Below are 54,948 nucleotides of genomic sequence, written 5' to 3'. Positions count from 1 at the left end.
GCGGCGGTCGTCTGTGCCCCGAACGGGCGGGGCGTCTGCGGTACGGACATGAGGGGGCCTCCTGAGTAGTCCAACCAACTGGATAGATACATCACCGTAGGCCGGTGGGTGATCGATGTCAAACAACTGGATGGTTGGCTTGTTAGGATGGCAGGCATGCCACGGGACTCCAGTGCCACCAAAGGTCGACTGCTTGACGCCGCCTTCGCCGAATTCGCCGCCTACGGCATCGCCGGAGCCCGAGTGGACCGGATCGCGAAGGCCGCGGGGGCGAACAAGCAGCTGATCTACGCCTACTTCGGCAACAAGGAGCAGCTGTTCGACGAGGTGCTGCAACGGGCGCTGACGGAGGGCGCCGAGTCGGTGCCGTTCGACGTCGAGGACCTGCCCGGATACGCGGGTGCGATCTTCGACCACCTCGTCGCCCGGCCGGACCTGATGCGCCTGCGCCTGTGGAAGCTGCTGGAGCGCCCCTCCGCCACCGGGATCGAGGCGGACGGCTTCCGGCGCAAGGCCGCGGAGGTGGCCGATGCGCAGCGGCGTGGCGCGGTCGCCCGTGAGCTGGAGCCCTTCGATCTGCTGACCATGGTGCTCGCCGCGGCCCAGGCCTGGTTCTGGGCCACCGAGGGCGCCGAGGGCACCGGGGGCACCGGGGCGGACGGGGGTGCCGAGGGTGCTGGGGTGGGCGAGGATGGCCGGTTCTGGTCGCCGCAGCGGCAGGCGCTGCACCGCTCGGCGGTGGTGGAGACCGCGCGTCGGATGACCGAGCCGAAGACCGCCGGCGCGTAGCGGGCCCGCCAAACTCATCAAGTAACTTTGCAAAGTTACTTGATGAGTTCTAGGGTGGAGGCATGAACACCGAGCCCCGGCCGCAGCAGCCCACCGTGCCTGCCGCGACCGCACAGCGTCTCCAGGACGCGATGAAACGGCTGCGCGCACGCCTGCGCGCGGAGTCCGGGCAGAACGCGACCGGCCTGACCGCCACCCAACTCGGCGTCCTGGCCAGCGTCATACGGGAGGGTCCCGTCACCGCGGCCCGGCTCGCCGCGCTGGAGCACGTCAGCGCGCAGGCCATCACCCAGATCCTGACCGTGCTCAAGGCCGCGGGACTGGTCCACAGCGAGCCCGACCCGCTGGACGGCCGCAAGAAGCTGGTCAGCGCCGACGCCTCGGCGACCGAGCTGATCGACCGGATCCTGGCCGGCCGCGGCTCGTTCCTGGCGCGTGCCATCGACCAGGTGGTCGCCCCGGAGGAACGCGAAGACCTGGAGAAGGCCGTCGATCTCCTGGAGCGGCTCGCCGAAGCCGACCTGGACGGGCTGAACGGCCTGGGCGGTGGAGGCAGATGAGCGCCGTCGTCGGCCAGGACGGCGCTCCGGCGCGCGATCCGGCACGCGATCCGGCACGCGATCCGGCACGCGATGCGCAGCGCACGTCCTTCGGGCGGTCCTTCACCAGCCCGCTCTACGTGGGCTCCGCCCTCAACCCGATCAACAGTTCCATCATCGCGACCGCCCTGGTGCCCATCGCCGCGCACCTGCACGTCCCGGTGGGCGCCACCGCCGTCCTGGTCTCCTCGCTGTACCTGGCCAGTGCCGTGGCCCAGCCCACTGCGGGCAAGCTGGCCGAGGTGCTGGGCCCGCGCCGGATCTTCCTGTCCGGCATCGTGCTGGTGCTGCTCGGCGGCCTGGTCGGCGGACTCGGCCAGAACCTGGCGACGCTGACCGTCGCCCGGGTCCTGATCGGGATCGGTACCTCGGCCGGGTTCCCCTGCGCGATGGTGATGATCCGCCGTCGCGCCGAGCAGGCCGGCCTGGAGACGCCGCCCGGTGGCGTGCTCGGCGGGCTCGCCATCGCGGGCATGGCCACCGCCGCCATCGGCCCGCCGATCGGCGGACTCCTGGTCGGTGCCGCGGGCTGGCGCTGGGCCTTCTTCATCAACCTCCCGGTCACCGCGATCGCGCTGCTGATGGCCCTGCGCTGGCTGCCCCAGGACCCCGCACTCGACCGCGCCGACAGCACCTTCCGCAGGATCGCCGACCGGATCGACCTGACCGGCATCCTCGGCTTCGCCGTGTCGATGACCGCGCTGGTCGTCCTGCTGATGGGCCTTCCGCGGATCGGCTGGACCGCGCTGGCGGTCTTCGTCGTGGTCGCGATACCCACGGTGGTATGGGAGTTGCGCAGACCCGCGCCGTTCTTCGACTTCCGCGAACTCGCCGCCAACGGCGCCCTCGCCCGCACCTATCTGCGACAGGCCCTCACCCTGCTCGGCGTCTACACCGTGATGTACGGCATGACGGAGTGGATGGAGGCAGCCCACGGGTTCTCCACCGTGACGGCGGGGCTCCTGCTGCTGCCGATGGGCGCCGTGTCCGCGCTGCTGTCGCGCCCGCTCGCCAGCCGGAACCTTGTGCGCGGACCACTGGTCGCCGCGGCGCTGACCATGGTGCTCGGCTCCGGCGGCATCATGCTGCTCGGCTCGCACAGCCCGGCCATCGCCCTGGTCCTGGTCTCGCTGGTCTTCGGCGTCACCTCGGCCACCACCACGGTCGGCAACCAGACCGCGCTCTACCTCGCCGCGCCGCCCGACCGGATCGGCACCGCCTCCGGGCTGTTCCGGACCTTCGGCTACCTCGGCACCATCACCTCCGCCGTGATCGGCAGCATCGTCTTCCGCCACGGCGCGAGCGACCACGGCCTGCACACCCTCGGCCTGGTCCTGGTCGCGGCGGGCGTCGCCGTGCTCCTGCTGACCGTCCTCGACCGCCGGCTGATGACCCGCCAGGCAGACCGGGGGACCGGCACCCCGAACCGTGCCGGCACCCCTGCCGACCACGCCCCCGCCGCGACCGCGGCACAGGCAACCACCCGCAAGGAGAACCACGCATGACCACCCCCGCCACCCCCACCCTCCCCGCGATCGACCCCAAGCGCACCGCCCTGCTGGCCATGGACTTCCAGAACGGGATCCTCGCGGTCGTCCCCGACCCCGACGCGCTCGTCGAGCGGGTCAGGGGCGCGATCGCCGACGTCCGCGCCGCCGGCGGCACCATCGGCTACGTCCGCGTCGCCTTCACCGAGGACGACTGGGCGGCCGTCCCGGAGACCAACAAGACCTTCAGCGCGGTCGCCGCGGCGAAGTGGATGCACCACGAGGACGAGGCCACCCAGATCGACGGACGGATCGCCCCCGAGGACGGCGACATCGTCGTCCGCAAGATCCGCATCGGCGCGGTCTCCACCACCGACCTGCACCAGCAGCTGCGCGACCGCGGGATCGACACCCTGATCCTCTCCGGCATCAGCACCGGCGGTGTCGTCCTGTCCACCCTCATCGACACCGCCGACCGCGACTACCGCGTCTACGTCCTGACCGACGGGGTCGCCGACCCCCGCCCGGAGGTCCACCAGGTCCTGGTCAACGAGGTGTTCCCGTCCCGCGCCCACCTGATCGACACCATCGGCCTGCGCGAACTCCTCACGTCCCCCCAGGGCTGACATCGGGGCCGCGGGGCGTCCACCGAGCGGCGGCGGAATGGACTGCGGCAGCTGCTAGCGGGCGATAGGACCCGAAGCCAGCGGGAACGGTACGACGTCGCTCACATGTCTTACACCAGTGATTGCAGCGACCAGACGATTGATGTGCAGGCCAAATCCCGCCAGTGGCGGGCATCCGAGCTTCAGCGCTTCGATCAGTTCGCGGTCATAGCTCCACAAGTCACCCTGCACGTTCGAGTGCTTTCCGATTGCGATCCTCTGGGATTCGAATACAGCACGCTGCTCCTCTGCGTCCACCTGTTCCTGGGTGATCTCGCAGATCCTGAATCCGGAAAAGAACATGTATCCCCTCAGGGCGGCTCCGGGCGTCGACTCATCCTGCTGGGCCAATGGCGACAAGCCCTTCGGGAACTTGTCGACGAAGACCGGCGACTGGAATCCGTCGGAAATCGGACCGCGTAGATCGTCGTACCCGCGCTTGGCAGCGGCTTCGTCGTCGGGGGAAACGCCCGTCACTGAGGAGAATGTTTCGTGCTGCCACGGCGCGGCCAGTGCTTCAGCACGGTCGCCCAGTACCGCCGGAAGACCGTGAACACTCAACGCTGCGTCTCGAACAATTTTCTCCACCATGTCGATCAGCTCACGCTGGGTAAATCTCGAAGTCATTCCCTCGGTCATCAGGAATTCGTGAAGCTCTGCCGACTCATTGCGGAACGACGGCCCCATGCAGTAGATGCTTTCAAATCCCGCAACCATGAGCTGTTTCAGGTGGCTCTCGAGCGAACCACGTAGGTAGAGATTCACCGAGCCTAGGTCGGCGGAATCCAACCTGAACAGGTTGGCAGTTCCTGCGAATGGTGAGGAGACGATTGCCGGGATATCGACCTCATCGAATCCGAACTGAAGCAACGACTCGCGGACAGACCTCATGATGCGAATCCGCACCTTGAGGCGCGAACGCAGCTGCGAATCGACGAGCAGCTCCCTGGTCCGCTCCTGCCTCACGGAGCGCCCCGTCCTACGGAGTGCTCCGACCCGGAAGTCCTCGGTCAGCGACTCCTGTCCTTGGGACTTCGACACGCACACCAATGAGGAAACTTCAACAACCGTATCGCCGGTCCTTGATTTTCCATTCCTGCCTGCCAGCCTGACCATGTCACCGACGCCCACGCCAAACCGGTCATATTCTGCGGTACCTGCGAGGCATTGATGGTCCTGCAATGCATCGCGGACGTCGAAGAACGTGCTCTGCTTCATTCGGCGAACTGCAACTATCCGCCCCGTCAGTTGCCTGGACGGGAACTCCTCCCCGGTGTGGGGCTGGTCGTGGCTCGAATCATTCATTTCTTGCCCGCTCTCATTGACGGTTCCGTGGCAGCGGTATACTCAACTGCTCGTCCACCGATTCGATACGAGGAAGTCGGCATGTATCACATTCTATGGTTCGGCACGGGTAGATTCGGCTCGCCGATGGTGTCCAGGTTGGTGGAGTCGGGATTCGCTGTGCATCTTCCACGGTCCGGACACGGCACAGAAAGCTCGGCCGCGCTTGTCGAGGCCGGAGCACATTGGTGGAGCGGCGGTGCTGTCGATCTGTACGGCTTATGCCTTCCTCGGACCGCGGACGTGGTCCAGACAATGGACAACTACCCGCCGGGCGCCGGGGTCGAGGTGCTGGATTTCTCCACGGGTGATCCCCGGCAGGCGTCGTCCCTTCTATCCGCTGCGCAGGCGCGTGGCGCCGGCTACATGGACTGCCCCGTATCCGGCTCGGCCGCCCACGGCAGGAATGGAAACCTCACCATGTGGATCGGCAGTGAAAGATCCTCTGCCAGTGAGCCTGGCCGGCAGACTATTGATGCCCTTTCTCAGAGGCAGTTCTGGATGGGTCGGGTCGGAGCCGGCTTCTCCGCCAAGCTGGTGAACCAGGTAATTCATATTCTGAATGTCGCAGCCATAGGCGAGGGGCTCAAGCTGGCAGAGGCCCTCGACCTTCCGAGAGACGAATTGATCGAAAGCCTTCGTCATGCGAGTTCAACATCTGCAATGCTGGACCGTTTTGGTGCCGCAATTGCCGCGCATGATCACACGGCACATTTCCGCCTTGAGCTCGCCGCAAAGGACATCGAGTACGCATCCAATATCCTGAAGTCATTCTCCGGTGTGCAGACTTCATACATCGACCTCTTGCGCGACGATCTCAACACTGCGTTGTCCCGTGGTGAGGGAGACGCGAACTTCACCACATTCATCGACAACTGAGCTACTCGGCGACTGCAGATTCCTGTGACATTCCCGAAGGCGTGCCACAGGAATCTCCGGACTCCTGGTCCGTCTCAAGAAATATGGTCTGCGCCATCATGTTGACCCGCTTGGCCCGCTCGCGGAAGAGTTCAATCGACTCTTCGGGGTGAACCGTGTCTATGACCGCGTTCTGGCCGACCGCGTTGAACTGATGGGCTGTTCCCCGCGGGATTTGCATGTCGACCCAGGAGCAGGGCGGCACTACGGCATTGAACCTTGTTCTCGGCGTCCCTTCCTCACCTTCGACCTCATCAACGAAGGTAGTGAGGGTGATCTTCTCGCCACTGGCCTGCGGCATTATCCTGGGTCGGCTCAGCGTGGATATTCGTACGCTCGTTTCCCGGCCTGTCATGATCCTCACGTAGCGCATACCGGTATGCAAGTGCATTCTGGAGCACAAATCCTTCGTTCTTACGTCATAGAAGTCCATCAAATACCGGTCGGCTGCGAAACTGTCATTCGGTGGGGTGAGCATGAGAACGTCACCCTCCTCGAACTGCTGAGCGCGAACTATTCCATCCGCATCCGGGGTATTATTCGACCCCATTTTATGCCCGTCGCGAACGACTTTTGCCAGGGAGTCGACTATTCCCTGTGCAACATGGTCGTCAAGTCTGACCACGGGAGTGATGACGCACAGGCCGAGGTCCTCGAACGAGTTCATCCGATGAATTTCGTTCTCGGCGTCCGGACTGTTCTTCAGCCGCTCATTCATCCCGCTCCCTGGTGGTCTGAACCCTGCATTATTTGTGCAGCGACAGGGGCGCACCGACAGGCCGCTGCGGCTCTCCCCGCCTGATTCTTGCACCGAATCGAGCGGGTGTGCGGCGAACGATGGAACTCGGTCCAGGGATTTCGACTGCCGATCAGCCGGCGTAGGGATTCCGCGAGGTCATCGGGGCGCGCGCGATGTCGGGGGCAGGGACGGACCCGGCCGTTTGTTCGCGGCGCCCCTCGGCCAAATCGTTCGCGGCCTCAGCGCATGTGGAAGCGTGCGGTGAGCAGGTCGGCGTTGCGGGAGGAGGGGCCGACCAGGAGGTCGAAGTCTCCGGGTTCGACGGTGCGGCGGCCGTCCGCGTCGACGATGCTGCACTCCGCGGCGGGGAACTCGAGGGCGAGTTCCGTGCTCTGACCCGGGGCGAGGTCGATCTGGTAGTGCGCCTTGAGCTCCTTGTCGGCCCAGGTGGTCGAGGTCACCAGGTCCCGGATGTAGACCTGGACCGTCTCCCGGGCCGGTCGGGAGCCGGTGTTGGTCAGGGTGACGGTTGCCCGGACGAGCTCCTCGGGCCGGAGGTCGGAGGCGGCGATCCGCAGGTCGGAGTAGGCGACCTGGGTGTAGCTGAGGCCGTGGCCGAAGGCGAACTGCGGCTCCTGGGTCAGATCGGCGTACCGGTCGCCGTGCTGTCCGCGCAACTGGTTGTAGTAGACCGGCTGTTGGCCCACGTGCCGGGGAACGGTGACGGGCAGCCGGCCGCTCGGCTCGACCAGGCCGAGCAGCAGCTCCGCCAGGGCCTGTCCGCCGCGCATGCCGGGGCTGAACGCCTGGATCAGCGCCGACGCACCGAGCGCCGACGCCGGCAGCACCATGGGCTTCGAGCTGATCACCACGACCACCATCGGCTTGCCGGTGGCGGCCAGGGCGTCCAGGAGGGCGATCTGTCCGCCCACCAGCTCCAGGGTGGCGGTGGAGCGTGATTCGCCGATCAGGCCGATGGTGTCGCCGACGACGGCGACCACGAGGTCGGACTGCTCGGCGGCGGCGACGGCCTCGCGCAGCAGCCCCGGGTCGGGGTCGGCGGGCACGACCACCTGGGGGGCGGGCTGTCCGTCGGGAAGCAGGGGGCCGTTCGGGTTCGGCCCGAATTCGGCGATGCGGGCCCCCGGGGCATGGGCGACCGTCCACTCCTGCGGCGCCAGCGCCCGCAGTCCGTCGAGGAGGGTCTGGGTGAGGTGCCTGGGATGCCCGTCGGCCAGCCAGTCGGCCTGGCCGGAGGCGCCGGCCCAGTCGCCGAGCTGGGCATCCGCGTCGTCCGCGTTGGGTCCGACCAGCGCGATCCGCCGGGGCGTGACCGGGGCCGCCGGTACGGCGCGGCCGTCGGCGTCGGTGGCGGCCTCGGAGAGGAGGGGCAGCGTGCCGTCGTTGCTGAGCAGTACCAGGCTGCGCCGGGCGCTCTCCAGGTTCAGTGCCGCGTGGTCGGCATGGCCCACGACCGCGGCCTGGCGCACCGGATCGGGGCGGCGGGGGTTCTCGAACAGCCCGAGGTCGAACTTGAGGGTCAGGATGCGGCGGACCGCGGCGTCGATCTCCGGCTCGGTGAGCAGCCCCCGGCCGATGGCCTCCTGTGCGCCCTCGAAGAACTGAGGGGTCGTCATGACCAGGTCGTTGCCGGCGCGGACGGCGCTGGCGGCGGCCTCGGCGTAGTCGGCGCAGACCTTCTGCTCCCAGACCATCCGGCCGACGTTGTCCCAGTCGGTGACCAGGGTGCCGGTGTAGTTCCACTCCTCCCGCAGGACCTCGCGCAGCAGCCAGCGGTTGGCGGTGATCGGGACGCCGTCGATGGACTGGTAGCCGATCATGAAGGTGCGGCAGCCCTCGCGCGCGACCCGCTCGAACGGCGGCAGGAACCAGGAGCGCAGCTTGCGGCGGCTGAGGTCGGCCTCGCTGGCGTCCCGGCCGCCCTGGGTCTCCGAGTAGCCGGCGAAGTGCTTGGCGCAGGCGAGGATCGCCGTGGGGTCGTCCAGTCCGTCGCCCTGGTAGCCGCGGACCATGGCGGAGGCCAGTTCGCCGATGAGGTAGGGGTCTTCGCCGAAGGTCTCGCCGACCCGGCCCCAGCGCAGGTCCCGGGTGATGCACAGGACCGGCGAGAAGGTCCAGTGGACACCGGTGGCGGAGATTTCGACGGCGCTGGCCCGCGCGATGCGCTCGACCAGTGCCTGGTCCCAGGAGGAGGCCATGCCCAGCTGGCTCGGGTAGATGGTGGCACCGGAGAAGAACGAGTGGCCGTGGATGCAGTCCTCGCCGACCAGCAGCGGAATCCTCAGCCGGGTCCCCTCGGCGAGGTCCATGGCCTGCGTCAGCCGCTCCGGGGAGGCGTGCAGGATCGAGCCCGCGTACAGGTCCTCGACCTGGTGGCGCACATCCTCCATCGCGTTGAGCTGCAGCATCTGTCCGACCTTCTCCGGCAGCGTCATCCGGGCCAGCAAGTCGTCGATGCGGTCCTCGGTGGACAGGGTCGGGTCCAGGTAGGGGAGGTCGGTCACAGTCACTCATCCAGTCTGAGAGAAAAACGGGCTGCGCACCCCGCGCGGCAGGATACGGCACGGGGCAGCTGTGGAGCGGAGCCGAGAGAGCGCTCTCTCACTTCTGGAATGCTACTGGGTTGATACCGAACTGTCAGCAGCCCGGCAGTGCGTAGGTCTGGACCGGTGCGGTGACCGATGGGGTGGAAGCCTCCGGCGGGCCCCTTCGTCCCGGTTCGGGTCGGTAGGGCCCGCCCCCCGGTACCGGGACATGCGTCTGCGGCGGCACCGGTAGCCACTACCGGTGCCGCCGCAGGCGGCCGAGCGGCGGGGCCGGGGCTTACGACGACGTCGGCGTAAGCCCCGGAACCCGCGTCCAGCGATCCCCTCGAATCCCTAGCAGCTGAGGTTGCTGCCGGCCGGGACGCCCAGGATCTGGGTGAACTGCTGGTAGTCGTTGATCCGGTCCTGCATCTCGGCGGTGTTGTTGCCGTTGCACTCCAGGCTGCCGTTGATGGCGCGGATGGTCTGGCCGAAGCCCGCGCTGTTGACCATGGCGTTGTGCGAGGTCATGGTCCCGGCACCGGTCGAGGTGTTCCAGAACCACAGGCCGGTCTTCCAGGCCACGGAGGCGTCGTTCTGCACCAGGTACGGGTTGTCCAGCAGGTCGATGCCGAGCGCGTCCCCGGCTGCCTTGTAGTTGAAGTTCCAGCTGATCTGCAGCGGGCCGCGCCCGTAGTAGGCGTAGGTGCCGGCCGGGCAGCCGTACGGCTCGCTCGCGCAGTAGTTCCCCGACTGGTCGATCTCGGTGACGTAGACAAGTCCGCCGGTCTCGTGGTCGACGTTCGCGAGGAAGGCCGCGGCCTCCTGCTTCTTGACCGTGTCGCTGCCGGTGGTGGCGAAGCTCGGGTAGGCGCTGAGCGCCGCGGTCAGGCCGCTGTAGGTGTAGAAGGAGTTCCGGTTCGGGAACATCTGGTTGAACTGGGCCTCGCTGACCACGAATCCGCCGGGCGGGGGCGTCGTACCCCCGCCGCCGGTGGAGAGGTTGAAGGACTGGGCGGCCGTGTTGTTGCAGGTGTACTGCTGCAACTGGACGCTGTCCGCCGTGGAGGCTGCCGGGACGTCCAGGCACTTGCCGCTGAAGCGGTTGACGAAGTGGTAGTTGCTGCCGGACTCCAGCACGGGCAGCCACTGCTGGTTGTTGCCGCCGCCGTAGGTCCACAGCTGGATCAGCGAACCGTCGGCGCCGGAGACGTTGGAGTCGTCCCAGACCTGTGCGGTGCCGGAGGCGCTGCCGACCTGGAAGTAGCCGCCGCTGGTGGCCGTGAACACCCACTTCTGGGCGTTGGTGCCGTTGCAGGCGTACTGCTGGACGGCGGTGGCGTTGGCGGTGGCCGCCGCCCTGGCGTCCACGCACTTGCCGCTGTTGACGTTGGTGACGCTGTAGGTGGCACCCGAGGTCACCGCCGCGGAGGCGCCGGGAGCGAAGGCGAGGGTGAGGCCGCTGGCGGCCAGTACGGCCGCGCCGGTCAGCGCCACCGCGGAGGACAGTCGGCGCAACGGCCGGCGCGACGGCCGGGACCGGTGTTGGGGCCGGCTTCGGGGCAGGGGAAAGGCACGCATGGGGGTACTCCCTTGCTGTGGAGGGGGAGAAGGCGCGACGGGCAGGCGTCCTCGCCTGTGGGGGCAGGGCAGGACGGTTTGCCGACCGGGAACGGGCAAGAGTCAGTGGTGTGCCCACAATTACCTGCGGGTGCCCGGCGTTGATGGGGCGTCAGCACTTTCTTCAGGACATGATTGAACGTCACGGCGCATGTCCGCGTCAAGGTCTAGACCTATTACGCCTCGTCGCCCGCTGCCGCGACCCGGATCCCGGTACCGGTCGGCACAGCTGCGGGCGACGGATAGCCTGGGCCGGATGCCGGATGCGCGGGCCTCCGGCGGAAGGGTGCGGTGAGCATGGACGAGGCGGCGCCGCCGTACCGGCGGGAGCGGTCCCGGCTGCCGGCGGCCCAGCGGCGGCGGCAGATCATGGAGGCGACCTCCGAGTTGATCGCCGAACGCGGCTTCTGGGGTCTGTCCATGCAGGACGTCGCCGACCAGTGCGGACTGACCGTCCCCGGCCTGCTGCACTACGTCGGCTCCAAGGCCGGGCTGCTCGTCGCCGTACTGGAGCACCGCGACGTCGAGGACGCGCAGTCGCTGCGCGCGCATCTCGGCGTCGGCGAGGACGAGGTGCCCGACGAGTGGTCCGCCGGCGGCCCGGAGGGCGTCGACCTGCGGCAGCTGTGCGCCATGACGATGCGGCGCAACGCGCAACAGCCGGAGATCGTGCGGCTGTTCGCCGTGCTGGAGGTCGAGTCGTTGAACCCCGGACACCCCGCGCACGACTACTTCGCGGCGCGTCAGGCGCGGGTGGTCTCCTCGTTCGCCGCGCTCGCAGGGGAGTTCACCGACCGTCCGGAACTGTTCGCCCGGCAGATCGTGGCGATGATGGACGGCCTGCAGGTGCAGTGGCTGCGTGCTCCGGAGACCATCGATCTGGTGGAGGAGTGGGACGTGGCCGCCGAGACGCTGTTCGGCCGATTCGCCGACGGGCGCCGCCGCGGGCCGGCCTGATCGTCCGGTCGGCGGCATCCGGCAGTGGTCCGACCGTGATCCACCAACTGTCGTGATCCGCTTGACCTCTGTGCATCAACCCTCTTGTCGGGAAGCCCGCCGTGCAGTACGTTCCGAAGCCGGGTCTTACCTAGTGCCTACTAGGTACTCATTTAGGCAGACGTCCGACACCGGCGGCCCTTCGCTTCAGCCTGAACTCCCCTGCCGGGGCGGGCTGCTGTCCGCTGCCGGTCACACCGCAGTTCCCTTGCACGCCGCAGCTCCCTGACCCCCACCGCATCCACCGGGATCCACTCGGATCCACTCGGATCCACTCGGATCCACTCGGATCCACTCGGATCCACTCGGATCCACCCGCATCCACCCAGGAGGCACGCAACGATGCAGTCCCCCCACCAGCATCCCGACCGTCACCGACGCCGTCCCTGGTACCTACGCCGCGTATGGCGTACGGCAGTTGCCCTGGCGGCGGCCACCGTTCTGAGCATCGCCACGGCGTCGCTGGTCAGCGGCACCGCGTCGGCGGCCACCAACACCCCCGGCACCATCGTGGGCCAGCAGAGCGGCCGTTGCGTCGACTCGCAGGGGGCGGGCACCGCGAACGGCACCCCGGTCCAGATCTACGACTGCAACGGCACCGGTGCGCAGCAGTGGCAGGTGCGTGCGGACGGTTCCATCCTGAACCCCGGCTCGGGCCGATGCGTCGACGTGACGGCCGCCGGTACGGCGAACGGCACCCGCGTGCAGCTCTATGACTGCAACGGCACCGCCGCGCAGCGCTGGACGGTCGGTGCCAACGGCGCCCTCACCAATCCCAACTCGGGCCGGTGCCTCGACGCGAACGGCAGCGCGAACAGTTCCTACCTCCAGATCTGGGACTGCGCCGGCACGGCCAACCAGTCCTGGACGGTGAACGGCAGTAGCGACACCGGAGGTGGCAACAGCTTCTGGTCCCAGATCCACGCAGGCTGGAACCTGGGCAACTCCTTCGACGCGACCTGCGGCGAGACCTGTTGGGGCAACCCGGCGACGACCAAGCCGATGATCGACCTCATCGCGACCAAGTTCAACTACATTCGCATTCCGGTGACTTGGTCCGGGCACATGACCAGCGGGGCGCCGAACTACACCGTCGACCCGAGCTACTTCGCCCGCCTCAAGCAGGTCGTGGACTGGGCCATCAGCGACAACATGTTCGTCGACATCAATATCCACCACGACGGCGGTGGCGACAGCTGGCTCATCCCGAGCACCGGGGCCATGAGCAGGACCGAGCCGGAGTTCGTCGCGCTCTGGAAGCAGATCGCCAACTACTTCAACGGCGAGGGCAACCACCTGCTGTTCGAGGCGATGAACGAGCCGCAGGACGCCAACGGCGGCAACCGCTACGGAGGCGGCACCTCGGACAACTGGGGGCCGATCAACACGTTGAACCAGGACTTCGTCAACGTCGTCCGCGCGACCGGCGGCAACAACTCCTCCCGCTGGCTGATCGTGGTGCCGTACGGCGCCAACGCGCAGACCGGTGCGGACAATCTGACGGTACCCGCCGGCGCCAACATCGCGGTGTCGCTGCACACCTACAACCCGTGGGCCTTCGCCTCCACCACCGCCCCGAACTACCTCACCTGGGACGGCTCGATGAACTACCTGCCCGACGGTGATGTGAACAACGCCAACCGGCTGTTCACCAGCAGGGGCATCCCGGTGACCTGGACGGAGTTCGGCGCCACCGTCAAGCCGTACAACGGCGGCGACAACTCGGCCGAGGTCGCCAAGTTCGAGACCCACATCACCACGTACGCCAAGCAGTTCGGCCAGAAGACCGTGGTGTGGGACAACGGCTACACCGGCGTCGGCGACGACCAGTTCGGCCTGTTGAACCGCACGACGGTGCAGTGGCAGCGGCCGAACATCGTCAACGCGCTCCAGGCTGCGGCCGGCTGACCGGCACCGGCTGACACTGACCGCCACCGGCTGCCTTGCTCGCTGCTGGCTGCTGGCTGACCCGAACGATCGAACCGCCGCCACGGTCGTGCACCGACCGCTGGCGGCGGTTTCCTGCCGAGTTCGTTCGGGATCACTCGGTGTCCACCGGCGGGAGGGGGCCGGTGAGGAGGGACTGGGCGAGGGCGTGGAACGCCGTGACGAGCGGACTGCGCTCGCCGGCGCGTACGGCCAGGACGACGTGGCCGGGCTCCACGTCCCGCAGGGGAACCGTGGTGAGGTAGGGACGAACGTGGCCTTCCACACCGGGCACGATGGCCAGGGCCTTTCCTGAAGCGATGAGTTCGAGCTTGTCCTCAAGGTCCTCGACCAGGGGGCCGTCAGGGGCCCGGCTGCCGTCGGGCCGCGGGTCGATGCGCCAGAAGGCGTCCCTGGTCGGGTCGCTGGCGCGAATCAGGGGCTCGTCGGCGAAATCGTCGAGGGTGACCGATGCCCTGCCTGCCAGACGGTGGTCGTTGGGGACCAGCAGCACGCGCGGCTCGTCGTAGAGGATGGTCACGTGCAGCTTTGCGGTCTGCAGGGGCAGCCGGGTGACCACGGCGTCCACGCGGTGGTCCAGCAGAGCGGGACGCACGTCCTGCCAGGGCAGGTGGGCGGTGCTCACCTCAGCCTCCGGATGCCGCCGGCGCAGCGCGCGGACCGCGGGCGTGACGATGACGTTTGTGGTGTAGCCGACGGTGACGTGGGTGGGTTCGGCCGCGGCCCGGGTGAGGGCGGCAGTCCGCTCGGCGCTGCGCAGGAGGGTCTTGGCGTGGGGCAGGAGGACCTCACCCGCCGCAGTGAGTCGGCTGCCCTGGGGAGTGCGGTCCAGAAGCCGGGCTCCCATCTGCTGTTCGAGGCGGCGGATCTGCCGGCTCAGTGAGGGCTGGGTGAGGTGGAGGGCCTCGGCGGCACGGGCGAAGGTCCGGTACTCGGCGAGAGCGACGAAATACCGCAGCAGCCGCAGGTCGAGGTCGACGTGAGGTGACGTGTCAGGCACGTTCGCAGCGTAACCCCCTGCAGCCGCCTTGAGGGACAAACACGGCTGTGAGCTGCAGCTATGCCTGAGGTGTATGTCGCCTTACGACATGGGCCTTGGACGCGGGCCGCCCTGGCTTCCTAGCGTGGAGCACGAGCCGAAGGCCCCGAGGCGGCGTGCCTCTGCCGCGCGCGCAAGCAAGCAAGCCAGCCAGCAAGCAAGGAGTATCCACATGCCCGCACCCGCAGCATTGATCACCGGGGGAACCAGCGGAATCGGCCGGGCGACCGCCGAACTGCTCCTCGACCGCGGCTACCGGGTGATGGTCACCGGGCTCGAGAGCGTCGCCGAGGCACGGAAGAGCCTTCCGGCGGAGATCGCCGTGGTGCGCGCCGACGCCCGGTCGCTGACCGACATCGACCACGCCATGGACCAGGCCGGGGAGCGATTCGGTGCGCTCGACGTACTGTTCCTCAACGCCGGGATCTCCCGGGTGAAGCCGCTGGCGACCACGGAGGAGGCCGACTTCGACGCGCTCTTCGACATCAACGTCAAGGGAAACTTCTTCACGCTGCAGAAGGCCCTTCCGCTGCTCAACGACGGCGCGTCGGTGATCATCACCATTGGTGCCGGCACCGGGATCCCGGCTCCCGCCATGATGGCTGCCAAGGGCTCGTTGCTGCCGCTGATGCGGGCAGCCGCCGTGGAGTTGGCGCCGCGTCGGATCCGCGTCAACGCCGTCAGCCCCGGCGCGATCGACACCCCGGTCTATGGCCGCATGGGCATCTCCCGGGAGACCCTGGAGTCCTGGGGCGCGGGCATTCCCCTCGGCCGGGTGGGCCTGCCCACTGACATCGCCCAGGCCGTGGCCTTCCTGGCCTCGGACGCCGCCGGCTACATCACCGGCGACAACCTCACCGTCGGCGGAGGGATGGGAATCGGCGGGTAAGCACTCACAACTCCCCATCACCACCGTCCCCGCAGGCCGCGCCGTTTCCCCGCACCCCCGCGCGCCGGTCACCGCAACCCTCGCGCGCCGGTCACCGCGCGGCGATGCGCGCGGCCCACTCCGCCAAGCCTGTGGCTCGTCTGCAATCACTCGTAGTGGTAGCGGCACTGCGCGATGAGGACGGCGTCCTCGGTGACCTTGTAGATCAGCCGATGCTCATCGTTGATGCGGCGCGACCAGTACCCCTGGAAACCCTGTTTGAGTGGCTCCGGCTTGCCAATGCCTTCGTTGCCGTTTCGGGTGATGTCGGCGATGAGCGTATTGATCCGCTTGAGGGTCTTCCGATCCTGAAGCTGCCACCACAGGTAGTCCTCCCAGGCGCGGGAGGCGAAAGTGATCTTCATTCCTCGGCCGCCAGTTCACGTACCGTGCCGCCGCCGCTTTCCAACTCGTCAATGGCAGCGAGCAGTCGGCGGGCGTTCGCGGGGTTCCGCAGAAGGTACGCCGTCTCCTTGAGGGACTCGTAGTCAGCCAGGGAGACTATGACGACGGGATCATGTCCTGCCCGGGTGATGACGACTTCCTCGCGGTCGTCATTGACGGAGTTGAGTACCTCTGCGTACCGCGCTCGCGACTCGGAGTACGTCATCGTCTTCATGGCCGACCCTTCCTCGACGTACAGGAAACTGTACGTCGATTTGGGTGATACGGCAAGGATGGTTCCCACGGGGGCGAACCGACCCTCTCGTCAAGGGTTCCCCAGGGGAATTGGTGTACGTGTGATCTCCCGGGCGGTTGGCGGGAACTGCGGCCCGGCTGCGCAGTAACGGGCCCTGGGTCGGCCGGCCGACTGGCTTAGAGGATCTGCGCGGTGATCGATCCCACGGCTGGGGCATGGGGCGGACGAAGGCGTGTATGGCAACCGCTGAGGGTTACTTGCTGTCGAGTCGCCCCAGCGGGTGGGCGTTGGCGAGGGCGGACCGGGCCGTCTGCCAGTCGGTGTGGTCGACGCCGGTGACGTGGCGTAGGTAGGCGAGGGTGACCTGCTGGACGAGGGCGACGCGGCCGGGGTCCTCGTCGGTGGTCTCCGCTGCCCGGTAGCCGGAGATGCCGCCGAGGAAGTGCTCGCCGCCGTAGACGGTGAGCAGGCTCTTGTTGCCGCGGCTGAGGGTGTAGGGGTCACTCGTCCAGGCGGGTCCTCGGGTGGTGAGCGGGAGGTCGTCCTTGTCGCCGGCGACCACCAGTCCGGGGGCGGTGATGTGGGAGAAGTCCTGGTCACGGAGCCAGGGAAGGTTCTCGTGGGCGAAGGGGGTCAGTTCGTCGCCGCCCTTGCCGGCCGTGGCCAACTGGACGCTGGCCATGACCCGGGAGTCGGACAGGTCGTCGGCGGTGCCGGTTCGGGGGTCGGTGACGCGCAGACCTACCAGGATGCCCGCGGTCTGGCCTCCGAAGGAGTGGCCCGCCGCGACGATCCGGCTGTGGTCGACACGGCCGGACAGACCGGGCACGGATGCCTCCAGCGGCTTGAGCTCATCCAGGATGCGCTTCATGTCCTGCACGCGGTGGCGCCACAGGTGGGGCCTGCGGGAGTCGTCCGCGGCGATGGCTACCCGCTTGGAGTCGAGATGCGTGGCTTGGATCACCACGAAGCCGTGCGAGGCCCAGTGGTCGACCAGCGGCGCGTAGCCGTCCAGGTCGGAGCCGAATCCGTGTGCGAAGAGCACGATCGGCAGGCGTGTGCCGGTGAGCGGTGCGGAAACGCGTACGTGCAGGTCATGGCCGCGCTGGGGCGCGGGCAGCACGATCGGCTTGACCGTTACGGTCGGGGTGGGAGCGGGGCCGGTGAGGCCGGTCGTCTGACGGGTGCTCATGCGGGTGCTTCCTTCCGGTGTGCTGCGGGTGGCGGGTCAGCCGGCCCTGAGGTTGAGGACGCGTTCGGCGTGGGGCCGGAACGTATCGGGTGAAAACCCCTGGGTCATGTCAGCTACGCTAAAACTTGACGTTGACGTCAAAGGCAAGTCGTTATGGCGTAGATCACATGGAGCCCGGTATGCGCATTGGGGAACTCGCCCGCCGCACAGGCGTCAGCACCCGGGCCCTGCGGTACTACGAGGAGCAGAACCTGCTCACCGCCGAGCGCAGCGACAGCGGCCAGCGCCACTACCCGGAAACCGCGGTCGCCCGGATCCTCCTGGTCCGGGAGCTGTTCACCGCCGGCCTGTCGAGCAGGACCATCGCCGAGCTCACGCCCTGCGTCATCGACGGCAAGGCCACACCCGAACTCCTGGACCGCCTGGCGGTGGAGCGCGCTCACATCGACCAGCACATCGCCGGTCTCACGCACACCCGGGACCGGCTCGACGCGGTCATCGCCGGCGCCTCCGCATCCATGGACACCGGGATCCCTTGCCGGCCCGGCCGGCCCGTTCGCGGCGGTCTGGAACCGTGACCGGCTCGCGCTGCCACGAGCACTGGCGAGCCCGCGAACGGCGCCACTGCCGCGACGGGCCTTCGTGCGGGGTGTTCAGCTGATCGGCTTGTCCAGGATGCCCTTGGAGTGGCTGAAGGTGTCGATGGAGTATTCGCCGTGGTAGCGGCCCATGCCGCTCGCGCCGACGCCGCCGAAGGGCAGTTCGGGCAGGGCCAGGTGGGAGACCGGCAGTCCGAAGGCGATGGCCCCGGAGGACGTCTCCTCGGTCAGTCGCCGCTTGGTCGCCTCGGACTCGGTGAAGGCGTAGAGCGCGAGCGGCTTGTCCCGGTCGTTGATGAAGGCGATCGCGGCATCCACGTCGGGCACGTTGATGATGGGCAGTACCGGGCCGAAGATCTCCTCCTGCATCACCGGGGCGTCGGGGGCGACGTCGGCGAGCACGGTGGGGGCGAGGTAGCGGCCGGACCGGTCCTGGCCGCCACCGGTGACGATCCGGCCGTCGGCCAGCAGGGCGGTCAGCCGGTCGAAGTGCCGCTCGTTGATGATTCGCCCGTACTCCGGGCTGTTCTCCGGGTCCTTCCCGTACAGCGCCGTGACGGCGTCGGTCAGTTCAGCCTCCAGCGCGGCGCCGGTGTCGCCGATGGCGAGCACGTAGTCCGGTGCGACGCAGGTCTGGCCGGCGTTCAGGAACTTGCCGACAGCGATCCGCCGGGCGGTGGCCGCCAGGTCGACGCCGGGCTCGACCACGGCCGGACTCTTGCCGCCCAGCTCCAGCGTGACCGGGGTGAGGTGCTTGACCGCGGCGGCCATCACGATCCGGCCGACCGTGCCGTTGCCGGTGTAGAAGATGTGGTCGAAGTGCTGCTCCAGCAGCGCGGTGGTCTCGGGGACGGCCCCTTCGACGACGGCGACCGCCTGCGGGTCCAGGTAGCGCGGCAGCAGGCGGGCGAGGGCGGCGGAGGTGGCCGGGGCGAGCTCGCTGGGCTTGACGACCACGGTGTTCCCGGCCGCCAGCGCGCCCATCATCGGGGCCAGGGCCAGTTGCAGCGGGTAGTTCCACGGGGCGATCACCAGAACCACTCCGAGCGGCTCCCGTACGACCTGTGCCTGCGCGGGAGCGAACCGGTCCGGGACGGCGGCAGGCTGGGGAGCCAGCCACTGCTCCAGGTGCCGCACGGTGTGGTCGATGTCGCCGATCATGTAGCCGATCTCATAGCGGTCGGCCTCGGTCGCGCTCTTGCCCAGGTCGGCGCGCAGCGCCTCCCGCAGCGCCTCGGTGTTCTCGGTCAACAGGGCGCGCAGGGCCGTGAGTTGGCCCAGCCGCCAGGCCAACGGCCTGGTCCGACCTGACTCGAAGGTGTCGCGCAGCTGGGACACGACCGTGCTCTGCGGCAGGACTGAGCTCATGGTGCTTCTCCTTGGAGGGGGAGTGGGGTTGACGTCGGCAGTGACTTGAGCCTTTGGATGATTGAAGGATTCAAGTAATAAATCGACGGTATCCCTCAATGATTGAGTCTGTCAAGCAATGCCGCCTACACTGGTCGCATGACCGACATCTCCCCGGCCGTCCCTTCGGCGAATGCCGTTCCATCGGATGTCATCCCAACGGCGGCCCAGCTCATGGACCGGTTCGCCCAGGCCGCCGCCGACTACTACCGGAACTTCGGGCTGGTCGCCGCGGAGCACGGCCTGACGTTCATGCAGGGCAAGATGCTGAGCCTGCTCCGGCGGCCGATGTCGATGCGCTCACTGGCCGCGCTGCTGGGCTGCGACGCCTCCAATGTCACCTGGATCGTCGACCGCCTGGAGGCCCGCCATCTCGTCTACCGTGAGGTCGACCAGCACGACCGGCGGATCAAGAACGTCGCGGTGACCGACGAGGGCGCCGAGGTGATCCGCCTGATCCGGGCCGAGATGATGTCCAACCTGACCGCGTTGGAGCAGTTGGACGGCCCGCAGCGGCGCGCCTTCCACGATCTGCTGGCGCTGGCCTTCCCCGGCGACCCCGGGCATTGACGGCCGAAGGCAGCCCCCGCTGCGCGGGGTCAGGTCTCGTCGGTGCGGCTTGGGGCGCCTGGCGTGGGCCCGCCCACGAGAGTGATGGCGCGTGTCTCGGGAACTCCCAGCATCAGCAGGCTCGTGATCGTCGCTGCCCGGGCGCCGAGGGTCCCGTCCGACAGGTCGCCCTCCGACAGGTCGCTGTCGGCGATGGCGAACACGACGCCGTAGGCAACCTGGCTCAGAATGCCCGCCGGCAGGTGCTGTGCGAACACGTCGCTGTCCTGGCCCCGTTTCACGAGGTCGGCGAGCAACTCGTCGACCGGCCCGAGCAGGCCGTGGATCGCCTCGCCGTACTCGCCGCGGCGCAGCGCCAGCAGCACTCGGTACCGGTGCGCCACCGGCCAGACGCGGGCGATGAACTGGACCCAGGTCGCGTCCGCTGCTGCTTCGGAGGCGTTGACTTCGGTGAGCACGGCTGTCATCTCGGTGACGGCCCGTTCCGTGAGCGTCCGAACCAGGTCGAGGCGCGAGGGGAAATGGCCGTAGACCGTGCGGCGGACGACGCCGGCGGTGGAGGCGATGTCGCCCATGCCGGCGTCGGGGTTCTCGCCCAGCACGTCGAGGGCGACGTCGAGGATGCGATCGCGGGTCTCGTTCATCGAGCGCGTGCGGGAGGACTCGGTGGGCACGACACCAGTATTGCACACTGGTGTGCAGTGAATTACACTGCACACCAGTGTGCAATGGAGCGTTGCGCTGTGCTTTTTCGAAGCCCAGGAGAAGAGGAGGCCATGACCGCACCGATGCCGATGCCGATGCCGCCGACCTCGACCGCCGTCCGCCCGTTCACCGTCTCGGTCTCGGATTCGGAGATCGACGACGTGAAGCAGCGACTGGCCAGAACTCGATGGCCGGATGCGGAAACGGTGGGCGACTGGTCGCAAGGGGTTCGCGTGGAGAACGCCAGATCTCTGGTCGACTACTGGGAGCGCGGCTACGACTGGCGGCGCTTCGAGTCCGACCTCAATCGCCACCCCCAGTTCCTGACCGAGATTGACGGGCTGGACATCCACTTCATCCACGTCAGGTCCAAGAATGCCAACGCGATGCCGCTGATACTCACGCACGGATGGCCGGGCTCGATCGTCGAGTTCCTGAAGCTGGTCGGCCCGCTGACCGATCCGGTTTCGTTCGGAGGAGACGCCGCCGACTCATTCGACGTCGTCGTTCCGTCGCTCCCCGGGTTCGGGTTCTCCCAGAAGCCCACGGAGGCCGGGTGGAACGTATCGCGTATCGCAAGCGCGTGGGTGGAGTTGATGAAGCGTCTCGGCTACACGAGATGGGCCGCCCAAGGCGGGGATTGGGGTGCCGTCGTCACCACCGCCCTCGGGGCCATGCGGCCTGAGGGGCTTCTCGGAATTCACCTCAACACCCAGTACGCCTTTCCCGCGCAGATACCCGCCACCTTGTCGCCCGAACAGCGCTACGCCGTGGAGAGCCTCGCCCTCTACACCGGCGAGCTCGGTGGGTCGAACCACCTTCAGAGCACGAAGCCGGAGACCGTCGGATTCGCCCTGGCGGACTCTCCGGCTGGTCAGGCGGCCTGGATCTACGAGAAGTTCCAGTCCAAGACCGACAACCAGGGGCTCGCCGAGGACGCCCTCAGCGTGGACGACATGCTCGACGCGATATCCCTCTACTGGTTCACCAACAGCGCAGCGTCGTCCGGCCGCATCTACTGGGAGAACAAGTCGGGCACTCTCGCCGGCCCGAAGCTGACGCTTCCGGTCGCGGTGACCGTCTTCCCGAGGGACATCCCACGCCTGCCACGAAGCTGGATCGAGGACACCTACAGCAATCTGATCCACTACGGCGAAGCCGACAAGGGCGGGCATTTCGCGGCCTTGGAACAGCCCGAGATCCTGGTCCGCGAAATCCGCACCGGCCTGCGCAGCCTTCGTTCCTGACGCCAATGGTCACCGGCGTCCTCCGCACCCGGTGCGGGTGGGGAGGACGCCGGTGCGGGCTCAGTGCAGGGACTTGAGGGGGACGGTGTAGATGCCGCGGCCGTGGGTGGCGGCGTAGAGCTTGCCGTCGGGGCCGAGCGCGATCTGATCCACGGCGACGGCCGGGAGTTGGGCGATGGCCTTCCACGTGTTCCGGCCCGGTGCCCGGTACAGGGCACCCAGGTCGGTTCCCACGGCGAGGCCGCCGTTGGGGGTGAGGACCAGTGAGTCGGCGGGGATGTCGGGGAAGTTGGCGGAGATGTCCCCCCACGTCCGGCCGCCGTCGTGGCTCTCGTAGACGTGGCCGACGCCGGCGCCGGGGCCTTCGTTCCAGTCGCGGGAGAAGCCGCTGACAGTCAGGTAGACGTGGTTGGCGTTGTTGGGGTCGATGGCCAGGTCGGACAGGTAGCGGTTGGGTACGGCACCGGTGGTGGGGAGGGTGATCTGCTGCCAGCCGGTGCCGTCGGCGTTGCCGACCGCGATGCCTCGGGCGAAGCCCTGGCTGTTGCAGGGGCCGCACCAGGCGGCGTAGACCTTGCCGCCGGACGCGGCCACGGCGGTGGCGACGTGTCCGGCGCCCAGGTCGTAGGCGCTGGTCCAGGCGCTGGAGTCCCGGATCGTATAGCCCTGGGCCTGGACCCACACGTTCTCGCCGCCCGCGACCCAGGTGTTCGGGTTCTTCAGGTCGGTGGTGATCGGGGCGATGAAGCGGGCGTTGCTGGTGGCGTTGTCGGGCGGGGGCACGTTGTAGGTGGTCGGGGCGCCCAGACCGTTGTTGACGGCGCAGTTCTGGGTGACGTTGACCTCCAGGTAGACGTACTCCTGGGCGATGTTGCAGCCGTTGGCCGGGTCGGTCAGGGTCATGCCGCCGTCGCCTCCGAAGTCGGAGCCCATGACGGTGTCGTTGCCGCGCAGGAGGGACTGGCCGTTGTCCTGCAGTCCGCCGGTGACCGAGACGCCGCCGTAGGTGAGGTCCTTGCCGACGGCGACTGAGTAGTACTGCAGGGAGTCGATGGTGCCGTCGTTCAGCGAGGTCCAGTCGGTGGCGTGGCCGGAGGCGTCGGCGGCCCCGTTGATCGGGCGCTTGTAGACACCGCCGTCGTTGCCGACGTACAGCACAGTCCTGCCGTGGTATCTGCCGACGGCGACGGCGTGCTGGTCGGAGTGGGTGGTCTGGGAGCAGTCGCCGGTCTGCTTGGTGGGGTCGATGCTCCAGCAGGGGAAACCGAAGTTCCAGTACGGACCGGGGGTGGTCCAGCTGGTGCCGCCGTCGGTGGTTTCGAAGACCTCCTCCAGCCCGGCGTAGACGTGCTGCGGGTTGCTCGGGTCGACCTGGAGGAACTGGTTGTACCAGGACTGCAGGCCGGGGGCGTCCAGCGCCGAGCCGGAGGCAGCCAGGGAGTCGGCGTCGGCGATGCGGGTCCAGGGACCGAACGGGGAGCCGGACTTGGACACGAAGATCCCGTCCAGGGCGGTGTCGCCGCCGGCGGCGAGTCCGGCGGGGCTCTGGTCGATGGCGTAGTAGCGCGAGCCGTCCGCAGCGGGGGCGAAGGTCACGGCGCCCACGTCGTCGGCGTCGGCGGGCAGGTCGCCCAGCGACGTCAGACGCTGCCAGCTGCCGCCGGTTTTGGTGTAGAAGCCGTTGTAGTCGTCCCCGGAGCGCCAGCCTGCGGCGACCACGACGCGGGAGGGGTTCTTGGGGTCGAAGGCGATATCGCTGACGATGTTCTTGTAGGCCGAGGACGGGTCGTTCGCCAGCGAGCCGCCGGGCAGATAGGCGGGGTTGGGGGCGAACTGGAGCGTCCAGGGGCCGCTCAGGCGGGTGGTGGAGTGCGACCACAGGCCCTCGCTGGTGGCTGCCCACACGGTGCTGCCGCTGAAACGCAGTTCGTGGATGCTGGTGCTCTGCAACTCGGTGCCGCCCACCCGGTCGCGCGGCGAGAAGCTGCCGCGGGCGGGGTCGGCCAGCACGTAGACGCCGCTGCCGAGGTAGGCGTCGGCGTTGGTGGTGGACTCGCCGGTGCCCAGCCACAGCCAGCCCCTGCCGTCCAGGGTCAGCGCCCCGGTGGACTGGGCCGGGAGCCGGTCGCTGATCGGGGTCCACTTGCCGCCGCCGGTACTGGAGCGCCACACCCCGCCGCCCGCCGCCCCGGCGTAGACGTGCCCGTCGTCGTCCGCCGCCAGCGCGGCCATCCGCCCGGTCACCAGGCCGGAGCCGCCGCTGGAGTTGGAGTCGAGGTCGCGGTAGCGCGGATCGTCCGAGTTGTAGGGAAGGTTGGTGACGTTGTCCCAGTTCCCGCCGGTGCGCGGAAGGTTCTGCAACGCGGTCCACGCAGCGCCGTAGGCGCCGGGGGCGACCACACCGGGGGCGGTGCGCTCCGCGGCGGCCTGGGCGGCGCCGACGGATATCTCCTGCGACTCGTCGCCGTCGCCGTCGTCCTGGGGCGATGCGGCGGCCGGCCTTGCAGCTGGGTGGGCCTGGGCCTGGGCGTGGGCCTTGGCCGCGCCGGGGGCGAAGAGGTTCCCTCCCGTGCCGGACGAGGCTTGGGCGGGTATCGCCGTCATCAGTCCGGCGGCGGCCAGGGCGCAGATCGCGAGCCCTCTGCGCCTGAAGCGTGCGTTGTTCAACAGGTCCTCCCCGAGTGTGTGGTGTCACTGGTTCGTTCTGCTGTGCTTGTGTGCAGAGCGACTTGACCACACCCGGAGTGGTGGCAGGGGTGCCTGCGCACCACCTTTGCCGAATTGTTGTGATGTACCTGCCGAGAGAGCGCGGTGCCGAGCTCGAAGCGACGATGACGAAGTATCAGGTGGGTGGGAGGACGGCGAGGAGCTGCGGGGCGCTCCGGGCCCCTCGGCCCCCCGTCGGCCCCCCTCGGCCACGCCCGGCCACGCCCGGCGATCGCCGGTTGCCGCCAGGCCTCAGGCCATTGACATGAATCGCATAGGAGCGGGACAGTAGCGCCGTCCTCACGCACGTCCTGCACGATGTTCGGTTCTGCCGGGCTTCGCCCGCGCCCTCGGTGCGGACGTGCAAGAGGCCTGCTCCGTCGCCTCTCTTCCGTGGTGAACCGATGTCCGGACGTGCCCAGTTCCGGAAGGGGAACGGATCATGTCCCTGGCATCATTACTCCCGCGCCTGGTTCGACCCGGTTTGGTCACGGTGACGCTCTCCGCCGCCGCCCTGGTCTTCGCGACCGGCACCGCCACCGCGGCACCGTCGCTCACCCAGATCAGCGCTGACCCCTACACCAACTCCACCAGCCAGCACGCCACCGAGGTCGAGCCGGACACCTTCGCCTACGGCTCCACCGTCGTCTCGGCCTTCCAGGTCGGCCGGTTCACCGACGGCGGCGGCTCCAACGTCGGCTTCTCCACCTCCACCGACAGCGGGGCCACCTGGACCAACGGGTTCCTCCCGGGCATCACCACCCAGGCCGGCGGCAGCTACGCCCGGGTCAGCGACGCGTCGGTGGCCTACGACGCCAAGCACAGCACCTGGCTGATCTCCAGCATCCCGATCACCGCGGCGGTCGGCGTGCCCGCCGTCTTCACCAGTCGCTCCACCGACGGGGGACACACCTGGAGCAACCCGGTGACCACCGCCACCGGCTCCAGCCTCGATAAGAACTGGATCGTCTGCGACAACACCGCCACCAGCGCCCACTACGGCAACTGCTACACCGAGTACGACAACAACGGCAACGGCGACCGCATCCAGATGACCACCTCCACCGACGGCGGTCTCACCTGGGGCGCGTCCAAGAGCACGGCCAACAACGCCACCGGCCTGGGCGGCCAGCCCGTGGTCCAGCCCAACGGCACCGTGGTGGTCCCCATCGCCAGCGCCTCCGAGACCTCGATCAAGGCGTTCACCTCCACCAACGGCGGCAGCAGCTGGACCAGCGCCACCACGGTGACCACCGTCAGCACCTACACCGTGCACGGCTCGCTGCGCAGCGGACCGCTGCCCTCGGCCGAGATCGACGCGGCCGGCAAGGTCTACGTGGTCTGGCAGGACTGCCGCTTCCGCGCCGGCGGAGGGTCCTGCACCTCCAACGACATCGTGATGTCGACCAGCACCAACGGCACCAGCTGGTCGACCGTGGTCCGCATCCCGATCGACGCGACCACCAGCACCGTCGACCACTTCATCCCCGGCCTGGCGGTCGACCCGGCGACCTCCGGCAGCACAGCTCACCTGGCGCTGGCCTACTACTACCACCCGGTCGCCAACTGCACTGCGTCAACCTGCCAGTTGGACGTCGGGTACGTCTCCTCCACCAACGGCGGCAGCACCTGGACCACGCCGACCCAGCTGGCCGGGCCGATGAACCACTCCTGGCTGGCGAGCACCACCCAAGGGACCATGGTCGGCGACTACATCTCGACCTCCTTCTCCGCCGGAACCGCGCACCCGGTCTTCGCCGTGGCCACCGCGCCCAGCGGATCGGTCTTCAACGAGGCGATGTACACCCCGGCCGCCGGGCTCGCCGCCGTGGCCGGGACCACGGCCGCCACCCCTGCCACCACACGGCAGAACATCGCCTCGGCCCGACTGGCCGCGATCGCCTACGCCCAGTGGCTGGCAGCGGGCGGCACCTCAGGCGGAGGCGAGGACAGCCCCTGACCCAGCCAAGCCGATTTCCGGGCGGGAGCGGCAGTTCCCGGGCCTTCCCCCGCCCGGGAGCTGCCGCAACCCCGATGGCGCTCCGCCTCCAGAGCTGCCTGGCGATCGGGTGCTCGAAGCGTGCGGATGCCCGTCACGGGCCCGGCGTCGGCGCGATCCTTCGTCGAACCTTCGGATGTCGAACTTTCGAGGTCGCTGACGCATCTTGTAGGTATGACCTCGACTACTGCGACTCCGATGGCGACCCGGCCGGCTGACGCCGAGCTGGTGTTCGCGGCCGGGCGGGGTGACACGGCGGCCTTCGGGCTGCTGCTGGAAGGCCACCGCGCCCGACTAACCCGCCTGGCGCTGGCACTGCTGGGCGATCCGCAGGACGCCGCCGACGCGGTCCAGGACACGTTCCTGACCGCTCTGCGTCGGCTGTCCGAGCTGCGTGACCCGGCGGCCTTCGGCAGCTGGCTGGCGCGGATCCAGCGCAACGTGTGTCTGATGCGGCTGCGTGCGGCCCGCGAGATACCGGCCGAGGACGTCACCACCCAGCTCGACCGGGCGCAGCCGATGCCCTCGGCCGAGGAGTGCGTGGAGCGCCTGGCCCTGCGCGACTGGGTGTGGCAGGCACTCGGGGAACTGCCCGAGCCACTGCGAGTGACCGCGATGCTGCGCTACTTCGGCCGTCAGCACTCCTACCAGGAGATCGCCGAGATCACCGGTGTACCGGTGGGAACCGTGCGCAGCAGACTGCACCAGCTGCGGGCGGTCCTGGCGAACAGGCTGCTCGACGAGGCGGCACCTAGCAGCAGCAGTTCGCGGGACGCGGCCGGGCAGTGGGCCCGGAGCCTGCAGGACGCGTTCGAGGCTTTCAACCAGCGCAGCGATCCCGGACCGCTCGCAGCCCTCTACTCGACCGACGTGAAGGCCCGTTTGTTCCAGGGGCCGCAGCTGCGCGGGCGCGACGAGTTGCAGTCACTGCTCCTGGAGGACGACCTGGCGGACGGAGTCGGGTACCGGCTGACCAGCGTGGTCGCCAGCGGCGACCTGGCCGTCGTCGAGGTCCGGTTCCTCAATCCCCCCGCCGACCCCTTCCACTGCCCGCCCGCGTTCACCCAGGTCCTGCACCACCGCGGGTTCCAGGCACACCGGATGACCGCCTACTTCGCCGCCAGACCCGACGGCGACCCGAACCGCGAGAACGGATGACCCAAGGAGTCCGTCATGTTCCAGGAACTGTCCCGGCGCTGCTTCGCAGCCGCCTACGACGCCATCAACGGGCCCGCCGAACGAGCAGGTCTGCGCGAGCGTCGACGCTCGCTGCTGGCCCAGGCGGCCGGTGTCACGATCGAGATCGGCGCGGGCACGGGCCTCAACCTGCCGTACTACCCGGCGGCGGTCACCCGGCTGGTGCTGGTCGAACCCGACCCCCACATGCGGCGTCGCCTGCGCGCGCACGCCGAGCGGCTCGGCCGGACCACCGAGATCCTGGACGCCCGGGCCGAGCGGCTGCCGTTCCCGGATTCCGTCTTCGACACCGCCGTGGTCACCTTCGCCCTGTGCAGCGTCCCGCAGGAGCAGAGCGCGTTGGCGGAGATCGCGCGGGTGCTGCGGCCGGGTGGGGAGCTGCTGTTCCTCGAACACGTCCGTTCCACGGACCCGAAGGTCGCGGCCAAGCAGGACAAGCGGCCGTTCCCCTACCCGCTGATCGGCTGCCACCCCAACCGGGCGACGCTCGACGCGATCGAGGCCTCGCCGCTCACCGTCGAGTCCGTCCTGCACGGCGAGGTGCCGAAGGTCCCCAGGGTTGAGAGCCCCATGATCGTCGGCAGCGCCCGCCGCCCGGTCCCCACCGCTTGACCAACTTCCAGTGAAGAGAGAAGGCACGGCCGTGAACGAGAGCACCGCACACGAACTGGCCGGCAAGTTCGTCACGTTTCTGGAGACCGGCGACCCCCCGGAGGGGCTGTTCCGGCCGGACGTGTTCTGCGACTTCACCCCGCCCCAGTGGCGCCTGCAGTCCACTGGCGCCGAGGAGCTCGTCCAGACGCGTCGCCGGTCCCACCCGGCCAGGGGAGCCGTACCGCGCTGGCGCTGCGACCCCACACCGACCGGATTCGTCCTCGAGGTCGAGGAGCGCTGGACCGACACGGACGACCACTGGTACTGCCGCGAACTGTTCCGCGCCGACGTCACCGAGGGCGCCATCAGCGACCTCTCGGTCTACTGCACCGGCGACTGGAACTCCGCACAACAGGAACGCCACCGCAGCGAGGTCACCCTCCTCCGGCCGTAGCCCACAGGCCCTGGAGGTGTTCAGCGGACTTCTGCGCCGAGGGCGATGTCGAAGCCGGCGCCGTTGCGGGCCAGCCCCATCAGCAGGATGCCGGTCCATTCGAGGACCGAAGCCATCCCGAGCCCTCCCGTGTCCAAGGGCCGCAAGTCGATGCTCTCCAGAAACGCCGCGACTTGGGCCTTCGCCGCGGCGTCGTCGCCGGCGACAAAAACGTCCAGGGGCGTGTCGTGAGCGAGGACGTGGCCGAAGACCGAGTTCAGCGCCTTCACGACGGGTGTGCCCTCGGGGGCGGCAGCAGCGATCTCCTGGGCCGCCGAGCTGTCCGGGGTGGTCGCGAGTCCGCTGGCGTCGGCGTTGAAGGGATTGGAGATGTCGACGAGGATCTTGCCGGCAAGCGCGTCGCCGTAGTGAGTGACCACGTCGACTGCGCTGGTGTACGGGACGGCCACGATGACGATGTCACCTGCCGGCGTTGCGCCGAGAGCGGCGACGGTGGCTCCGTGGCCGATCTGGTCGGCCAGCGCCGAAGCCTTGGCGGTGTTGCGGCTCATGAGCTCGATCGCGTGGCCGTGCTTGGCTGCCCGGGTGCCGATGGCGGTGGCCATGTTGCCCGAACCGATGATGCTGATGGTGGTCATGACGTGTTCCTCTGCTGTCTGTGGAGCTGGCGGTAAGGAGTGTGTTGCCGTTCCGATGGGCTGCATCAAGCGCGTTGGCCACGCAGCATTGGCTCGCGGCCAGTTGCGTTCGCGGGCGACGTGTTCGCGTACCGCGGGGATGGTTTCAGCGGCGAAGCGTTCGATGACGTCCTGGTCGTCGCCGGCCAGAACGAAGGCGCTGACGCCGTCCTCGAGGTGACGAAGTCGAGGCCGAGCCGCTCACTCAGCTGCCCACACAACGACCGTGCTGCCATGGTGGGTCCGCTCCTCGCGCGGTCGGGCCGGAGCGCCGACATGAGGCACTCCTCCGGTCGGCACTCGCCGTCAGATCTGGCTGAACCCGCCGTCGACGACCAGGTTCGCGCCGGTGATGAAGCTGGCGTCCGAGGAGGCCAGGAACAGCGCGGCAGCCCCGATTTCCTCGCTGGTTCCCAGCCGTCCCAGCGGGATTGCGGCGGTGATCTGTTCCCGAAACTCGGGGGGCACGGTGCTGAAGAGCGCGGTGTCGATCGAACCGGGACTGACGACATTCACCCGGATACCGCGGACCTTCAACTCCGCGGCCCAGGTGCGGGCCAGTGAACGTACGGCGGCCTTGCTCGCCGAGTAGACACCGGCACCGGGGATGCCCTTGGTCGCGCTGCTCGTGCCGTTCAGGATGATCGACGCACCATCGCTCATCAATGGCAGCAGGTACTGAACGGTGAACACAGTGCCGCGGAAGTTCACGCCCACCAGAGCATCGAACGTATCGGGGGTGATACTTCCCAGCGGGTCGGTCACCGACGCGACGCCGGCGCTCGCGAAGAGGACGTCGACTCGTCCGTGGTGCTCCCGCACGGTCTCGGCCAAGCGAGCCAGGTCGTCCAGATTTCCCGAGTCCGCCTGTACACCCGTCACGTGGTGGCCGATGGCCGCGACCGCCTCGTCCAGTCTGCCCCTGTCCCGGCCGGTGATGAACACGTGGGCGCCTTCGGCCACGAACAACTTGGCCGTCGCCAACGCCATCCCGGAGGTTGCTCCAGTGATCACGGCGACCTTGCCATCAAGTTTGAGCATGCTGACCTTTGCCTTTCTGTCGGCCGAACGGCCGATCTGTGTGAACCTGCGAGGTACGTCGGGCCGGCGAGTTGACGCCGCCGGTGCGAAGCGCTCCGCAAACCGGGCTGGTCTCCCGTTCACGACTGCATGCCTACCGTAACAGATGCGTGCGCGCGCATGTAAACGGGCGAGCATCCAATTTTCAGGTACACTGCCGAGCGTGAGGGCACCCGTGTCGCAACCGCGAATCATTTCCCCGGACCAGGTCAACGGCTGGTTTGGGCTGCTGTTCACCCACGCGACGGTCACCGGGCGGATCGACGCCGTGCTGATGGACCAGCACAAGATCTCGTTCAGCACCGTCGAGATCCTGTGCTGGCTCCTGGAGGCCGAACCTCAGTCGGTTCGAGGTCTGTCCGGCAAACTCGTCAGCGTCAGCCCGACCAGAGCATCACGGTTGGTTCAGGGACTGATCGATGCCGGGCACCTCCAACGGGGAGCCGACCAAGGCGACGGTCGGGTGTCGCTCATCAGCTTCACCGAGAGCGGACGGCACTTCGCCGAGACGGTCAGACGAACCTTCGAGGATTCGGTCAGGAAATATTTCGTCGATCCCCTCGACGACGATGACATCGCTGCCCTCACCCGGATCTGGGCCAAGCTCGAAAACGCAGAAGGTCCTGGCTGAGGGGACACTCGCCGCATGATGCTCGAAGCCATCGGCACCCTCCTCGAAGCCGGGCGAACCGACAGCACGATCGCCGCCGAAATCGACGCATCAGACATCCTCGCCCGCTGTGCACTTCGTACCCCAGGACGACCATCGAGGCTTCGGGTCCCGGTGGACGTGGACGTACTCGAAGACCACATCCTGGGCGAGGAGGTCGAAGTAGTCGTCCCCGTCGGCCGGGCCGCCCATGCCTTCCTTGATGATGCGGAAGAACGGGCTGTTCGCCCTGCGCCGGGCAGCCCCTCATCTCGGTCTGCCGCACATCGATCTGACGCAAGGTCAGGTATGTCGGCCCCCGGTGCACAACGGGTGCACATCCCACCAGCCGAACTGACGAGATGCTCAGCGCGTACTCATGCCTGCGACACCCGGTTGTCGCCCGCGTACAGACTGCTCATGGCAGGGGTTGACGATCAAATGCCTCGTGTGGTCTCCCCGCGATCCGGTGGGCCGGAGTGCGCGACGGGTTCGGGCAGCGCTGCTGTGCTGTGGTGGGAGATTCAGACCGTGGTGATGACCCGGTTCTGTTCGAGGCGCGGGCTGCGGGGGAATGCGGGGCTCCCGTCCGGCTTGCCGATGGTGACTACGACGAGGGTCTTGTAGCCGGTCTCGGCGAAGAACTCCTGGTCGATGGCCTCGGCGTCCAGGCCGGTCATCGGGCCGGCGGCCAGGCCCACGGCGCGCACGCCGAGGATGAAGTAGCCGATCTGCAGGCCGGCGCTGACGGACGCTTCGACGAAGCGGTGGTCCTTGCCCTTGAAAAGGCTCTGCGCGGCCGGGAAGTGCGGCAACTGGGTGGGCAGGTGCTCGTGGAATTCGGGGTCGTAGGCGAGCACCGCGACCAGCGGAGCGCCGGCGGTCTTTGCCTTGTTGCCGTCCCACAGGTGCTCGACGAGACGCTCGCGCGCCTCGGGGGTGCGCACCAGCAGGATGCGTAGCGGCTGGGAGTTGAACGCGGTCGGTGCGTACTTGATCAGGTCGTAGATCGCGGCGACCTGCTCCTCGCTCACCGGCTCGTCGGAGAAGGTGGTCACGGTGCGTGCCTCGCGGAACAGCAGGTCCTGTGCGGTCGTGTCCAGGGCGACGTGCTCGTGCAGTTCGGTCATCGCGGTTCGATTCCGTTTCTTGGTCGGGTGGCGCTCGAAAGGTACGGATTCGTTCGCCGTCAGGACAGGGGTGCTTCGGCGGCTAGGCCGATCAGGGACCGGTAGGCGGCGGCGCTCAGGAGGCTTGAGTCGTAGATGGCGGTCAGGCGGCTGATCTTGCCGTTCTCGTCGAGTTCGAGGCAGGTGTGGCCGCGGTGCATCGGGGCGGCGTCCGGGGCGGCGGACCACTCGTAGCCGCCGCCCTGGCGGCTGCCTTCGGTGTGGAGCAGGGCGGCGCCCGGTCCGTAGGGGAGCTGTCCGAGCGCCCGGGCGTAGTAGCGCTGGGCCTGGAGGGTGCCGCGGACGCGGGTGTGCGCGGCCAGGTCCTCGTGGACCACGTCGTAGGACATCAGGGCGACGGCCCCGGCGGCGTCGCCCGTCGCGAACGCGGCCTGGAGCGCCCGGGCGGCCCGGACCACGGCGGGGTGGGCGTTCTGCTCGGAATCGCTGAAGTCGGTGGGATAGGTGCCGGTGATGGTGTTCTGGATGAGGGAGCTGCGGCCGTCCCAGTAGTCGACCCAGCGGGTGATCTTGTGGTTGTTGTCGAAGGTGACGGTGGAGAGGGCGCGGATCTCCTGGCCGAAGAACGCGGGGGTGTCCACGAACTCGATCGCAGCGCTTCGCGCGTCGCCGACGATGCGCAGCGGATAGGAGATCGCGTCGGCAGGCACGCTGGCGAGGAAGGGGGTGAAGAAGTTGCTCAGCGCCTGCCAGCCGGACATGCTGACGCCCAGGCAGGCGTCGATGTAAACGGTGTTCGTCCTGGAGAAGTAGGACATGAACCCTGCGGCGTCGTGCCTGCTCTTGGCCGTCAGGATGCCGCGGAAGATCGCGGCGATCTCCGGCGTGCAGTGCGCGGTGTCAGTGACACCGGACGGGTACGGCAGATGCTGCGTACCGTCGGCAGCCGTGTTGGCCGCGCGCGCCGTTCCGGCCGCGAACATTCCGGTGGCGCCGAGAGCCGCAGCCGTTCCGGCCAGGGCCCCTGTGCGGAGCATCGTCCGCCTCGTGGTTCCCTGCCGATCCACGTGATCCATCAGTAAGTTCCTTCCCGCATCGGATGATTCAGAGATTTGCGGATACCGCTGCTGCAAGTGCGGCCGGTCACCCGGCGGGCAGGGACCCCACCAGGTCGAATTCGTTGCCCTCCGGGTCGGCGAAGGTGGTCCAGCGGACCGCCGACTTCTCGGCGTCGGCGACGGGTGTGGCGCCGAGGTCGGTCAGCCGCTTGCTCTCGGCGTCGAACTCGTCGGTCCACAGGTCGAGGTGGAGGCGGTTCTTGACCGACTTGGGCTCCGGGACCTTCCAGAAGGCGAGCTTGGGGCCGCTGGTCGGGTCAGTGGCGTCGATCGCGGCGCTCTCGGCGGTCGCGCCCGGGTTGACCGGGCGGTGCAGAACCTTCGACCAGAATGCGGCGAGGGCGGCTGCGTCGGCGGCGTCGATGCTGAGGCCGATGACGGACGTGGTCATGACTGATTCCTTTTCTCCGAGTGATGCCGAGGTCCGGCACCGCTGCCAGGCGGTGGCGGCCAGCTACGGCGAGGCGTTTCCAGGCGGAGGGCGGTGCGCACCTTCTTCAACGCGTGCACCGCTCGGCCCTTACGGTTAAAGCTTTAAGTCAAGCTAGCCCGGCTCACTTCACGATGCAAGTCATCTGAGCCGCTGGTTCACTTCAACTTTTAAGCTATCCTGAAGTCATGGACGCCCCACAGGAGCCCCGCTGGCTCGACGCCGAGGAGGCGCAGGCATGGCTCGCCCTGGCCAGCACGCTGATCAGGCTGCCGTCCGCGCTCGATGAGCAGCTGCGTCGCGACGCCGGGATCGGCCACTTCGAGTACCAGGTGCTGGCCAAGCTGTCCCAAGTGCCCGACCGCACCCTGCGGATGAGCGTGCTGGCGGTGCAGACCGAAGGTTCGCTGCCGCGCCTGTCCCAGGTGGTCGCCCGGCTCGAGCAGCGCGGTTGGGTGCGCCGCACCCCCGACCCGACGGACGGCCGTTACACCCTGGCGACCCTGACCGACGAGGGCTGGACCAAGGTGGCCGAGGCCGCGCCCGGCCATGTCGATGAGGTTCGCCGCCTGGTCTTCGACCCGCTGACCAGGGCCCAGTCCCGGCAGCTGCGCGAGATCAACCGACGCATCATGCGCGCGATCGACCCGGACGAGCGCTCCCTCGACAGCTGAGGACGCGTCACGCCCCAGATGTGGTGTTCGGAACCGCGCTCGCCCTCAGCCCCGAGCTGCGTGCCTTTCTCGCTCGCTTCGCCGCTCGCTTCGCCGACCGGTTCCGGCTGCGGGCAGGCCACGACATCAAGGTGAGTCGAACATGCCCTAGTGCAACACGGAGACCCTGCCGCTCTCGGTAGTGAGCGGCAGGGTCTCCATGGCTACTGGCGGCCAGTCAGGAAATCAAGATCATCTTCCACGTGTCAGAGGTCGAAGTAGAGCTCGAACTCGTGGGGGTGGGGGCGGAGGGAGATGGGGAGGACTTCCTGGGTGCGCTTGAAGTCGATCCAGGTGTCGATCAGGTCGGGGGTGAAGACGCCGCCGGCGAGGAGGTAGTCGTGGTCGGCCTCGAGGGCTTCGAGGACGGCGGGGAGGGTGGCCGGGACCTGGGGGACGGAGGCGTGCTCGTCGGGGGCCAGTTCGTAGAGGTCCTTGTCGACCGGCTCCAGCGGCTCGATCTTGTTCTTGATGCCGTCCAGCCCTGCCATCAGCATCGCCGAGAAGGCGAGATAGGGGTTGGAGGACGGGTCGGGCGCGCGGAACTCGATGCGCTTGGCCTTGGCGTTGGCGCCGGTGATCGGGATGCGGATCGCCGCCGAGCGGTTGCGCTGGGAGTAGACCAGGTTGACCGGGGCCTCGAAACCGGGGACCAGGCGGTGGTAGGAGTTCACCGTCGGGTTGGTGAAGGCCAGCAGCGAGGGGGCGTGCTTGAGCAGGCCGCCGATGTAGTAGCGGGCCATGTCGGACAGGCCCGCGTAGCCCTGCTCGTCGTAGAAGAGGGGCTCGCCGCCGCTCCACAGGGACTGGTGGCAGTGCATGCCGGAGCCGTTGTCGCCGAAGATCGGCTTGGGCATGAAGGTCGCGGTCTTGCCGTTCCGCCAGGCCACGTTCTTGATGATGTACTTGAACAGCATCAGGTCGTCGGCCGCGGCGAGCAGCGTGTTGAACTTGTAGTTGATCTCGGCCTGGCCGGCCGTGCCGACCTCGTGGTGCTGGCGTTCGATCTGCAGGCCGGCCCGGGTCAGCTCCAGCGACATCTCGGCGCGCAGGTCGGCGAAGTGGTCCACCGGCGGGGCCGGGAAGTAGCCGCCCTTGTAGCGGACCTTGTAGCCGCGGTTGCCGCCCTCCTCGACGCGACCGGTGTTCCAGGCGCCGGCCACGGAGTCGATCTCGTAGAAGGACTTGTTCTGCTTGGTCTCGAAGCGGACGTCGTCGAAGACGTAGAACTCCGCCTCGGGGCCGAAGTACGCGGTGTCGGCGATGCCGGAGGAGGCGAGGTACGCCTCGGCCTTCTTGGCCACGTTGCGCGGGTCGCGGCTGTACTGCTCGCCGGTGATCGGGTCGTGGATGAAGAAGTTGATGTTGAGGTGCGATTCCTTGCGGAAGGCGTCGAGCCTGGCCGTGCTCAGGTCGGGGACCAGGGCCATGTCGGACTCGTGGATCGCCTGGAAGCCGCGGATCGACGATCCGTCGAACATCAGGGTCTCGGCCGGATCGAAGGACTCCGCGGGCACGGTGAAGTGCTGCATGACGCCTGGAAGGTCGCAGAACCTGACATCGACGAACTTGATGTCATTGTCCGAGATGTAGCGGGACATCTCTTCGGCGTTGTTGAACATCCATCCTCCTCGGCCCGGCAAGCGCCAGGATTGCGGGTGCGGGACCGCCGGTCCCGCCGGCGGCACCGGTGTGGCTCACGATAGGAACAGGCCGTTTCTCGCCTGTGACTCACATGTTTCGCGGATGTTAACCGCACCAGGTCAACGCGGGGACAACCCTTGTGGTTCCTGGCCTTTGAGGGTTTGACGATCTTCCGGTTGTTTCACTCCTTGGAGAGTGGACTAGACCAATATGGGAGCTGTCCCAGTCTCCCTACCCCGGTCGCAAATCGGTAGACCTCGGACGGCTACCCTGGCTCTGTGGACGACAGTAGAGATGCGCTGGGATCGTGGATAGAAGGCCCCCAGGTGGGCGCGGCGCCGGCCGAGGGCGACCCCCGCTACCGGGGCGAGCGGCTCGGCCTGCCCGAGGAGGGCACCGGGTCGATGGCCCCGACCGGCCGGCGCCTGGTGGCCCTGGTGATCGACTGGTGGCTGTGCGCGATGGTCTCCTACGGACTGATCACCCACGGCAACCTGGTGCGGGCCAACGACTGGACCCTCTTCGTCTTCTTCGTGCTCAGCGTACTCACGGTGGGCACCATCGGCAGTACGCCCGGTAAGCGCCTGCTCGGGATGCGGGTGGTGCGGGTGGACGGCAGCCGGGCGACGATGGGGCAGGTCGCGCTGCGCACCTTCCTGATGATGCTGGCCATCCCGGCCGTGATCTGGGACCGCGACGGGCGCGGGATGCACGACCGCCTGGTCGGTACGGTCGAGGTCCGGATGTAGTCCGGAGCAGTACACGCGGAGCGGCCCCGGTCGCGTCCTTCGGCAGAAGGCGCGGCCGGGGCCGTCGCGTGTGTTGAGGTGGGGAGTGGGGGACCGGGGGAGCCGGTCAGCGGCCCTTGGGCATCCGCGCGCTCTTGGGCATCGGGCCCTTGGGGATCGGCGCGTTGGACATCAGGTCGCCCATCGCCCGCAGCCGGTCGTTGATCTGGGTGACCTGCGACGGCGGAAGCGTCCGCGGCATCTTGGTCAGGTGCATCTGCAGCCGCTTGAGCGGGATCTGGCCCTCGCCCTCGCCCACGATGATGTCGATCACCGGGACGTCGCCCGCCGCCTTGCTCATCCGGCGCTTCTCGGCGGCCATCATCGGCCGAAGCCGGTTGATGTTGCCCTCGCCGACCAGGACGATGCCCGGACGGCCGACCGCGCGGTGCACCGCGTCCTGCTGGCGCGTCGCCGCGACCACCGGGGTGATCGTCCAGCCGCGCTTGATGTTGTTGAGCACGGCCGCAGCTGCGCCGGGCTGCCCGTCCATCTGCCCGAAGGCGGCCCTCTCGGCCCGGCGGCCGAAGACCACCACGGCGGCCAGGATCCCCGCGAAGAGGCCCAGGATGCCGAGGTAGATCGGGTGCCCGACCAAGAAGCCGATAACGAGGAGCACCGCGAGGGTGCCGAGCCCGATACCGGCGATGATGAGACCGATTTTCGGGTCGACCCGCTTGGTCATGGTGTACGCCAGACGGATCTGCTTGAGCCGTCCGGGGGTTTCGTCGGTGGTTTCCTGCCTCGCCATGGGGCCATCGTACGGTGCGACCGGCATGGTTTCCCAAGCCCGGGGGCCTGAGTCCGTATCGGGTTGATCTCAGTGCGCGGAGCGCACCGTGACCCGGTGGACGTCCTCGCGGTCCTGGGCGTGGCGGCGGTTCTCGCAGACCGCGTCCCAGGCGTTGCGGCGGGCGGTCTGCTGGCCGCTGCCGAGCAGCACCGACTCCGCGATCCGGAGGGCGCCGCCGAAGGAGCGCAGGCCGCCGCTGAGCAGGCCGGTGCTGATGCCTCCGGTGCTCAGGCTTCCGTCGACCGACGGCCGCCCGGTGGACTGTGCTCGCGATACCGACTGCATGCGTAACCACTCCCCTCGTGGTCGTGCTGTCTGTCCGGGGTACTGCCTCTGAGCGCTGCCGCTGACGACTCCGAGGCTGCCACCCCATCGTCACCACACCGTGTTACCGCGCGGTGACCCCCGGGTCAAACGTAGATGAAACCCTCGCACGGAGTTTCGGTCATGCGGTTCAGACGGTGGCGCCGCGGTGCTCCAGGGCCTGCCGGTAGAGACGCCCGGCCCGGTACGAGGAGCGGACCAGCGGGCCCGACATGACGCCGGCGAAGCCGATCTCCTCGGCCTCCTGCTGCAGCTCCACGAACTCCTGCGGCTTGACCCAGCGCTCGACCGGGTGGTGCCGGGGGGAGGGGCGCAGGTACTGGGTGATGGTGATCAGCTCGCAGCCGGCCCGGTACAGGTCCCGGAGCGCCTCGCTGACCTCCTCGCGGGTCTCGCCCATGCCCAGGATCAGGTTGGACTTGGTCACCAGGCCCACCGCGCGGGCCTCGGTGATCACCTTGAGCGAGCGCTCGTAGCGGAAGCCGGGGCGGATCCGCTTGAAGATCCGGGGCACCGTCTCGACGTTGTGCGCCAGCACCTGCGGACGGGACGAGAAGACCTCGGCGAGCTGCTCCGGCACCGCGTTGAAGTCCGGGATCAGCAGCTCGACGCCGGTCCGCCCGGTGGGGCGGTCGGCGGTCACCGCGTGGATCTGGCGGACCGTCTCGGCGTAGAGCCAGGCGCCGCCGTCGTCGAGGTCGTCACGGGCGACACCGGTGATGGTGGCGTAGTTGAGGTCCATCTTCAGCACCGACTCGGCCACCCGGCGCGGCTCGTCGCGGTCGAAGTCGGCCGGCTTGCCGGTGTCGATCTGGCAGAAGTCGCAGCGCCTGGTGCACTGGTCGCCGCCGATGAGGAAGGTCGCCTCGCGGTCCTCCCAGCACTCGAAGATGTTGGGGCAGCCGGCTTCCTGGCAGACCGTGTGCAGGCCCTCGGACTTCACCAGCGACTGCAGCGCGGTGTACTCGGGGCCCATCTTCGCCCGGGTCTTGATCCACTCGGGCTTGCGCTCGATCGGGGTCTCGCTGTTGCGGACCTCCAGTCGCAGCATCTTCCGACCGTCGGGTGCGACAGCGGACACGTAGCGGCTCCCTCAGAGTTGTTGCAGTGGTGACTGCTCTTGCTGCACTTGTTGCTCGTACTGCCAGGCGATTACCCAGGATACGCCTGGGATTCCATGGCTCGGACGCCCGGTGGGACGGCCAATCGGCGCCGGGTGCTTCCCTCAGACGGCAACAGCGGCCGGGGACGGGTGATTCCCGGCCGCCAGCACCGCGCTGAGGTGGCGTTCCACCACCGGCAGGACCTCGGGGACGGTCACCGTGCGGCCCAGTTCGGTGCTCAGCGAGCCGACCCCGGCGTCGCGGATCCCGCAGGGGATGATCTGGTCGAACCAGGTCATGTCCGGATCGCAGTTCAGGGCGAAGCCGTGCATGGTCACGCCCCGGGCCACCCGGACCCCGATCGCGGCGAGCTTGCGGTCGTCGCCGCGCTGCCCGGCGTTGGACGCCGCGTACTCGGGGCCGGCCAGCCGGGGGTCAAGGCCGAGCTTGGCGCCCATCCGCAGGGTCAGCGCGCCGATGTTCACCACCCGGTCCGCGTCGACCACCGCGCCCGGCAGCTCCTGGCCCAGCACCCACACGCCGCTGCGGCCCTCGACCCGGGTGGTGCCGGTGCCGAACTCGGCGCAGGCCCGGATCAGCGCCTCCTCCAGGCGGCGTACGTACGCGACCACGTCCATCGGCTCCGGCAGCTTGACGATCGGGTAGCCGATCAGCTGGCCGGGGCCGTGCCAGGTGATCTCGCCGCCGCGGGTGACCGCGACCACCGGGGTCCCGTCCAGCGGGTAGTCCTCGGGGCGGGTGCGGCGCCCGGCGGTGTAGACCGGCTGGTGTTCGAGCAGCAGGACGGTGTCCGGGATCTCGTCGGCGACCCGCAGCGCGTGCAGCCGCTGCTGCTCGGCCAGGGCCTCCTCGTACGGGACCGCCCGCTCGCCGATGCCCATGTGCACAAACCGAAGCCCGCCGTCGACCACTGGTGTCACCCCTTGTCCTGTGTACCTGTCGGCAACTGTACGACTGTCGGACGATGGGAACGGGATGACAGATATTGAAATCTGTCATCGCATCGTGCATAGTTGTCCACAGCAGGTCGCACACCACCGAAAGGACCCTCATGAACCTCCGCCAGCTCGGCAGCACCGGCCCCCGTGTCTCCGCCCTCGGCCTGGGCGCCATGGGCATGTCCGGCATGTACGGTCCGGCCGACGAGGCCGAGTCCATCGCCACCGTGCACGCCTCGCTGGACGCGGGCGTGACCCTGATCGACACCGGCGACTTCTACGGCATGGGCCACAACGAGCTGCTGATCAGGGACGCCCTGCGCAGCAGCGGCCGGGACCGCGGCGAGGTCGCGGTCAGCGTCAAGTTCGGCGCCCTGCGCGACGCCGACGGCGGCTGGCTCGGCAACGACGCCCGCCCCCAGGCGGTCAAGAACTTCCTCGCCTACTCGCTGCGCCGTCTTGGCACCGACTACATCGACATCTACCGCCCGGCCCGGCTCGACCCCGCCGTCCCGATCGAGGAGACCGTCGGCGCCATCGCCGAGATGGTCCAGGCGGGCCACGTCCGCCACATCGGCCTCTCCGAGGTCGGCGCGGAGACCATCCGCCGGGCCCACGCCGTGCACCCCATCGCCGACCTGCAGATCGAGTACTCGCTGATCTCCCGCGGCCTCGAGGCCGAGATCCTGCCGACCACCCGCGAGCTGGGCATCGGCATCACCGCCTACGGCGTGCTCTCCCGCGGCCTGATCAGCGGCCACTGGAAGGCGGACCAGCCGGTCGCCCCCGGCGACTTCCGCGGCGTCAGCCCGCGCTTCAGCGCCGGCAACATCGACACCAACCTGGCCCTGGTGGAGGCGCTGCGGGCGGTCGCCGAGGCCAAGGGCGCCAGCGTGGCGCAGACCGCCATCGCCTGGGTGCTGGCCCAGGGCGAGGACATCGTCCCGCTGGTCGGCGCCCGCCGCCGGGACCGGCTGACCGAGGCCCTCGGCGCGCTGGACCTCAAGCTCGACGCGGCCGACCTGCAGGCCATCGAGGCGGCGGTCCCGGCCGGCGCCGCCGCCGGCGACCGGTACATTGCTGCGCAGATGGCACATCTGGACAGCGAGAAGTAAGGCCGGACGACCTGCGATGGCGGAATCAGCGCTCAGCACCGAGCAGATCCTGGTGGCGGCGGAGGACGTGCTGCGCCGCTTCGGGCCTGCCAAGGCCACCGTCGTGGACGTGGCCCGGGCCCTGGGCGTCAGCCACGGCACGGTCTACCGCCACTTCCCGAGCAAGGCCGCGCTGCGGGGGGCGGTGACCGAGCGCTGGCTGGATCGCGCCCATGCCGCGCTCCCGGCCGTGGCCACCGGGTCGCAGCCGCCGGACGTCCGGCTCCGGCTCTGGCTGGAGACGCTGTACCGGGCCAAGAAGCACAAGGCCCTGGACGACCCGGAGCTGTTCGCGACGTACCAGGTGCTCGTCGACGAGAGCAGTGCTCTCATCGACGGGCACCTGACCGCCCTGGAGACCCAGCTCGCCGTGATCATCGCGGAGGGCCAGGACGACGGCATCTTCGCCGAGGTGGGCGATCCGCTGACGCTGGCTCACACCGTCTTCCAGGCCACCGCCCGCTTCCACGACCCGGCCTACGCCTCCACCTGGACCACCCCCACCGCGGACCAGGAGTTCGCCGCGCTGGTCGGCCTGCTGCTCCGCGGCCTGGCCGCCCGCTAGGCGTCCGCCAGGCGGTGCAGCCGTAGCGCGAGCTGGAGTTCCAGGGCGCGCTCCGGCGCGTTCCAGTCCGTGCCCAGCAGCGCCTCGACCCGGTCCAGGCGCTGCACCACCGTGTTCACATGGACGTGCAGCTCGTCCTTGGCCCGGGTCAGGCTGCCGCCGCAGGCGAAGTAGGCCTGCAGGGTGCGGACCAGTTCGGTGCCGCGCCGGGCGTCGTAGTCCAGCAGCGGGCCGAGCGCCTGGCCGACGAATCCGGAGACGTCGTGCCCGTCGCCCAGCAGCACTCCGAGGAAGCCCAGATCGGCGGATGACGCCCCGTCACCGGTCCGGCCGAGGACGTGCAGGCCGCGCAGGCAGCGCAGCGCCTCCTCGTGCGCGGCCACCAGCGCGGCAGGCCCGGTCGCCGGTGCGGCGGCGCCGACGGTGACAGTCAGTCCGGTGAGCTGCCCCAGCTGCGCCGCCACCGAGCGGGCCACCGCGCCGGGCGCGAGGCAGGGCTCGCCGGGCAGCAGCAGTACCAGCGCGCCCCCGTGCTCGGCGCTGATGCCGCCCCGGCCGAACAGCACCTGGGCCGCGGCCCCGGCGAGCTTGCTCCGGGCCTGGTCCGGTACTTGGGCCACCAGCAGCAGGTGCGGCCTGCGCAGGTCCACGCCCAGCCGCCGCCCGCGTTCGACCAGGCCGTCCGGATCGCGCTCGGGGGAGTTGAGCAGATCGGTGAGCAGTTCCCCGCGCACCCGGTTCTCGGTCTCGGCGACGGACCGGCGCAGCAGCAGGAGCAGCGCCGTCACCACACTCGCCCGCTCGAACAGCCGCCGGTCGGCGTCCTCGAGCAGCGGACGGTCCGTCAGCACCAGGCTGCCGAGCAGTTCCTGACCCGCCAGCACCGCGCAGATCCAGCGCCCGCGGTGCTCGATGGCGCGGCCGTGCACCCGGGACTCGGCGACGGCGTCGGGGTACGGCTCGCCGCCGGCCGGGGGACCGGTCAGCAGCTGCCCCTGCGGGTCGTGCACGGTGATGCCGCCGCCCAGCAGCTGGGAGACGGCCTCGGCGACGGCGCTGATCTCGCCGCCGCGCAGCACCAGGTCGGTGAGCCGGTCGTGGGCCTCCTCGGCGCGCTGCATGGCGGCGGCGTGCTCCCGGATCACGGCGTTGGCCTCGGCCAGGTCGGCCAGTGCGGCGCGGGTGTCCTCCAGCGCGCGGGCGGTGTCGATGGCGATGGCGGCGTGCGCGGCGAGCGAGCACAGCAGGGCGACTTCGTCCGGGGTGAACGGGCGGGGCGAACGGTCGGCGGCGAAGAGCACCCCGATCACCTTGCCGTCCCCGGCGCTGCCGCCGCCGCTGCCCGCGTGGGAGCCGAGGAGGAGCGGGACGCCCAGGATGCCGACCAGGCCCTCGTCCACCACGCCGGCGTCGATGGTCCTGGTGTGGTGGAAGCGTGCGTCGGTGCGGTAGTCGGGGGTCGCGTAGGGGCGGGCGGTCTGGGCCACCAGGCCGCCCAGGCCCTCGCCCAACTCCAGCCGCAGGCCCTGGAACAGGGCGGAGACCGAGCCGTCGGTGACCCGCATGTAGGTGTCCCCGGCGGCCTCGTCGGGCAGCGTCAGGTACGCGGTGTCGGTGCCGAGCAGCATCCGGGCCCGGCGCACGATGGCCTGCAGCACGGCGTCCAGGTCGCGCGAGGCGGCGAGGTCCCCGGCGGTGTCGAACAGGGCGCTGAGCTGGTTCTCCCGCCGCCGGTGCTGGCTCAGGGTGCGCTGCACCCGGAGCGCCAGCCGCCCCGACTCCTGGTCCGCGCCGGGCACCGCCGCCAGCTCCTCGGCGGAGGCCCCGTCGGCGAGCAGGCGCAGCAGCCGCCGGGCGGCGGTGTCGGAGTCATGAGGAGGGTGGCTGAGGTCTTCCATGGTGCGGGTCATCGTTGCAGCTCAGAAGCTTCTCTGTCACGGGGTGTGAACGGTCTGCCGGAGGGTGGGGGTGCGCGGCGGAACGTGGCCTCCGCCGCGCACCCCCGGTCGGGGGAGCGGACCGAGGGGGTCAGACCGCGGCGGCGTCCGTGGCGTCAGCCGCAGCACCAGCCGCGGTTCCGGCCTGGGCCCGGGCCGGGACGGCCGCTGCGCCGTCCGGGACCACCTCGGCCAGGTCGCGGCCACGGGTCTCCTTGGCGAAGAGCAGGGCGATCACGGTGACCACCGCCGCCAGCGACAGGTAGACCGAGACCGGGGTCGAGTCGCCGTAGTGCGCCAGCAGCGCCACCGCGATCAGCGGGGCCGGGGCCCCGGCCGCCACCGAAGCGAACTGGGCGCCGATGGACGCGCCGGAGAAGCGCATCCTGGTGGCGAACAGCTCGGAGAAGAAGGCCGCCTGCGGGGCGTACATGGCGCTGTGGAAGACCAGGCCGACGGTCACCGCGAGCACCAGCATCGGGAACGACCGGGTGTCCAGCAGTCCGAAGAACGCCCAGGCCCAGACCCCCACCCCGACCGCGCCGACCAGGTACACCGGCTTGCGGCCGACCCGGTCGGAGAGCGCGCCGAACATCGGGATCAGGCAGAACTGCACGGCGGAGCCGATCAGCACCGCGTTGAGCGCCGTCTGCTTGGCCAGGCCGAGGTGGTCCACGCAGTAGGTGAGCACAAACGCGGTGATCACGTAGTAGGAGATGTTCTCGGCGATCCGGGCGCCCATCGCGACCAGGATGTCGCGCCAGTGCTGCCGCAGCACGGACACCAGCGGCGAGGGCTCGGCCGGTCCGTCCGCGGCGGCACGCGCCGCGGCCTTCGCCTGGGCGGCCTTGAACAGCGGCGACTCGTCCACGCTGAGCCTGACCCACAGGCCGATGCCGACCAGTACCGCGGAGAACAGGAACGGTATCCGCCAGCCCCAGGCGACGAAGGACGCGTCGGACTGGACACTGGTCATCAGCGAGAGCACGCCGACCGCGATCAGGTTGCCCGCGGGCGCGCCGCCCTGCGGCCAGGAGGCCCAGAAGCCGCGCCGCCGGGCGTCCCCGTGCTCGGAGACCAGCAGCACCGCCCCGCCCCACTCCCCGCCGAGGGCGAAGCCCTGCACCACGCGCAGCGTGGTGAGCAGGATCGGCGCGGCGATGCCGATGCTGGCGTAGCCGGGGACGCAGCCGATCAGGGCGCTGGAGACGCCCATCATCAGCAGGCTGACCACGAGCAGTTGCTTGCGGCCGATCCGGTCGCCGAAGTGGCCGAAGACCAGGGCGCCCAGTGGGCGGGCGGCGAAGCCGATGGCGTAGGTGAGGAACGCCAGCAGGGTGCCGGTGAGTGGATCGGACTTGGGGAAGAACACCTTCCCGAAGACCAGCGCGGCGGCCGATCCGTAGAGGAAGTAGTCGTACCACTCGATGGTGGTGCCGACCAGGCTGGCGGCGACGATCCTGGTCAGGCCCTTGGGACTGGGGGCGGGCGGTGCGTTCACAGCGGTGGGAGCGCCGGCCATGGGGGAAGCCCTTCGTGTCGGGTGGCGGATGGAACGGGGGCGGGTGGGGTTCAGCGCGCGGTCCAGCCGCCGTCCAGGGGGAGCGACGCGCCGGTGATGTAGCCGGACGAGGCGGAACACAGCCACAGCGCCGCCTCGGCGACCTCGTCCGGCTCGATCAGCCGCTTGATCGCGGTGCGGTCGAGCATGATCTGCTCCACCACGTCCTCCTCGGAGATGCCGTGCGCCAGCGCCTGGTCGGCGATCTGGTGCTGCACCAGCGGTGTGCGGACGTAGCCGGGGTTCACGCAGTTGCTGGTCACGCCGTAGGGGGCGCCCTCCAGGGCGACCACCTTGCTCAGCCCTTCCAGGCCGTGCTTGGCGGTGACGTAGGCGGACTTGAAGGCGCTGGCCCTGAGCCCGTGCACCGAGGAGATGTTGACGATCCGTCCCCAGCCCTGCGCGTACATGTGCGGCAGGGTGCGCCGGATGATCCGGAACGGGGCCTCGACCATGACCTTCTGGATCAGTACGAAGCGGTCCGTCGGGAAGTCCTGGAGCGGGGCGACGTGCTGCAGCCCGGCGTTGTTGACGACGATGTCGGCGTCGGCCGGCAGCGTCTCGACCGCCTCGGGGTCGGCCAGGTCGACGACGAAGGCGGTGCCGCCCACCTCCTCGGCGACTGCCTTGGCGGCCTCGGCGACCAGGTCCACCACGTAGACGTGGGCCCCGGCGGCGGCGAAGGCGCGTGCGCAGGCCCGTCCGATGCCTCCGGCGGCGCCCGTCACCAGGGCCGTCCGCCCGGCCAGCACGGCGGGACGGGGTGCTGCTGCGGCGCGGACTGCGGGGTGGACTGCGGGGCGGCTCGCGCGGTCCGCCGGGGTGCTCTCCATGGCCCACACGCTAGGAACCGCGGGACGGCGCTGACATGTGGGCGGAAACCACAGCAGGGCGTCCGACTATGGCGTCGCACCCCATCAGCGGTGGCCCTGGCAGGACGGCCCGCCGCCGCGTGGCATCCTGACGCACCATCACCGGATCGAGGGGCTGCTGTCACTCAATCGGGCGATTAAGTTGACAGAATCGGCCATACGGGTCAAATGCTCGCTACATTCACGCCGTTCCCGTAGGGAGCTCGCGGCGTACTCCGGGGGGCGCATCCCCCGTGGCGGCGCGCGCACCCGGAAGGTGTGTGGCACATGCCCCAGCGGCCAGTAACCGACCGATCGTCGGCCGAGGCCCGACCCGACCGATCGGCTACCGCCGAGCGGTCGGCTCCCGCCGAGCGCCCCCGGTCGGCCGACCCGCGACTCGGCCAGTCCCGGCTCGCCGTGGACCCGGCGGGCCACGAGGCCGCCCGGTCGCCCCGGGCTGCCGTCGAGCGCTCCTCGATCGCGCGCTCGCACAACCAGCGCCTCGCCGCTCTGATCGAGGAGGCGGGCTTCTCCCACGCCGGGCTGGCCCGCAGGGTGGACCAACTCGGCCTGGAGCACGGCCTCGACCTGCGCTACGACAAGACCTCGGTCACCCGCTGGCTGCGCGGCCAGCAGCCCAGGGGAGCCACCCCGGCGCTGATCGCCGAGGTCTTCACCCGCCGCCTCGGCCGCCGGCTCTCGGCCCAGGACCTCGGCCTCGACGCCTGCGCGCCGGTGTACGCGGGCCTGGAGTTCGCGGAGACCCCGGCCGAGGCCGTCGACATCGTCAGCAGCATGTGGCGCAAGGACACTGGGGCGCACTCCGAGCTGCGCCGGATCGCCTTCACCCCGGCCGGCCTGGTCGTGCCCAGCCGGGACTGGCTGATCGGCCGCAGCGACGACCGGGTCGCCCGGGAGACCGCCCAGGACCTGGGCATCGGCCCGGGTCCCGGCCCCGGCCGTCCGGTGATGCGTCCCGCCGGCCTGGCCCCCGGCATCCCGGCCCAGACCCGCCGACCCCCGCTGCCGGTCGCCGGGGGCGGGAACGGCAACAGCGGCGGCATCGGCAACGCGGGCGGGATCGGCAGCGGGGTGGCCGGGCTGCACGGCGAGTTGGCGCCCCCGCCGCCGCCCCCGCGCGGGCTGCACCGGGTCGGACGCGGCGACGTCGCGGCGGTGCACGCCGTCGGCGACCTGTTCCGCTCGCTCGACAACGCCTACGGCGGCGGCCACGCCAGGCAGGCGCTGATCCGCTACCTGGAGAGCGAGGCCGAGCCGATGCTGCGCGGTCGCTACAACGAGGCCATCGGCCGCTCGCTGTTCGGCGCGGTCGCCGACCTCACCCGGCTGGCCGGCTGGACCTCCTACGACATCGGCGCGCACGGCCTGGCCCAGCGCTACTTCGTCCAGTCGCTGCGCCTGGCCCAGGCCGCCAACGACCGGCTGTACGGGGCGTACGTGCTGGTCACCATGAGCCGCCAGGCGGTCTACCTCGGCCACGGCCGGGAGGCGGTGCAGTTGGCCAGGGTCGCCCAGCAGGGGATCGGCACCGCCGCGCCGACCGCGGTCCAGGCGCTGATGCACGCCGCCGAGGCGCGCGGCCACGGCCTGATCGGGGACGCCCGCTCCTGCACCACCTCGCTGGTCCGCGCGGAGCGGGCGCTGCAGGCCGCCCGCCCCAGCGACGAGATGCCGAGTTGGGCCCGCTTCTTCGACGAGGCCCAGCTCGCGGACGAGTTCGGCCACTGCTACCGGGACCTCCAGCAGTGGCGCCCCTGCGCGCAGCACGCGGAGCGGTCGCTGCGGCTGCGGGCGACCGGGTACGCCCGCAGCCGGGTGTTCTGCCGCACCGTGCTGGCCACCGCCAGGCTGGGCCTGGGCGAGGTGGACGAGGCGTGCACGGCCGCGACGGAGGCCCTGCGCGGGGCCACCGAGATGCGCTCGCTGCGCGCGGTGGAGTACCTCCGCGAGTTCAGCCGTCGGCTGGGCCCCTACCGGGGCACCGCCGCCGTCCGCACCTTCGAGGAGGCAGCGCACAGCGCGGGCATCATCTGATCCGGCGTCAGGAACCTAGACGTCAGGATCCTAGGCGGCCAGGTCGGCGTCCGGGACCAGGGGCAGGCCCAGGTCGCGGAGCACCGCCGCGGCGGCCCTGCGGCCGGAGCCGAGGGCGCCCTGGGCGCTGCTGGTGTCGCGGTGGTCGCCGCAGACGTACAGCCCGTGCAGCACCCGCACCGGGCGGTGGAAGTGGTGCGGGGGCGGCATGGCCGGGAGGGCGTCCGGGAGGTGGCGCACCCCGACGAACTCCCAGCCGCCGCTGTCCGTCCCGTAGAGGGTGCCCAGGCGGCGGCGGACGGCCGGTTCCAGCGCCGTGGGGCCGCCCGCGCCGAAGGAGCGCCGGCCGAGCACGGTGCTGGCGATCAGCGACGCCCCGGCCGGGGCGTAGGAGCGGTCGACCTCGCTGAGCACCAGGGTGTGCGAGACCAGCCCCCCGCCCGCGCCGATCCGTTCGGCGTCCAGCAGCAGCCGGGGCGTCGGGCAGGGCGACGCGGCGGCGGCGTGGTAGTAGGTGGTGACCGGGTGGTAGTCGGGCTGGTGCAGCCCGGGCAGCAGGTCACCGGCCGCGCGGGCGTCGGTGGCGATGACCACCGCCCGGCTGCCGAAGTGCCCGTGCCGCTCGGTCCGCACCCCGTCCGCGGACACCGAGGTGACCCGGACGCCGAGCCGCAGGCAGTCGGCCGGCAGCCCCTCCGCGAGTTGCCGAGGCAGCGCCGAGAGGCCGGTCGCGGGCAGGCACAGCCGTCCGCGGGCGTAGTCGCGCAGAGCCAGGTCGGCGACCCTGCTGCTGGTGCCGAGGACGGGGTCGCCGAGCAGGGCGACCAGCAGAGGCCGCAGCACCCCGTCCAGGGTGAGGCCGAGCAGCCCGCGTTCGGCCAGCGCCCGTGCGGCGGTCCGTTCCGGACGGGCCATCAGCCGTTCGACGGGCGTCGCGGCCAGCCGCGACAGCGCGGCGGCCAGCCGGGCCCGGCCGATCCGGTACTTCCGGTCCTGACGGTGCGGCAGCACCTCGGGCGCCAACGGGCGCAGGTCGAGCCGGGACAGGTCGAGCACCTCGTCCGGCTCCAGCGAGGCGGTGTTGAGCAGGTGGACGCCGTGGTCCAGCCGGAACCCGTCCCGCTGGTGCCCGGCGGTGCGTCCGCCGATCCGGTCGGCGGCCTCCAGCACGGTGACGGAGAGCCCGGCGTCGGCGATCCGGCGCGCGGCCGAGAGCCCGGCCAGGCCGGACCCCACCACGATGACGTCGACCGGCCGCCGGGCGGGCGCGGTGGGCGGGGTGGGCGAAGCGGCGGTCCTGGCGGGGTGGGCGCGGTTCCGGGGCAGGGGTAGCGGCAGGGGCGTGGGCACTGGCAGGGGCGTTGCTGGCACGGGGCGGCTCCCTCCGTGGCCGGGGGCGTCACTCTGACCGGTCCCGGCCGATGTCCAGGTGATGCCCCGTCAATGCCAAGGTCAGACCGGGAGTTTCAGCCGAAACTGGCGGAACGCGACCATTCGTGCACATTAAGTGACCATTGCTGATCGGTGAAGCGTGTACCGGCGCAGAGCGTGGCAGAGGGTGAAGGGTGCTGTCGCGTGCGCCCCGTCCATGCGCCTGTGCGCCGCCCCCACCTGCGGCGCCCGAAGGGCCCGTGAAGGGCTACAGCGCGGCCTCGATGGCCTGGTCGACGGTCGGGTGGGTGAACTGGAAGCCCGCCTCCAGCAGCCTGGTCGGCAGGACCCGGTGACTGCCGATCACCTCCACCGCCATCTCGCCCAGCGCCGCCTTGAGGGCGAACTCGGGGACCGCGAAAACGGTCGGACGGCGCAGCACCCGCCCCATGGCCGCGGTCACCTCGGCGTTGGTGGCCGGTGTCGGCGCGGTCAGATTGAAGGCCCCGCTCAGGGAGTCGTTGTCGATCAGATACCGGAACGCGGCGACTTCGTCCCGCAGCGAGATGAAGCTCCAGTACTGGCGGCCGTCGCCGAGCCGCCCGCCGAGGCCCAGCTTGAACAGCGGGAACAGCCGGCCCCAGGCCCCGCCCTGCCCGGCCACGACCAGCCCGGTGCGGGCATGGGCCACCCGGATCCCGGCCTCCGCCGCCGCGGCCGTGGACTCCTCCCACTCCACGCAGACCCGGGCCAGGAAGTCGCCCCCGGGCTCCGCGGCCTCGTCGACGACCTGGTCGCCGGTCTGCCCGTAGATCCCCACGGCCGAGCCGCTGACCAGCACCTTCGGCGGCTGGTCGAGCCCGGCCACGGCCTCGGCGACGGTGCTGGTGCCCAGCACCCGGCTGTCGTGGATCTCCTGCTTGTAGGCGGTGGTCCAGCGCCGGTCGGCGACCCCGGCACCGGCCAGGTGCACCACGGCGTCCAGCGGACTGCCGTCCGGGCCCTCGGCCAGGCCCTTGCGGTCGATCTCGCGCAGCCGCGGGTTCCAGCGCACCTCGGTGCTGCCGTCCGCGCGCGCGGCGGGGGGCCGCCGCACCAGGCGGACCACCTGGTGCCCGTCGTCGAGCAGCGAGCGGACGAGGGCGGAGCCGATGAGGCCGGTCGATCCAGTGACAGCGATGCGCATCCCGACATCCTCTCAGGCCGAGCTGTCCACGAGCTTTAAGCTTGCACGCATGTCCACCACCGCCTCCGGCTCCACCACCCCCGGTTCCACCACGTCCGGCCGGCTTGTCGTCCGTACCGCTGAGAGCGGCGACGGGCCGGCCCTCGCCGCGCTCGACTACCGCTGCTGGTCCCGGCTCAGCGACGTGCAGGAGCGCCCCGCGCCGCCTGCGCCCGACGCTGTCTTCTACGACGAACGGCACCTGCCTGAGCACTACCTGCTGGCCCTGCTGGACGGTGAACTCGTCGGCTACATACGCCTGGTGCTGCCGACCTCGCTGCCGAGCAACGCCCACATCAGGACCATCCACGGCCTGGCCGTGGACCCCTCGGTCCGGCGGCACGGCGTGGGCCGCACCCTGATCGAGGCCGCGCTGGCCGAGGCCCGCCGGGTCGGCGCCCGCCGGGTCACCCTCCGGGTCCTGGGCTACAACGCCCCGGCCCGCGCGCTCTACGAGTCGCTGGGCTTCGGGGTCGAGGGGGTCGCCCCCGAGGAGTTCTACCTCGACGGCACGTACGTCGACGACGTCGCCATGGGCCTGACCCTCTGACGTACGGGCCCGACCTCCGCCCCCGAGCAGCAACCAGGGAGCCTGACAGCGTGACCGACTTCCTCGTGATCGGCGAGTGCGTCGCCGACATCGTCCGTACGCCCGGGCAGCCGGACGTCCCGCACCCCGGCGGCAGCCCGGCCAACGTCGCCTACGGCCTGGCCCGGCTGGGCCGGGACACCGCGCTGCTCACCCAGCTCGGCGCGGACCCGATGGGCGCGCTGATCGCCGCCCATCTGCGCTCCGCCGGGGTCACCCTGCTGGCTGAGGGCCGTCCCGACGTGCGCACGCCGACCGCCGTGGTCACCATCGGGCCCGACGGCGGCGCGACCTACAGCTTCGACATCGCCTGGACGCTGGGCCCGGTCGAGCCGCTGCCGACCGCGCCCCCGCACGTCCACCTGGGCTCGATCGCCGCCGTGACCGCCCCGGGGGCCGCCTCGGCCCTGGCCGTGGTCGAGGGGCTGCGCCCGGAGGCGTCCGTCAGCTACGACCCGAACATCAGGGCCGCGCTGCTCGGGGACCGGGCCGAGGTGGTCCGGCAGGTCGAGCGCTGTGTCGCGCTGAGCGACCTGGTCAAGGCCAGCGACGAGGACCTGGCCTGGCTCTATCCGGGTGACAGCCACCAGGCCGTGGCCGCCCGCTGGCTCGCCCTCGGCGCCGCCGCGGTCCTGGTCACGCTCGGCGGAGACGGCGCGGTCGGCTGGACCGGCACCGCCCGCGCGGCCGTCCCCGGCGTGCCCACCACCGTGGTGGACACCGTCGGCGCGGGGGACTCCTTCATGTCCGCGGTCCTGGACGCCCTGGCCGACCGCGAGCTGCTCGGCAGGGCGGCCCGTCCGGCGCTGGCCGCCCTGGACGCCGCCGTACTGGCGGCGGTGCTGGGGCAGGCCGCCGCGGCAGCGGCGATCACCGTCTCCCGGGCGGGGGCCAACCCGCCCGACCGGGCCGAACTGCGGGCCGGCCAGGAGCCTGGCCAAGAGCCCGGCCGGCAGCCTGCTCAGGAGCCGTAGCGGTCCCAGAGCCGGGGGAAACGTTCCGCCATGGTCCGTGCGTTGTCGAAGTCGATGCTGTCGCCGCTGGGCTCACCCGTTTTGGTGCGGATCCCCAGGTCCGGCAGCGGCAGCGCGGTCAGCTGCTCATAGGCCTGCGCGGCGGCGTCGCCCAGTTCCTCGGCGTCGCCGTCGTCCTCCTCGTCGAAGTCGGGGACCAGGTCCGCCAGCTCGTCGGGATCGGCGAGCGCGCCCTCGAAGACCTCCCGGCCCTGGCCGACCAGCCAGCAGCAGAAGAACTCGAAGCCCTCCTCGCTCGCCCCGCCGAGCAGCAGGTCCGCCGCTCCCCACACGTCCCACCGCCACGCTCGCGCCAACCTCGCCTCGAACAGCCGGGCAAAGTCGATCACCTCGTCCGGTGTCCGCTCCCCAAGCCGTTCGACCAGCAGGTCCGCGTGCTCCACCGGGTCGCCCTGGGCGCCTTCGCGGGTGTCGTCGATCAGCTGCCAGAAGTCCGTCTCGTCCATGCCCTGATCCTCGCAGGTATTTCTGGCCATTGCCCCCGGCGGACGGATCCGCGGCCGGTGCCGCGCCGCCGTGCCGGGGGATCACGGCAACTCGCCGCCCCTGCGACGTGCGGCGAGTAGCGTCTGACCTGTCGTCAAGCGGATTCGCAGGGGGAGTGGGGGCGGTGGGATGACAGGCATCGAGATCGCGGTCGGATGTGTCTTCGCCTGGGCTGTGCGGAAGGCCCGCCGTGTCGGCGGCAAGGCCGACGCGGAGTTCGACCGGGCGCTGGACGCCGGCCTGGAGCAGGTCCATGAGCTGGTCAGCCGGAAGCTGGGCGACGACTCGGTGCTGCAGCGGGTGCGGGAGGAGGCCGAGGCCGGCCAGGCCGAGCTGTCCCCGCGCACCAGCCAGCGGCTGGCCCTCGCCCTGGAGGAGGAGGCGGAGCGGGACGGCGGCTTCGCGCTGGCCCTCCAGCAGGCCGTCGACGCGCTGCCCGCCGCGACGAGTGAGGTGCTGCATGTGCACAACGAGATCAAAGACGGCAGGTTCCAGGGCCTGACCATCCAAGCCGGCAAGATCAACCATCTTGCTGTCACCGATCAAGGACCGGGACAGCCCCCTCCCCGGTGACCGGGACCCAACGCCGCTGCCCCCGGCTCCGCCGAGGCGGGACCGGGGGCAGCGGCGTTGTGCTGCGGGTGCGGACTACAGGCCGAGGTCGCCCTCGAAGGCGCCCTCTTCCAGGCGGGCCTTGACGGTGCCCAGGAAGCGGGCGGCGTCGGCGCCGTCGACCACGCGGTGGTCGTAGGACAGGGCCAGGAAGACCATGTCGCGGACCGCGATGGTCTCGCCCAGCTCCGGCGTGGTGACGACCACGGCGCGCTTGACCGTCGCGCCGATGCCGAGGATCGCGACCTGCGGCGGCGTGAAGATCGGGGTGTCGAACAGCGCGCCGCGCGAGCCGGTGTTGGTGATGGTGAAGGTGCCGCCGGACAGCTCGTCCGGCTTGACCTTGTTGTCCCGGGTGCGGGCGGCGAGGTCGGCGGTCTTCTTGGCGATGCCGGCGATGTTGAGGTCGCCCGCATCGTGGATGACCGGGACCATCAGGCCGCGCTCGGTGTCCACCGCGATGCCGATGTGCTCGGCGGCGTGGTAGGTGATCGAGCCCTCGGCGTCGTTGACGGTCGAGTTGACGATCGGGTGGGCCTTGAGCGCCTCGGCCGCGGCCTTGACGAAGAACGGCATCGGCGAGAGCTTGACGCCCTCGCGCGACTGGAAGCCGGACTTGGCCTGGTTGCGGAGCCGCATCACCCGGGTGACGTCGACCTCGACCACCGTGGTCAGCTGGGCGGTGGTCTGGATCGCCTTCAGCATGTTGTCGGCGATGACCTTGCGCATCCGGGTCATCTTGACGGTCTGGCCGCGCAGCGGGGAGACCGCGGCGATGGTCGTCGGGGCCTTGGCGGTCGCCGCGGCCGGGGCCGGGGCGGCAGCGGCACGGGCGGCCTCACCTGCGGCGATGACGTCCTGCTTGCGGATCCGGCCACCGACGCCAGTGCCCTGCACCGAGCCCAGGTCGACACCCTGCTCGGCCGCGAGCTTGCGGACCAGCGGGGTGACGTAGGCGTCGGCGGTCTCGGCGGCGGGCGCCTGCAGCGGGGCCGAGGGGGCGGCGGGCGCGACTGGAGCGGCGACCGGCGCGGGCGCGGCCGGGGCCACCGGGGCCGGGGCGGCGACCGGAGCCGGGGCGGCAGCCACCGGGGCCGGCGCGGGGGCCGGAGCCGCGACCGGGGCGGGCGCGGGAGCGGCACGCCCTGGGTGAACGTGATGGCGAAGGCC

General features: G+C 69.9%; 53 protein-coding genes (1 of these 53 only partly in view). 24 read left to right on the top strand and 29 right to left on the bottom strand.

Annotated elements, in window-relative coordinates:
- Positions 1-50: the beginning of an SDR family NAD(P)-dependent oxidoreductase gene (locus ACEZDG_RS27375; RefSeq protein WP_380514207.1), read on the bottom strand. Its footprint begins 907 nt before the window's first position; only the first 50 of its 957 coding nucleotides appear in the window; the start codon lies at positions 48-50; its stop codon lies off the left edge, out of view.
- Between the two features lie 106 nt (positions 51-156).
- Here ACEZDG_RS27375 and ACEZDG_RS27370 point away from each other — a divergent pair, with 106 nt between their 5' ends.
- The 4 genes from ACEZDG_RS27370 (at position 157) to ACEZDG_RS27355 (ending at position 3,501) form a co-directional block, all read left to right on the top strand.
- Positions 157-789: a TetR family transcriptional regulator gene (locus tag ACEZDG_RS27370; RefSeq protein ID WP_380514205.1), complete on the top strand. Its 633-nt coding sequence runs from the start codon at positions 157-159 to the stop codon at positions 787-789.
- Between the two features lie 62 nt (positions 790-851).
- A complete protein-coding gene (locus ACEZDG_RS27365; protein ID WP_380514203.1) occupies positions 852-1,349 on the top strand; it encodes a MarR family winged helix-turn-helix transcriptional regulator in 498 nt (165 codons plus the stop codon).
- A complete protein-coding gene (locus tag ACEZDG_RS27360; protein ID WP_380514201.1) occupies positions 1,346-2,893 on the top strand; it encodes an MFS transporter in 1,548 nt (515 codons plus the stop codon). The genes ACEZDG_RS27365 and ACEZDG_RS27360 overlap by 4 nt, the downstream gene beginning before the upstream one ends.
- A complete protein-coding gene (locus ACEZDG_RS27355; RefSeq protein ID WP_380514199.1) occupies positions 2,890-3,501 on the top strand; it encodes a cysteine hydrolase family protein in 612 nt (203 codons plus the stop codon). Before ACEZDG_RS27360 ends, ACEZDG_RS27355 begins: the two co-directional genes overlap by 4 nt.
- 54 nt (positions 3,502-3,555) lie before the next feature.
- Here the strand turns inward: ACEZDG_RS27355 and ACEZDG_RS27350 are convergent, their stop codons facing one another.
- Positions 3,556-4,758, bottom strand: coding sequence for an amino acid--tRNA ligase-related protein (locus ACEZDG_RS27350; RefSeq protein WP_380514197.1), 1,203 nt, complete (start codon positions 4,756-4,758; stop codon positions 3,556-3,558).
- Here ACEZDG_RS27350 and ACEZDG_RS27345 point away from each other — a divergent pair.
- Entirely contained in the window at positions 4,711-5,763 is a 1,053-nt protein-coding gene (locus ACEZDG_RS27345) for an NAD(P)-dependent oxidoreductase (RefSeq protein ID WP_380514195.1), read from the top strand. The genes ACEZDG_RS27350 and ACEZDG_RS27345 overlap by 48 nt on opposite strands.
- 1 nt (position 5,764) lies before the next feature.
- Here ACEZDG_RS27345 and ACEZDG_RS27340 read toward each other — a convergent pair whose 3' ends face one another.
- The 3 genes from ACEZDG_RS27340 to ACEZDG_RS27330 all read right to left on the bottom strand — a co-directional run bounded on the left by ACEZDG_RS27340 (position 5,765) and on the right by ACEZDG_RS27330 (position 10,668).
- Positions 5,765-6,520, bottom strand: coding sequence for a hypothetical protein (locus ACEZDG_RS27340; RefSeq protein WP_380514193.1), 756 nt, complete (start codon positions 6,518-6,520; stop codon positions 5,765-5,767).
- A 260-nt stretch (positions 6,521-6,780) separates the two neighbouring features.
- A complete protein-coding gene (locus ACEZDG_RS27335; RefSeq protein ID WP_380514191.1) occupies positions 6,781-9,072 on the bottom strand; it encodes an exo-beta-d-1,3/1,6-glucosidase in 2,292 nt (763 codons plus the stop codon).
- Between the two features lie 369 nt (positions 9,073-9,441).
- Positions 9,442-10,668 (bottom strand): glycoside hydrolase family 19 protein, encoded by a 1,227-nt coding sequence (locus ACEZDG_RS27330; RefSeq protein WP_380514189.1) that lies wholly within the window; start codon positions 10,666-10,668, stop codon positions 9,442-9,444.
- Between the two features lie 336 nt (positions 10,669-11,004).
- Between ACEZDG_RS27330 and ACEZDG_RS27325 the strand changes: the two genes are divergently transcribed.
- Both ACEZDG_RS27325 and ACEZDG_RS27320 read left to right on the top strand, forming a co-directional pair.
- A complete protein-coding gene (locus ACEZDG_RS27325; protein WP_380514187.1) occupies positions 11,005-11,664 on the top strand; it encodes a TetR/AcrR family transcriptional regulator in 660 nt (219 codons plus the stop codon).
- A 381-nt stretch (positions 11,665-12,045) separates the two neighbouring features.
- Positions 12,046-13,611, top strand: a complete 1,566-nt coding sequence (locus ACEZDG_RS27320; protein ID WP_380514186.1) for a cellulase family glycosylhydrolase — start codon at positions 12,046-12,048, stop codon at positions 13,609-13,611.
- Between the two features lie 133 nt (positions 13,612-13,744).
- Here ACEZDG_RS27320 and ACEZDG_RS27315 read toward each other — a convergent pair whose 3' ends face one another.
- Positions 13,745-14,650 carry a LysR family transcriptional regulator gene (locus ACEZDG_RS27315; RefSeq protein WP_380514184.1) on the bottom strand — a complete coding sequence of 302 codons (906 nt, stop codon included), beginning with the start codon at positions 14,648-14,650 and terminating at the stop codon, positions 13,745-13,747.
- 211 nt (positions 14,651-14,861) lie between these two features.
- Here ACEZDG_RS27315 and ACEZDG_RS27310 point away from each other — a divergent pair, with 211 nt between their 5' ends.
- A complete protein-coding gene (locus ACEZDG_RS27310; protein WP_380514182.1) occupies positions 14,862-15,578 on the top strand; it encodes an SDR family oxidoreductase in 717 nt (238 codons plus the stop codon).
- A gap of 146 nt (positions 15,579-15,724) precedes the next feature.
- Here the strand turns inward: ACEZDG_RS27310 and ACEZDG_RS27305 are convergent, their stop codons facing one another.
- The 3 genes from ACEZDG_RS27305 to ACEZDG_RS27295 all read right to left on the bottom strand — a co-directional run bounded on the left by ACEZDG_RS27305 (position 15,725) and on the right by ACEZDG_RS27295 (position 17,449).
- Entirely contained in the window at positions 15,725-15,982 is a 258-nt protein-coding gene (locus ACEZDG_RS27305) for a Txe/YoeB family addiction module toxin (protein WP_380514181.1), read from the bottom strand.
- The gene (locus ACEZDG_RS27300; protein WP_380514438.1) at positions 15,979-16,236 is read right to left on the bottom strand and encodes a type II toxin-antitoxin system Phd/YefM family antitoxin; all 258 of its coding nucleotides are present in this window, start codon (positions 16,234-16,236) and stop codon (positions 15,979-15,981) included. The genes ACEZDG_RS27305 and ACEZDG_RS27300 overlap by 4 nt, the downstream gene beginning before the upstream one ends.
- A gap of 274 nt (positions 16,237-16,510) precedes the next feature.
- On the bottom strand, positions 16,511-17,449 hold the full coding sequence (locus ACEZDG_RS27295) for an alpha/beta hydrolase family protein (protein ID WP_380514179.1): 939 nt from the start codon (positions 17,447-17,449) through the stop codon (positions 16,511-16,513).
- A 179-nt stretch (positions 17,450-17,628) separates the two neighbouring features.
- On the opposite strand from ACEZDG_RS27295, the gene ACEZDG_RS27290 reads away from it, so the two are divergent.
- Positions 17,629-18,027 carry a MerR family transcriptional regulator gene (locus tag ACEZDG_RS27290; protein ID WP_380514177.1) on the top strand — a complete coding sequence of 133 codons (399 nt, stop codon included), beginning with the start codon at positions 17,629-17,631 and terminating at the stop codon, positions 18,025-18,027.
- Positions 18,028-18,102: 75 nt separating this feature from the next.
- On the opposite strand, the gene ACEZDG_RS27285 is transcribed toward ACEZDG_RS27290, so the two are convergent.
- Positions 18,103-19,416 (bottom strand): aldehyde dehydrogenase family protein, encoded by a 1,314-nt coding sequence (locus tag ACEZDG_RS27285; protein WP_380514176.1) that lies wholly within the window; start codon positions 19,414-19,416, stop codon positions 18,103-18,105.
- A 138-nt stretch (positions 19,417-19,554) separates the two neighbouring features.
- Here ACEZDG_RS27285 and ACEZDG_RS27280 point away from each other — a divergent pair, with 138 nt between their 5' ends.
- Positions 19,555-20,025, top strand: coding sequence for a MarR family winged helix-turn-helix transcriptional regulator (locus ACEZDG_RS27280; RefSeq protein WP_380514174.1), 471 nt, complete (start codon positions 19,555-19,557; stop codon positions 20,023-20,025).
- A 29-nt stretch (positions 20,026-20,054) separates the two neighbouring features.
- Here ACEZDG_RS27280 and ACEZDG_RS27275 read toward each other — a convergent pair whose 3' ends face one another.
- Complete coding sequence (locus tag ACEZDG_RS27275) at positions 20,055-20,699, bottom strand: TetR/AcrR family transcriptional regulator (protein WP_380514172.1); 645 nt, start codon at positions 20,697-20,699, stop codon at positions 20,055-20,057.
- 102 nt (positions 20,700-20,801) lie between these two features.
- Between ACEZDG_RS27275 and ACEZDG_RS27270 the strand changes: the two genes are divergently transcribed.
- Positions 20,802-21,977 carry an epoxide hydrolase family protein gene (locus ACEZDG_RS27270; RefSeq protein WP_380514170.1) on the top strand — a complete coding sequence of 392 codons (1,176 nt, stop codon included), beginning with the start codon at positions 20,802-20,804 and terminating at the stop codon, positions 21,975-21,977.
- Positions 21,978-22,037: 60 nt separating this feature from the next.
- On the opposite strand, the gene ACEZDG_RS27265 is transcribed toward ACEZDG_RS27270, so the two are convergent.
- The gene (locus tag ACEZDG_RS27265) at positions 22,038-24,581 is read right to left on the bottom strand and encodes a WD40/YVTN/BNR-like repeat-containing protein (protein WP_380514436.1); all 2,544 of its coding nucleotides are present in this window, start codon (positions 24,579-24,581) and stop codon (positions 22,038-22,040) included.
- A 595-nt stretch (positions 24,582-25,176) separates the two neighbouring features.
- Here ACEZDG_RS27265 and ACEZDG_RS27260 point away from each other — a divergent pair.
- The 4 genes from ACEZDG_RS27260 (at position 25,177) to ACEZDG_RS27245 (ending at position 28,927) form a co-directional block, all read left to right on the top strand.
- Entirely contained in the window at positions 25,177-26,643 is a 1,467-nt protein-coding gene (locus tag ACEZDG_RS27260) for a sialidase family protein (RefSeq protein WP_380514168.1), read from the top strand.
- Positions 26,644-26,856: 213 nt separating this feature from the next.
- Positions 26,857-27,840, top strand: coding sequence for a sigma-70 family RNA polymerase sigma factor (locus ACEZDG_RS27255; RefSeq protein ID WP_380514166.1), 984 nt, complete (start codon positions 26,857-26,859; stop codon positions 27,838-27,840).
- Positions 27,841-27,855: 15 nt separating this feature from the next.
- Entirely contained in the window at positions 27,856-28,491 is a 636-nt protein-coding gene (locus ACEZDG_RS27250; protein ID WP_380514164.1) for a class I SAM-dependent methyltransferase, read from the top strand.
- Between the two features lie 31 nt (positions 28,492-28,522).
- Positions 28,523-28,927, top strand: coding sequence for a hypothetical protein (locus tag ACEZDG_RS27245; RefSeq protein ID WP_380514162.1), 405 nt, complete (start codon positions 28,523-28,525; stop codon positions 28,925-28,927).
- Between the two features lie 20 nt (positions 28,928-28,947).
- Here the strand turns inward: ACEZDG_RS27245 and ACEZDG_RS27240 are convergent, their stop codons facing one another.
- Positions 28,948-29,565, bottom strand: a complete 618-nt coding sequence (locus ACEZDG_RS27240) for an NADPH-dependent F420 reductase (protein WP_380514160.1) — start codon at positions 29,563-29,565, stop codon at positions 28,948-28,950.
- Between the two features lie 345 nt (positions 29,566-29,910).
- Positions 29,911-30,645, bottom strand: a complete 735-nt coding sequence (locus ACEZDG_RS27235; RefSeq protein ID WP_380514158.1) for an SDR family NAD(P)-dependent oxidoreductase — start codon at positions 30,643-30,645, stop codon at positions 29,911-29,913.
- A 202-nt stretch (positions 30,646-30,847) separates the two neighbouring features.
- Between ACEZDG_RS27235 and ACEZDG_RS27230 the strand changes: the two genes are divergently transcribed.
- The gene (locus ACEZDG_RS27230) at positions 30,848-31,315 is read left to right on the top strand and encodes a MarR family winged helix-turn-helix transcriptional regulator (protein WP_380514156.1); all 468 of its coding nucleotides are present in this window, start codon (positions 30,848-30,850) and stop codon (positions 31,313-31,315) included.
- 542 nt (positions 31,316-31,857) lie between these two features.
- Here the strand turns inward: ACEZDG_RS27230 and ACEZDG_RS27225 are convergent.
- From ACEZDG_RS27225 to ACEZDG_RS27215, 3 genes are all read right to left on the bottom strand, one after another.
- Positions 31,858-32,463, bottom strand: coding sequence for a malonic semialdehyde reductase (locus tag ACEZDG_RS27225; RefSeq protein WP_380514154.1), 606 nt, complete (start codon positions 32,461-32,463; stop codon positions 31,858-31,860).
- Positions 32,464-32,522: 59 nt separating this feature from the next.
- Positions 32,523-33,500 (bottom strand): hypothetical protein, encoded by a 978-nt coding sequence (locus ACEZDG_RS27220; protein ID WP_380514152.1) that lies wholly within the window; start codon positions 33,498-33,500, stop codon positions 32,523-32,525.
- Positions 33,501-33,606: 106 nt separating this feature from the next.
- Positions 33,607-33,972, bottom strand: coding sequence for a VOC family protein (locus ACEZDG_RS27215; RefSeq protein WP_380514150.1), 366 nt, complete (start codon positions 33,970-33,972; stop codon positions 33,607-33,609).
- A gap of 227 nt (positions 33,973-34,199) precedes the next feature.
- Between ACEZDG_RS27215 and ACEZDG_RS27210 the strand changes: the two genes are divergently transcribed.
- Entirely contained in the window at positions 34,200-34,685 is a 486-nt protein-coding gene (locus ACEZDG_RS27210) for a MarR family winged helix-turn-helix transcriptional regulator (RefSeq protein WP_380514148.1), read from the top strand.
- A gap of 245 nt (positions 34,686-34,930) precedes the next feature.
- Here the strand turns inward: ACEZDG_RS27210 and glnA are convergent, their stop codons facing one another.
- Positions 34,931-36,346 carry a type I glutamate--ammonia ligase gene (gene glnA / locus ACEZDG_RS27205; RefSeq protein WP_380514146.1) on the bottom strand — a complete coding sequence of 472 codons (1,416 nt, stop codon included), beginning with the start codon at positions 36,344-36,346 and terminating at the stop codon, positions 34,931-34,933.
- A 300-nt stretch (positions 36,347-36,646) separates the two neighbouring features.
- Between glnA and ACEZDG_RS27200 the strand changes: the two genes are divergently transcribed.
- A complete protein-coding gene (locus tag ACEZDG_RS27200) occupies positions 36,647-37,117 on the top strand; it encodes an RDD family protein (RefSeq protein WP_380514144.1) in 471 nt (156 codons plus the stop codon).
- 106 nt (positions 37,118-37,223) lie between these two features.
- Here the strand turns inward: ACEZDG_RS27200 and ACEZDG_RS27195 are convergent, their stop codons facing one another.
- The 4 genes from ACEZDG_RS27195 to lipB form a co-directional block, all read right to left on the bottom strand.
- Positions 37,224-37,907, bottom strand: a complete 684-nt coding sequence (locus ACEZDG_RS27195; protein WP_380514142.1) for a DUF4191 domain-containing protein — start codon at positions 37,905-37,907, stop codon at positions 37,224-37,226.
- A gap of 69 nt (positions 37,908-37,976) precedes the next feature.
- Entirely contained in the window at positions 37,977-38,234 is a 258-nt protein-coding gene (locus ACEZDG_RS27190; protein WP_380514140.1) for a hypothetical protein, read from the bottom strand.
- Positions 38,235-38,403: 169 nt separating this feature from the next.
- A complete protein-coding gene (lipA, locus tag ACEZDG_RS27185; RefSeq protein WP_380514138.1) occupies positions 38,404-39,354 on the bottom strand; it encodes a lipoyl synthase in 951 nt (316 codons plus the stop codon).
- A gap of 144 nt (positions 39,355-39,498) precedes the next feature.
- Positions 39,499-40,278, bottom strand: coding sequence for a lipoyl(octanoyl) transferase LipB (lipB, locus tag ACEZDG_RS27180; protein WP_380514434.1), 780 nt, complete (start codon positions 40,276-40,278; stop codon positions 39,499-39,501).
- A 170-nt stretch (positions 40,279-40,448) separates the two neighbouring features.
- Here lipB and ACEZDG_RS27175 point away from each other — a divergent pair, with 170 nt between their 5' ends.
- Positions 40,449-41,450: an aldo/keto reductase gene (locus ACEZDG_RS27175; RefSeq protein WP_380514136.1), complete on the top strand. Its 1,002-nt coding sequence runs from the start codon at positions 40,449-40,451 to the stop codon at positions 41,448-41,450.
- A 16-nt stretch (positions 41,451-41,466) separates the two neighbouring features.
- Positions 41,467-42,054: a TetR family transcriptional regulator gene (locus ACEZDG_RS27170; RefSeq protein WP_380514134.1), complete on the top strand. Its 588-nt coding sequence runs from the start codon at positions 41,467-41,469 to the stop codon at positions 42,052-42,054.
- On the opposite strand, the gene ACEZDG_RS27165 is transcribed toward ACEZDG_RS27170, so the two are convergent.
- The 3 genes from ACEZDG_RS27165 to ACEZDG_RS27155 form a co-directional block, all read right to left on the bottom strand.
- On the bottom strand, positions 42,051-43,964 hold the full coding sequence (locus tag ACEZDG_RS27165) for a helix-turn-helix domain-containing protein (RefSeq protein ID WP_380514132.1): 1,914 nt from the start codon (positions 43,962-43,964) through the stop codon (positions 42,051-42,053). The two genes, ACEZDG_RS27170 and ACEZDG_RS27165, sit on opposite strands and share 4 nt — an antisense overlap.
- A gap of 118 nt (positions 43,965-44,082) precedes the next feature.
- Positions 44,083-45,513: an MFS transporter gene (locus ACEZDG_RS27160; RefSeq protein WP_380514130.1), complete on the bottom strand. Its 1,431-nt coding sequence runs from the start codon at positions 45,511-45,513 to the stop codon at positions 44,083-44,085.
- A gap of 50 nt (positions 45,514-45,563) precedes the next feature.
- On the bottom strand, positions 45,564-46,385 hold the full coding sequence (locus ACEZDG_RS27155; protein WP_380514128.1) for a 3-hydroxybutyrate dehydrogenase: 822 nt from the start codon (positions 46,383-46,385) through the stop codon (positions 45,564-45,566).
- Positions 46,386-46,691: 306 nt separating this feature from the next.
- Between ACEZDG_RS27155 and ACEZDG_RS27150 the strand changes: the two genes are divergently transcribed.
- Positions 46,692-48,461 carry a regulator gene (locus ACEZDG_RS27150; protein ID WP_380514126.1) on the top strand — a complete coding sequence of 590 codons (1,770 nt, stop codon included), beginning with the start codon at positions 46,692-46,694 and terminating at the stop codon, positions 48,459-48,461.
- 30 nt (positions 48,462-48,491) lie between these two features.
- Here ACEZDG_RS27150 and ACEZDG_RS27145 read toward each other — a convergent pair whose 3' ends face one another.
- The gene (locus ACEZDG_RS27145) at positions 48,492-49,832 is read right to left on the bottom strand and encodes an NAD(P)/FAD-dependent oxidoreductase (RefSeq protein ID WP_380514124.1); all 1,341 of its coding nucleotides are present in this window, start codon (positions 49,830-49,832) and stop codon (positions 48,492-48,494) included.
- Positions 49,833-50,100: 268 nt separating this feature from the next.
- On the bottom strand, positions 50,101-51,018 hold the full coding sequence (locus tag ACEZDG_RS27140; protein WP_380514122.1) for a TIGR01777 family oxidoreductase: 918 nt from the start codon (positions 51,016-51,018) through the stop codon (positions 50,101-50,103).
- Between the two features lie 49 nt (positions 51,019-51,067).
- Between ACEZDG_RS27140 and ACEZDG_RS27135 the strand changes: the two genes are divergently transcribed.
- Positions 51,068-51,607 (top strand): GNAT family N-acetyltransferase, encoded by a 540-nt coding sequence (locus ACEZDG_RS27135; RefSeq protein WP_380514120.1) that lies wholly within the window; start codon positions 51,068-51,070, stop codon positions 51,605-51,607.
- A gap of 50 nt (positions 51,608-51,657) precedes the next feature.
- Entirely contained in the window at positions 51,658-52,620 is a 963-nt protein-coding gene (locus ACEZDG_RS27130; protein ID WP_380514118.1) for a carbohydrate kinase family protein, read from the top strand.
- Here the strand turns inward: ACEZDG_RS27130 and ACEZDG_RS27125 are convergent.
- Positions 52,608-53,126: a DUF4240 domain-containing protein gene (locus ACEZDG_RS27125; RefSeq protein WP_380514116.1), complete on the bottom strand. Its 519-nt coding sequence runs from the start codon at positions 53,124-53,126 to the stop codon at positions 52,608-52,610. The genes ACEZDG_RS27130 and ACEZDG_RS27125 overlap by 13 nt on opposite strands.
- A gap of 169 nt (positions 53,127-53,295) precedes the next feature.
- Here ACEZDG_RS27125 and ACEZDG_RS27120 point away from each other — a divergent pair, with 169 nt between their 5' ends.
- Positions 53,296-53,739, top strand: a complete 444-nt coding sequence (locus tag ACEZDG_RS27120) for a hypothetical protein (RefSeq protein WP_380514114.1) — start codon at positions 53,296-53,298, stop codon at positions 53,737-53,739.
- A gap of 75 nt (positions 53,740-53,814) precedes the next feature.
- Here ACEZDG_RS27120 and sucB read toward each other — a convergent pair.
- The coding region (gene sucB / locus ACEZDG_RS27115; protein ID WP_380514112.1) for a 2-oxoglutarate dehydrogenase, E2 component, dihydrolipoamide succinyltransferase at positions 53,815-54,948 on the bottom strand (1,134 nt) is incomplete at its 5' end.

The organism is Streptacidiphilus alkalitolerans (genome assembly GCF_042511045.1).
Taxonomy (GTDB): domain Bacteria; phylum Actinomycetota; class Actinomycetes; order Streptomycetales; family Streptomycetaceae; genus Streptacidiphilus; species Streptacidiphilus alkalitolerans.
The sequence above is the reverse complement of the archived record's forward strand: the minus strand, read 5'-3'. Positions and strand labels throughout refer to the sequence as shown.

What these genes read in the sequence shown, in the direction of transcription:
- ACEZDG_RS27210 (WP_380514148.1), top strand. Translation starts at nt 34,200, where the DNA reads ATGGACGCCCCACAGGAGCCCCGCTGGCTCGACGCCGAGGAGGCGCAG.
- glnA (WP_380514146.1), bottom strand. Translation starts at nt 36,346, where the DNA reads ATGTTCAACAACGCCGAAGAGATGTCCCGCTACATCTCGGACAATGAC.
- ACEZDG_RS27320 (WP_380514186.1), top strand. Translation starts at nt 12,046, where the DNA reads ATGCAGTCCCCCCACCAGCATCCCGACCGTCACCGACGCCGTCCCTGG.
- ACEZDG_RS27155 (WP_380514128.1), bottom strand. Translation starts at nt 46,385, where the DNA reads ATGGAGAGCACCCCGGCGGACCGCGCGAGCCGCCCCGCAGTCCACCCC.
- ACEZDG_RS27285 (WP_380514176.1), bottom strand. Translation starts at nt 19,416, where the DNA reads ATGAGCTCAGTCCTGCCGCAGAGCACGGTCGTGTCCCAGCTGCGCGAC.
- ACEZDG_RS27165 (WP_380514132.1), bottom strand. Translation starts at nt 43,964, where the DNA reads ATGACCCGCACCATGGAAGACCTCAGCCACCCTCCTCATGACTCCGAC.
- ACEZDG_RS27290 (WP_380514177.1), top strand. Translation starts at nt 17,629, where the DNA reads ATGCGCATTGGGGAACTCGCCCGCCGCACAGGCGTCAGCACCCGGGCC.
- ACEZDG_RS27360 (WP_380514201.1), top strand. Translation starts at nt 1,346, where the DNA reads ATGAGCGCCGTCGTCGGCCAGGACGGCGCTCCGGCGCGCGATCCGGCA.
- ACEZDG_RS27235 (WP_380514158.1), bottom strand. Translation starts at nt 30,645, where the DNA reads ATGCTCAAACTTGATGGCAAGGTCGCCGTGATCACTGGAGCAACCTCC.
- ACEZDG_RS27365 (WP_380514203.1), top strand. Translation starts at nt 852, where the DNA reads ATGAACACCGAGCCCCGGCCGCAGCAGCCCACCGTGCCTGCCGCGACC.
- ACEZDG_RS27225 (WP_380514154.1), bottom strand. Translation starts at nt 32,463, where the DNA reads ATGACCGAACTGCACGAGCACGTCGCCCTGGACACGACCGCACAGGAC.
- ACEZDG_RS27280 (WP_380514174.1), top strand. Translation starts at nt 19,555, where the DNA reads ATGACCGACATCTCCCCGGCCGTCCCTTCGGCGAATGCCGTTCCATCG.
- ACEZDG_RS27175 (WP_380514136.1), top strand. Translation starts at nt 40,449, where the DNA reads ATGAACCTCCGCCAGCTCGGCAGCACCGGCCCCCGTGTCTCCGCCCTC.
- ACEZDG_RS27300 (WP_380514438.1), bottom strand. Translation starts at nt 16,236, where the DNA reads ATGAAGACGATGACGTACTCCGAGTCGCGAGCGCGGTACGCAGAGGTA.
- ACEZDG_RS27135 (WP_380514120.1), top strand. Translation starts at nt 51,068, where the DNA reads ATGTCCACCACCGCCTCCGGCTCCACCACCCCCGGTTCCACCACGTCC.
- ACEZDG_RS27150 (WP_380514126.1), top strand. Translation starts at nt 46,692, where the DNA reads ATGCCCCAGCGGCCAGTAACCGACCGATCGTCGGCCGAGGCCCGACCC.
- ACEZDG_RS27125 (WP_380514116.1), bottom strand. Translation starts at nt 53,126, where the DNA reads ATGGACGAGACGGACTTCTGGCAGCTGATCGACGACACCCGCGAAGGC.
- ACEZDG_RS27265 (WP_380514436.1), bottom strand. Translation starts at nt 24,581, where the DNA reads ATGACGGCGATACCCGCCCAAGCCTCGTCCGGCACGGGAGGGAACCTC.
- ACEZDG_RS27240 (WP_380514160.1), bottom strand. Translation starts at nt 29,565, where the DNA reads ATGACCACCATCAGCATCATCGGTTCGGGCAACATGGCCACCGCCATC.
- ACEZDG_RS27295 (WP_380514179.1), bottom strand. Translation starts at nt 17,449, where the DNA reads ATGAGCACCCGTCAGACGACCGGCCTCACCGGCCCCGCTCCCACCCCG.
- ACEZDG_RS27305 (WP_380514181.1), bottom strand. Translation starts at nt 15,982, where the DNA reads ATGAAGATCACTTTCGCCTCCCGCGCCTGGGAGGACTACCTGTGGTGG.
- ACEZDG_RS27120 (WP_380514114.1), top strand. Translation starts at nt 53,296, where the DNA reads ATGACAGGCATCGAGATCGCGGTCGGATGTGTCTTCGCCTGGGCTGTG.
- ACEZDG_RS27170 (WP_380514134.1), top strand. Translation starts at nt 41,467, where the DNA reads ATGGCGGAATCAGCGCTCAGCACCGAGCAGATCCTGGTGGCGGCGGAG.
- ACEZDG_RS27270 (WP_380514170.1), top strand. Translation starts at nt 20,802, where the DNA reads ATGACCGCACCGATGCCGATGCCGATGCCGCCGACCTCGACCGCCGTC.
- ACEZDG_RS27350 (WP_380514197.1), bottom strand. Translation starts at nt 4,758, where the DNA reads ATGAAGCAGAGCACGTTCTTCGACGTCCGCGATGCATTGCAGGACCAT.
- ACEZDG_RS27330 (WP_380514189.1), bottom strand. Translation starts at nt 10,668, where the DNA reads ATGCGTGCCTTTCCCCTGCCCCGAAGCCGGCCCCAACACCGGTCCCGG.
- ACEZDG_RS27220 (WP_380514152.1), bottom strand. Translation starts at nt 33,500, where the DNA reads ATGCTCCGCACAGGGGCCCTGGCCGGAACGGCTGCGGCTCTCGGCGCC.
- ACEZDG_RS27195 (WP_380514142.1), bottom strand. Translation starts at nt 37,907, where the DNA reads ATGGCGAGGCAGGAAACCACCGACGAAACCCCCGGACGGCTCAAGCAG.
- ACEZDG_RS27215 (WP_380514150.1), bottom strand. Translation starts at nt 33,972, where the DNA reads ATGACCACGTCCGTCATCGGCCTCAGCATCGACGCCGCCGACGCAGCC.
- ACEZDG_RS27370 (WP_380514205.1), top strand. Translation starts at nt 157, where the DNA reads ATGCCACGGGACTCCAGTGCCACCAAAGGTCGACTGCTTGACGCCGCC.
- ACEZDG_RS27140 (WP_380514122.1), bottom strand. Translation starts at nt 51,018, where the DNA reads ATGCGCATCGCTGTCACTGGATCGACCGGCCTCATCGGCTCCGCCCTC.
- ACEZDG_RS27340 (WP_380514193.1), bottom strand. Translation starts at nt 6,520, where the DNA reads ATGAATGAGCGGCTGAAGAACAGTCCGGACGCCGAGAACGAAATTCAT.
- ACEZDG_RS27345 (WP_380514195.1), top strand. Translation starts at nt 4,711, where the DNA reads ATGGTCCTGCAATGCATCGCGGACGTCGAAGAACGTGCTCTGCTTCAT.
- ACEZDG_RS27310 (WP_380514182.1), top strand. Translation starts at nt 14,862, where the DNA reads ATGCCCGCACCCGCAGCATTGATCACCGGGGGAACCAGCGGAATCGGC.
- ACEZDG_RS27160 (WP_380514130.1), bottom strand. Translation starts at nt 45,513, where the DNA reads ATGGCCGGCGCTCCCACCGCTGTGAACGCACCGCCCGCCCCCAGTCCC.
- ACEZDG_RS27255 (WP_380514166.1), top strand. Translation starts at nt 26,857, where the DNA reads ATGACCTCGACTACTGCGACTCCGATGGCGACCCGGCCGGCTGACGCC.
- lipB (WP_380514434.1), bottom strand. Translation starts at nt 40,278, where the DNA reads ATGGGCATCGGCGAGCGGGCGGTCCCGTACGAGGAGGCCCTGGCCGAG.
- ACEZDG_RS27355 (WP_380514199.1), top strand. Translation starts at nt 2,890, where the DNA reads ATGACCACCCCCGCCACCCCCACCCTCCCCGCGATCGACCCCAAGCGC.
- ACEZDG_RS27250 (WP_380514164.1), top strand. Translation starts at nt 27,856, where the DNA reads ATGTTCCAGGAACTGTCCCGGCGCTGCTTCGCAGCCGCCTACGACGCC.
- ACEZDG_RS27190 (WP_380514140.1), bottom strand. Translation starts at nt 38,234, where the DNA reads ATGCAGTCGGTATCGCGAGCACAGTCCACCGGGCGGCCGTCGGTCGAC.
- ACEZDG_RS27325 (WP_380514187.1), top strand. Translation starts at nt 11,005, where the DNA reads ATGGACGAGGCGGCGCCGCCGTACCGGCGGGAGCGGTCCCGGCTGCCG.